Genomic DNA, 54,752 nt, shown 5'->3' on the forward strand with positions numbered 1-54,752 from the left:
CAATGCGTCCAGCACCCGCGGCAGTTGGGCCAGGCCCAGGTGCCCGGCCCAGGGAAAGCGTTCACCGGGTTCGGGCAGCAGGCTGCGCACCGTGGTCGCACGCGGGCGCACGCCCTGCACGATCGGCGCGTCGGGCTGTCCGGGCAGCAGCACGTCGCGCGCCTCATCCAGATTGCCCAGCGTGGCCGACAGCCCCCACAGCTGCAATGCAGGCGCGGCATCGCGCAGCACGGCCAGATTCAACTGCAGCAGGACGCCGCGCTTGTTGCCCAGCAGTTCGTGCCATTCGTCCACCACCACGCAGCGCAGCTGGCGCATGCGCGGCAGCGTATCCGGATAGCTCAACAGCAGCGCCAGCGATTCCGGCGTCGTGACCAGTACGTCGATGCGGCCCTCGCGTGCCTGTCGTCGTTCGCGGTTGCTGGCGTCACCGCTGCGCAGGCCGACACGCCATCCAAGCTGCAACCCATCGACCACGGCCTGCAGCGCACGCGCGGTGTCGCTGGCCAACGCGCGCAAGGGCGTCACCCACAGCACCTGCAGCGGGCGTACCGCACTGGCGCGGCGGGGCGAAGGCGGTGGGTCGATCATGGCCTGCAGCAGCGGTCCCCCGAACATCGCCAGTGTCTTGCCGCTGCCTGTGGGCGTGTGCAGCAACCCGGATCCGCCGGCGAGATAGTGCCGCCACATCGCGCGCTGGAACGGCAACGAGCGCCAGCCTTTCGACGCGAACCAGTCTTCCAGCCGGCGTAGTGCCTGGCTGCGGTTCATCGCGCCAGCGCCTGCAGGGTAGCCAGCTGATCGGCCTCGCTGGCTGGCTTGTCGTGGCGCCAGCGCAGGATGCGTGGAAAGCGTACGGCGATACCGGACTTGTGCCGGCTGCTGCGGTTGACCGCCTCGAAGCCCAGTTCGAAGACGTGTTCGGGGCGTACGCTGCGCACCGGGCCAAAGCGCTCGCGGGTATTGGCGCGGATCCAGCGATCAAGCGCGAGGATCTCCTTGTCATCCAGGCCCGAATAGGCCTTGGCCACCGGTACCAGCGTGTCGCCGTCCCAGACGCCGAAGGTGTAGTCGGTGTACAACGTGCTGCGCCGCCCATGGCCAGCCTGCGCGTACAGGAGCACTGCATCGATGGTGAGCGGATCGACCTTCCATTTCCACCAGTCACCGCGGCGTCGCCCGGCCTGGTAGGGCGAGGCACGACGTTTCAGCATCAGCCCTTCCACGCCACGTTCGCGTGCCACATCGCGCATCGCCGCCGCCTGCGGCCAGTCTTCGGCGGCAACGTCGGGTGAGAGCTGGATCCGTACATCACCCAGGGCACCGACGACGTCGGCAAGCCGTGCACGCCGTTCCCGCAACGGCAACTCACGCAGGTCCGCGCCATCGTGTTCCAGCAGGTCATAGGCGAGCACGCGCACCGGCGTGTTGCGCAGGGTAGCCGCACCGGGCTTGCGGCGCTGGATGCGGGTCTGCAGCGCGGTGAATGCACGCGGCAGGTCCGTGGCTTCGTCCCAGGCCAGCAGCTCTCCGTCCAGCACGCAGCCATCGGGAAGCGCCATCGCCGCCTGTTCGATTTCGGGGAAGCGACCATCCAGCCGCTCTTCGCCGCGTGACCACAATGCGACCTCGCCGCGCCGGCGCAGCAGCTGCAGGCGGATGCCATCCCACTTCCATTCCAGCAGCCAATCTTCGATGGGGCCGAGGCGTTCGGCAGGATCGCCTTCCAGTGGTGAGGCGAGAAAGAACGGGTAGGGTTGCTGCCGGTCCAGTGGCAGCTCATCCGGCGACAGCAGCTGGCCCAGCAGTGCGGGCGAGGGCACCCACTCGCCAAGCATGCGCTGGGCGATGCGCGCGATGTCCAGCCCGGACCACTCCGCCAGTGCCTGCTGCACCAGCCGCTGCGAGACGCCAACGCGCAGGGCGCCGGTCAGCAGCTTGTTGAACACCAGGCGTTCGCTGCTGCACAGCTGCTGCCAGCCCGCGACGACCGCCGCACGGCGTACCGCTTCGGGCTGGTTGGCCACCGCCAGCAGATGCTGTTCGATCCAATCCGCCAACGCACGGTCGGCGGCCGGCTGGGATGGATCATCCAGCAGCAGGGTCAACGTTTCGGCCAGGTCACCCACCTGCGCATAGCTGTCTTCCACCAGCCATGGCGGCAAGCCGGATTCTTCGGCAATCCAGGCGCGCAGTTCGCCACTGGCGGCGATCTTGCGGCGTGCGCCGCCCACCTTGCCACCGCTGAGCAGGTACAGCGCCCACGCCGCATCGTGCGCGCCTGCCTGGCGGAAGTAATCGATCAATGCCGCACGCTTGTCCAGCGTGGCGGTGCTGCGGTCCAGGCGCTGGTAGAGCGCCGCGAAGGCCTTCATTCCTCGCTCCCGAAATCGGTACGGAAGGCTTCAGCCGCTACGCCGCGCTCTCGCAGGAAGGGAATCAACGCATCGGTATTGCCATGGGTGGCGATCACCCGCTGCGCGCCGGTCTGTTCGATGGTCTGCAGCAGTGCGGGCCAATCGGCGTGATCGGAAATGACGAAGCCACGATCGACGTTGCGGCGACGCCGGTTGCCGCGCAGCTGCATCCAGCCCGAGGCGAAGCCCAGCTGGTAGCGGCCGAAGCGGCGCATCCACGGTGTGCCGGCGGCCGAGGGCGGGGCGAGGATCAACTGGCCGGCGGCATCCGGCTGGCGACCCTGCTCGGCCACCGCCAGCGTCTCCAGCATTGGCACGTTGGCCTGCCGATACACCTCCACACCATTGGCGATGGCACCGTGCAGCCAGGCCGGGCGATCGTCCAGCGGCAGCAGTTCGGCCAGTACCCGCTGCGCCTTGCCCAGTGCATAGCACAGCAGGATGGCAGCTTCGCCGCGCTGTTCGCATTCGCGTCGCCACGCCACGATCTCCGCAGCGACGGTGGGCGTGTCCGGCCAACGATAGATCGGCAGGGCAAAGGTGGCCTCGGTGATGAAGGTATCGCAGGGCACCACTTCGAACGGCGCACAGGTTGGATCAGGCTGGCGCTTGTAGTCGCCGGACGCCACCCAGACCTGCTGCCCGTCGTCGATGCGCACCTGCGAAGACCCCAGTACATGGCCGGCGGGATGCAGCGATACCTGCACCCGGCCCAGGCGGAACGGCACGCCCTCGGCATGCGCCTGCACCGGCACATCGCCCAGGCGCCAGCGCAGGATCGGCAGGCTGCCGTCGCTGCAGTGGTATTCGCCCATGCCCGGGCGTGCGTGATCGCCGTGGCCATGGGTGATGACCGCGCGCGGGACCGGTCGCCAGGGATCGATGTGGAAATCACCGGCGGCGCAGTACAGCCCTTCGGGGCGCAGGACCACCAGATCGTCATTGACTGCCATGCGGTCACTGTGGCCGGCCGCTCGTGCACAGGGTGAGAATCGGCCTGAACACGGGCTTGGCAGGCGATGCGGCACAATCGAACCGCAGATCTCTTGCCGCCAGGACGGACCGGATGAGTGGACCCAGCTTCAGCAGCAATGCGCCCTACGAAACCCATGTGGTGCTGAACCAGCCGCCGTCGTTCGCGGGGCGCCAGTTGTGGACCGATGACGTGGCGCTGATGGAGGCGGTGCAGCGCGAAGGCGCTGGCGGCTTTGCGCCGCGGCTGGCGGTCTATGGTGCGCTGGCGGGTGACGAACTGTACCGGCTCGGCTTCGATGCCAACCGCGATCGGCCGCGCCTGCGCACGCATGATGCGCAGGGCCATCGCATCGATACGGTGGAGTTCCATCCGGCCTATCACCAGTTGATGGGCACAGCGAAATCGCACGGGGTCGCCGGGTTGTCCTGGCACGAGCCGCAACCGGGCGGGCATGTCGCGCGCGCGGTGTTGAGCTACCTGCACCACCAGGCCGAGGCTGGCACCAGTTGCCCGTTGACGATGACCCATGCGGCAGTTGCAGTGCTGCACACGCAGCCGCACCTGGCCGAGTGGGCGCGCAAGGCCGCAGCGCCGGTCTATGACCCGCGCGATGTACCGGTGGCGGACAAGGCCGGCATCACGCTGGGCATGGGCATGACCGAGAAGCAGGGAGGCTCGGATGTGCGTGCCAACAGCACGCGCGCTGAACCGATCGATGGCGAGCGCTATCGCCTGGTCGGTCACAAGTGGTTCTTTTCCGCACCGATGTGCGATGGCTTCCTGGTTCTGGCGCAGGCGCCGGGAGGACTGACCTGCCTGCTGATGCCGCGCCGGCTGGCCGACGGCGACCGCAACGCATTCCGGTTGATGCGCTTGAAGGACAAGCTTGGCGATTGGGCCAATGCCTCCAGCGAAGTCGAGTTCTGCGGGGCACAGGCGTGGCGCGTGGGCGAGGAGGGGCGGGGCGTGGCCACCATCATCGGCATGGTGATGATGACCCGCCTGGACTGCATGCTGGGCGCGGCGGCGGAAATGCGCATGGCGCTGGCGCAGGCGCTGCATCACGCACGTCATCGCCGCACGTTCGGCAAGCTGCTGGTCGAGCACCCGTTGATGACCAATGTGCTGGCCGACCTGGCACTGGAGTCGGAAGCGGCCACAGTGCTGTCGATGCGCATCGCGCGTGCGGTGGACCGGGCCGGCGTGGATGCCAACGAAGCCGCGTTGGCGCGTGTGGGGACGGCGCTGGGCAAGTACTGGTTGTGCAAGCGCGCGCCGGCCTTCGTCAATGAAGCACAGGAATGCCTGGGCGGCGCGGGCTATGTGGAGGAATCGATGCTGCCGCGGCTGTACCGGCAGGCACCGTTGAATTCGATCTGGGAAGGAAGCGGCAACATCCAGTGTCTGGACGTGCTGCGCGCGCTGGCGCGCGAACCGGAGGCGCTGGCGGCGCTGCGCGCTGAACTGGCGGCGGTGGCCGATCGTGATGCGCGCTACGCAGCGGCTTTGCAGCGGTGGGCAGCAGCACCGCCACCGGATGAGTCGCAGGCGAGGCTGTTCTGCGAGCGCACAGTGCTGTTGTTGCAGGCCGCGCTGCTGTTGCGTGCGCAAAGTCCGATGGCAGAGGCGTTCGTGCGCAGCCGGCTGCAAGCGGAGCATGGGCTGGTGTTCGGGACCCTGCCGACGGGCGTGGATCTGTCGGCGATGCTGGTGCGCGCGCTGCCGTAGGAGCGCCCACCACGGAATCAACGGAAAAAACGCAAAGCGAAAAGCAGAAAAGCCGCGGCAGTGCCGCGGCTTTTCCTGTAGCGCCGGGCCCATGCCTGGCTGCCGGTACGCCTCAGTGCTTGGCTTCTTCCTTGGCGGCGTTCGCCTTCGCGTCATTGGCGACATCACGGGCCTTGTCGGCCACCTTCTGTGCGGCGTTGGCGGTCGCATCGCTGGCGTGTGCGGCGGCGTCGGTTGCGGCGTCCTTGGCCTTGTCGGCAGCGTTGGCGGTGGCGTCTGCAGCCTTGTCCAGCGCCTGCTGGGTATCGGCGGCGGCCTGCTCGGAGGCTGCAGCGGTCTTGTCGGCGGCGTCACGGGTAGCTTCTGCCGCCTTGTCGACGGCATCGCGGGCAGCCGCGCCGGCGCTGTCAGCGGCCTGCTGCGCGTCCTGCTTGGCCTGTTCGGCTTCCGGGCCCTTGCAGGCGGCCAGGGCCAGCAGCAGGGAGGCGGCCAGCAGGGTGGTGGTGATCGGGCGAATCTTCATGGCGGTCTCCGGTACTGCAATGGATGGGGACGCCAGCCTATTCATGCCGTTGTGAAGGCGGGGTCGCGATGCCCGCGCCGCGAGGTCGCAGTGGCGCAAAGAAAAAGCCGCTGGCGAACCAGCGGCTTTTCCGGAACAGCGTGAAGAAAGAAGTTATTACTTCTTGGCTTCTTCAGCAGCGTCCTTGGCCTGCTCAGCGGTAGCTTCGGCAGCCTTGGCAGCGTCCTTGGCTTCGCCAGCAGCAGCGTCGGTCGCGGCAGCAGCGGTGTTGGCAGCAGCGTCGGTCGCAGCGTCAGCAGCGGTGGCGGCGGTGTTGGCAGCCTGCTGGGCAGCGTCGGCGGTCTGGGCGCCGGCAGCGGCGGCCTGGTCGGCAGCAGCCTGGGCTTCGGTGGCGGCTTCGTTGGCCGAAGCAGCGGCGTCCTGGGCAGCTTCCTGCTTCGAGCAGGCGGCCAGGGCCAGAGCCAGGGACATCGCGACCAGCAGCTTGTTGATGCTCATTGTGTAAATCCTCGTCGTTAGAATTAGGCAACGCGCATGCTGCGCGCCGACAACATGATGACAAGCCAAGATTGGGTGTCAAGCGATCCCGCATTCATTTTTGCGAAATCATCGTTAAATCTTTTTAAATCAATTCGATGGCGATTGCCGTTGCTTCGCCGCCACCGATGCACAGGGTGGCAATGCCGCGCTTGCCACCGCGCGTGCGCAGGGCGTTGACCAGGGTCACCACCAGGCGTGCACCGGAGGCACCGATGGGATGACCCAGCGCGCAGGCACCGCCATTCACGTTCAGCTTGTCGTGCGGGATGCCCAGCTCACGCATCGGCGCCATTGCCACCACGGCAAAGGCCTCGTTGATCTCGAACAGGTCGATCTGGTCCAGCGACCAGCCGGTCTTGGCCAGCAGCGTGTGGATCGCGCCGATCGGGGCGGTGGTGAACCACTCCGGTTCCTGCGAATGGGTGGCGTGGCCGACGATGCGGGCCAGCGGAGTGATGCCACGGGCGGCCGCGTCTTCCTCGGTCAGCAGGACCACCGCGGCGGCGCCGTCGGAGATGCTGGAGGAACTGGCGGCGGTGACGCTGCCGTCCTTCTTGAAGGCCGGGCGCAGGGTCGGGATCTTGGCGATATCCGAGCGCCCCGGCTGCTCGTCGGTGGCGACCTCGACGTCACCCTTGCGGGTGGCTACCTTCACCGCGACGATCTCGTCGGCGAACGCACCGTTGGCCTGTGCGGCCTGCGCGCGCTTGACCGATTCGATCGCGTAGGCGTCCTGCTCCTCGCGGCTGAACTGGTACTTGTCCACGGCGCATTCGGCGAATTCGCCCATGGCCTTGCCGTCATAGGCGTTGACCAGGCCGTCGTGGGCCATGTGGTCGACCGCCTGGAAGTTGCCGAAGCGGTTGCCGGTACGCGAGTTCGGCAGCAGGTGCGGGGCGTTGGACATCGATTCCATGCCACCGGCGACCACGATGCTGGCCGAACCGGCCTTGATCAGGTCATGGCCGAGCATGATGGTCTTCATGCCCGAGCCGCACACCTTGTTGAGGGTGGTGGCGCCGGTCGACAGCGGAATGCCGGCGGCGATCGCCGCCTGGCGGGCGGGCGCCTGGCCGAGGTTGGCCGGCAGCACGCAGCCCATGAGGACCTCGGAGACGTCGCTGGCCGGTACGCCCGACTGTTCCAGGGCGGCAGCGATGGCGGCCGCGCCGAGGGTGGGGGTCGGCACGCCGTTGAACTGGCCGAGGAAGGAGCCGATGGCGGTGCGCTTGGCGGCGGCGATGACGATGTTGGACATGGCAATCTCGTTGATGCGTAAGCAATGTTCGGAAAGGAGACCGCGGACGTTGGAAGCGCCCCGGTTTCCCGGCAGACTGCGTGGGGGTCGGCCCAAGTATAGAGGGTCGGGGAGGGCCGCCGCTGGGCGGCACCGCACGCCTGCCGGGATGTAGGCAGGTCAACGTTCATGGGAAGGAATCGATGGAACGCACGACGATGGTTAGGTCCGCGCTGGCAACGGCGCTGGCGATGGCAATGACGGCATGTGGCGGCGGCGGAGGCGGCGGCAATGTCCGCATCGATCCCCCTCCGACCACCCCCACACCCCCAACGACGCCCCCTCCGACGGCACCGCCTCCGGCCAAGCCGCAGGAACCGGCCTTCGACGCGCACCTGTCAGTGACCAATGCGCGTGCCGCACAGGCCGTCGGCCTGACCGGGCAGGGCGTGCGCATCGGCATCGTCGACTCGGGCGTGCAGCGCAACGCAGCGGCATTGAACGGGCGGGTGGTGGGCAACCTCAACTACATCGATCCGGCGCGCAACAACCTGCTGGTGGACGACGTGGTGGGCCACGGCACGGCGGTAGCCAGCCTGGCCGCCGGCGCGCCGGTGGGAACCTGGCCGGGCGGCATCGCCCCCGGTGCGCAGATCGTTTCGGCGCGGATCATCGCCGACAAGCCGCCGGTCGATGACGGCAGCGGCAAGGGCAATTCCTTCAGCGGTCCGCTGGGCGTGGCGCAGGTCCACCAGGACCTGATCAGCTACAACGTGAAGGTGATGAACAACTCGTGGGGCGGCCTGTACTGGACCGACCTGCCAACCACCGCGCAGGTGGCGGCCGAGTACCGTCCGTTCGTCATCAACCATGGCGGCCTGGTGGTGTTCGCGGCCGGCAACGATGCGCGCACCGAACCGAGCAGCCTGGCCGCCCTGCCCAGCCAGCTGGGCGTTGCCGGCTCGCTGCCGGCGGCCGACCTGGAGCGCGGTTGGCTGGTGGCGACCGCAGTGGATCCCTATGCACCGGGCACGCTGGCCAGCTACGCCAATGCCTGCGGGCAGGCGGCGCACTATTGCCTGGCGGCGCCGGGCAGCGCGGTCTATCCCGATGCCAATGGCAGCACCTACTACTGGAACTACGGGACGTCCTTCGCCGCCCCGTTGATCTCCGGCGCCGCCGCGCTGGTCTGGCAGCGCTACCCGTACTTCGACAACAACCTGGTGCGGCAGACCCTGCTGGGCACGGCCAAGGACATCGGCGCGCCCGGCGTGGATGCGGTGTTCGGCTACGGCCTGCTCGACATCTCGCGGGCGATCAAGGGCCCGGGCCGCTTCGACTGGGGTGATGTAGTGGCCAATGTCGATGCGCCATCGAGCGGCTCGCTGTGGAGCAACGACATCGTCGGCAGCGGCGGCCTGGTCAAGCAGGGCGGGGGCACCCTGGTGCTCGCAGGCAACAACAGCTACAGCGGCGCCACCCGCATCGAACGCGGCATCCTGTCGCTGCAGAACGGCGGTGTCATCCGTTCCAACGTGACCATCCTCGGCCAGCCCGACCCGGATTCGACCGGCCTGCAGTTCAATGGCGGCACGCCGCGCGTGATCGGCAACGTGGTCAACGGCAGCAGCGTGTTCCTGACCACCGGCAGCACCACCGGCACCATCGAGGGCAACTACACGCAGCAGGCGGGTGGCCAGTTGATGATCGCGCTCGGTGCCAATGCGCTGCAGGTGACCGGCACGGCCTCGATCAATGGTGGCGTGCGCGTGCATGGCTTCGTCTCCGGCTACGTGCCGCAGAACGGCAGCCGCCAGGACCTGGTCCATGCGGCCGGTGGCCTGAGCGGCACCTTCAGCAGCCCGGCCTCCTCCAGCGGCCTGCAGGGCCTGTCGCTGCTGCAGAGCAGCTATGGCTATGACAGCAACACTGCCTGGTTGAACCTGACCCAGGTGAGCGTGACGGCGGCGGCGACCGGGCTCGCGGCCTCGGCGCAGTCCGCGGCGCAACGACTGGAAGGTGCGTTCAGAGCCCTCGATGGCAGTCCTGCGCTGCAGGGCTCGGCCTTCGGCACGGCGGCCGGTGCGCTGCAGTGGACCGGCGGTGGCAGCGAGGGCCTGGCAGCCAGCCTGCAGAGCCTGTCCGGGCAGGCGCATGCGCGGGCCGAGTCGGCCACCTTCGACAGCATCGACATGTCGCGCCGTGCGATCGCCGAGCGCTTCGATCGCGTGCAGGCGGCGCCGCGCTTGCGCGGGGCCTGGCAGAGCGCGCTCGGTGAGGCCGGGCAGGGCAGTTTTGCCGGCAATGCCGCCGACAGCCGTGGCTGGATGGCCGGCCAGGACCTGCCGCTGGGCAGCAATGGGCTGATGGGCGTGGCCTTTGGCGAGACCCGCAGCAATGGTGGCAGCAGCTTCGGCGGCGATCGTGGGCGTGATCGCCAGGCGCAGGCACAGTTGTACGCCGGTTGGAACCTGGGCCGGGGCTATGCGCTGGCGCAGGTCGGCAGCGGCCAGTTCACCCGTGCGCTGGATCGCCAGTTGCTGCTGGGCGCCGGTGCCTATGGTGTTTCCGCACGTTACGGCGGACGCTTCAGCAGTGCCAGCGTCGAAGGCGGCTATCGTTTTGGCCGCGCGGGCGCGTCGTTGACACCGTATCTGGGTGCCAGCACCACGCGCGTGGATACCGATGCCTTCAATGAGCTGGGTGGTTTCGGCTTCGGCCTGCGTGCCGACGCCAACCGCGTGCAGCGCAGCCAGATGCTGGCCGGTATCCGCGGCGAGCGCGGCTGGGGGCGCTGGACGCTGCGCGGGCACGCCGAGTGGCAGCAACGGCTCGACGGTGCCGATGCGGACTGGCAGGCCAGCTTCGTTGGTGTCGATGCCTGGGCACCCCTGGCGGGATGGGACGCACCGCGTGGCAGTGCGCTGTTCGGCGTGGCGCTGGAGTCGTGGTGGGGCCGCAATGGCCGCCTGAGCCTGGGCTTCGACCAGCGCGTCGGTGGCGAGGGCGCGCGCCAGGCGGCGCTGCGCTACAGCACCGGGTTCTGAGCGGGAGGTCGCGCCGGGACGTCAGCTCCGGCGCGACATCGGCAGGCTCAGCCGCCGCGCAGGTTGCCCAGGCGCGGGGTGCTGCGGCCCAGCGGCATCTTCAGCTTGCCGATCGACAGGATGCGGCTTTCGGCGATGCGGTCGGCCGCACGCTGCGGCGCGATGTTCTCGCGCTGCGACAGTTCGAAGATGCGGGTGAGGTTGTGATAGATGCTGCGGATCAGGCGCATCGCGCGTTCGCGGTTGTAGCCATCGATCTCCAGCGACACGTTCATCACGCCGCCAGCGTTGACCGCATAGTCCGGCGCATACAGGATGCCGCGCGCGTGCAGTTCATCGCCGATTTCCAGGCTCGACAGCTGGTTGTTGGCGGTACCGCAGATGATCTTGGCCTTGATCCGCGGCAGGGTGTCGGCGTTGATGGCGCCTTCCAGCGCGCACGGTGCGAACACGTCGGCGTTCACTTCGTGGATCTCGTCGGGCTTGACCGCTTCGGCGCCGAAATCGCTGACCGCGCGATCAACCAGTGCGCTGTCCAGGTCGGTGACATACAGCTTGGCACCGCGGTCGCGCAGCAGTTTCACCAGCTCCATGCCGATGTGGCCCAGGCCCTGCACCGCGATGCTGGTCTTGCCCACTTCCTCGTGGCCGAACTTGAAGCGCATCGCCGCCATCAGCGCCTGCAGCGCACCGTAGGCGGTGAACGGGGCCGGATCGCCGGAGCCGCCATGGACCTGGTGCACGCCGGTCACGAACTGGCTCTCCAGGTAGATGTTCTCCATGTCGTTGACGTCGGTGCCGACGTCTTCGGCGGTGATGTAGCGGCCGCCCAGCGAGTCGACGTAACGGCCGAAGGCGCGGAACAGCACCTCGGTCTTGTCCACCTTCGGGTCGCCGATGATCACCGCCTTGCCGCCACCGACGTTGAGGCCGGCCAGCGCATTCTTGTAGGTCATCGTCCGGCTCAGCCGCAGCACGTCGGCCAGTGCCTCGTCGGTGCTGGCGTAGGGGCGCATGCGCACGCCGCCCAGGGCCGGGCCCAGGGTGGTGTTGTGAATGGCGATGATCGCCTTCAGGCCGGCATCGTGGTTGTGGCAGAACACCACTTGTTCGTGGCCGGTGGTGGCGAGGGTTTCGAATAGCATGGCGTCTCCGATGGCGCGAACAGCGGCGAACTGCAGCGAACGGCCAGTGAACGGTAAGGTCCCAAAACAAAAAAAGCGACGTCGTCATGGCTGGGGGACGGGTCGCGCGGCGCCATTCTAGTCCATTCGCCCGGCCGTTGCCGTCGACGTCGGCGGCCGGCAGGTTAAAGAAGATGAAAGTGCGGCCGATGCTGCGACGACGGCGGGTGGCCGGATGGGCGTGAAGAGGCAGGGCGGTCAGTGACGGCAAGGGCATCACAACGACAGGACGGGCGGCGATGACAGCGGCATGGTGGCGATCGCTGCGCGGCTGGCTGACACGTTCGACCGGGGGGGCACCGGCGCGGCTGGTTGCCGCATCCCGCCAGGCGGTGGCCGCCGCAGCCGCAAGCCTGCAGGGCGAGGCGCTGCCGTCGCCGGAGATCGCCGCTCACCTGCAACGCGGGCTGCATGCGCTTGCGTTGTACCCACGGCTGGCCGGCGAGCCAACGCCGGTGCAGGACCCAGGCCTGGGCGAGGCGGTGGCGCGCGCGCTGCAGGACCGCGACTGGGCGGCCAGGCAGCTGCCCCGCCGGCCGCAGCTGCTGCCGCAGCTGATCCAGACCGTCAACGACGATGCCGCCTCGGCCCGGGTGATGGCCGCGATCATCGGCCAGGACCCGGTGCTGACCGGCAACCTGCTGCGCATCGCCAACAGCCCGGCCTACAAGGTCCACGAGCGCCCGGTAGAGAGCCTGCAGCGGGCGGTGACCCTGGTCGGCACCGAGGGCGTGCGCCAGATCATCAGTGCGGTACTGGTGCAGCCGGTGATGCAGGTGCAATGCGAGGTGTTCCCGCAGTTCAGCGCGATCATCTGGGAGCACGCACTGCTGGCATCGCGTGCAGCGGCCGACCACGCACGCACGGTCACCTTCGGCGATGCCTTCGCCGCGCAGTGGCTGGGCCTGGTGCAGGGGCTGGGTGCGGCGCTGGTGATGCGCCAGCTGCTGCAGGAGGCACAGGCCCGTGGCGAGCCCGTGGAGCCGGCGTTGGCCCTGCAGCTGTTGCAGCAGTGGTCGTTGCCGCTGGCGCAGCGGGTCGCTGCCGCATGGGAGTTGCCTGAGCCGGTTCACCAGGCCTTGGCGGTGGATGCGGAAGGATCGTTGGCCGACAGCCTGCGCCTGGCCAGCGCGGCCGCAGCGGCCAGCCTGTTGTGCCGCCATGGGCATGCCAGCCAGAGCCGCATGCTGGCCCTGCTGGAGCAGCTGCCCTCGGCACCGCCGCATGCATTGCGCTGGATCTGGCGGCGCCTGCATGGGCGCAACGTGGAAACGCTGGATGAGGCCGGACAGGATGAGGCCGCTCCGGCGTCCTGAGCGCTACAGCTGCGATTCCACCGGCAGCCAGCTGATCACCCGCGACAACCAGCGCTTGCGCGCCGTTGCCCCTGGCTCGGCCTCCACCCAGTGGGGGGGCGGTTCGCGCTCCAGCCAGCGCAACCGGCGGCGGTCGTCCAGTGCCAGCCACCAGCTGTGCCTGGGGTCAGCCAGGCGCAGGTATTCGTCCCGCAGCTGTGTACCCAGCACCGGATCGTCGAACAGCACACCCATTTCAGTGTTCAGGTAGGCCGAGCGCGGGTCCAGATTGAAGGAGCCGACGAAACCGCGGCGGTCATCGATCAGGAATGCCTTGGTGTGCAGGCTCGCGCCGCTGCTGCCGAACACGCCGGCATCGCCCGACTGACCCTGTGCCTTCAGCTCGTACAGGTGGACGCCGGCTTCCAGCAGTGGCACGCGGTAGCCCATGTAGCCCCCGTGCACGGCGGCGACGTCGTTGGCGGCCAGCGAGTTGGTGACCACGCCCACCTGCACGCCCCGCCCGGCCATTGCCGAAAAGCCATCGAGGCCCTCGTTGCCGGGCACGAAGTAGGGCGAGATCAACAGGGCCCTGTGCCGGGCGGCCTGCAGCTCGCTGATCAGGGTCGACACCAGCCAGGTGGCGCGATCATCCCTGCGGTGCTTCATCGGCGGGTCCGACACGATGCGCACGGCACCGCTCCAGTGCAACGGCTCGGGGCTCGGGCGCTGCCGCTGGCGTGATTCGGCCACGCGCGCAAGGTAGGGGCGGGCCACGTCCCGCTGCGCCTCGTGGTCCGATTCGCGCACCAGCAGGCGCAGTTGTGCGTCGGTATGGAAGGCAAGCGCGGATACCGGGATGGCGGTTTCGCTGTTCCAGTAGTCGTCGAAGATCCGGTTGGCCTGCTCCACGGCGGGGCCGGCGACCAGCAGGTCCAGATCCTGGAAGTTCACGTCGGTGCGCGCGCTGAAGTACTCCTCGCCGATGTTGCGGCCACCGACGATCGCGACGCGGCCATCGGCGATCCAGCTCTTGTTGTGCATGCGGTGGTTCACGCTGAAGAAGCGCTGCACCATCTCCACCATGCGCAGGATGCCGGTCCGGTTGCGGAACGGGTTGTACAGGCGGATCTCGATGTTCGGATGGGCATCGAGCGCCATCATCAGCGCGTCCTTGTCCTTGGCATTCATGTCATCGAGCAGGATGCGCACGCGCACGCCGCGCTCGGCGGCGTCGTACAGCGCCTTGGCCATCAGGTGGCCGATCAGGTCGTCGTGCCAGATGTAGTACTGCAGGTCCAGGCTGCGGCCGGCCTGGGTGGTGATCATCGCGCGGGCGGCGAAGGCATCCATGCCATCGCTGAGGAAGGCCACGCCCGACTGGCCGGGATGGGCCGCCTGCAGCGGCACGATCTGCTGGTCGATGCGGGTCTGTGCCGGCTGCAGCGGCAGCACGTGCGAAGGCGCGCCATGCGCCTGCGGCGTGAGATGGTCGGCCAGCAGCAGCCCGGACAGGACCAGCAGCACCAGCACGGCGAGGATGATCGCAGCAACACGCAGCAGGCGTCGCCACAGCGGCTTGGGCAGGCTCATGCCCCGATGGTAGAGCCACGCCATGCGTGAAGGAATGCCTGCAGGATCGACAGGGGGTCAGAGCCCCTGCCTTCGGCACGGGATCCGACCCCCGGATCCCTCTCCACGGGAAAGGGCCCTGACCCGCACACCTCAGAACCGCTCGTCGCTGCCCAGGTAGCGCCACTGCCCCGGCGGCAGCGGCCCCAGCGCCACGCGTCCGATACGCAGGCGGCGCACGGCCGTGACCTCCAGGCCGGCGGCGCTGACCGCCACACGCAGCCCCTTGGCCGTCAGGCCCTTGCCGGCGAAGCGCAGGCGCTGCTCGCTCTGCCAGCTGACCTTGGCGCCGCCCGATTCCTGCTGCAGCCGCGCCATCAGCCACGGCCCGCGCTCGGGACCGCCTTCGGCCACTTCGATCAGGTATTCCTGCTCGGTACGGCCCAGGTTGCGCTGCAGGTGGGCCAGCGTGGCCGGATCCTGGCTGACCACCACCAGCCCGCTGTCGCTGGCCGGCAGCGAGGCGGCCAGCTGCAGGCCGTGGAAGTGACGCTGCAACGGACGGATGTCGCTGGCATCAAGTTCGCTGCGGCTGTCACTGCTGACCAGGGCACACAGGGTTTCGGCGGCGACACCGGCCGGCTTGTGCAGCAGCATGCTGACCCGCTCGGCCTTTTCATCGCTGGCCTGTTCGGCCACCACGATCACCGCGCTGTCATCGACCGGGCGCTGCGGCTGTTCCACCACGTCGCCGTTGACCGTGACCCAGCCGCCTTCGATGTAGCGCCGCGCTTCGCCGCGCGGGATGCCGAGCAGGGCGGACAGGCGTTTGTCGAGACGGATCGGTTCCATGGCAGGCAGGTCGGGCAGGGGGCGCGCAGTGTAGCTGCTGCGGCCGGTCAGCGCTGGCCGCGGTTGGCCAGCTCGGTCAGGTACAGGCGGGTATCGAACTCCAGCTGCAGGTAGTCCGGCTCCATGTGCTGGCACAGCTGGTAGAAGGCCTTGTTGTGGTCGGCTTCCTTCAGGTGGGCCAGCTCATGCACCACGATCATGCGCAGGAACGCCGCGGGTGCCTGGCGGAACACGGTCGCGATGCGGATCTCGCGGCTGGCCTTGAGGCGGCCGCCGTGCACGCGGGAGATGGCGGTGTGGGTGCCCAGCGCGTGCTTGATCACTTCCAGCGTATTGTCGTAGCAGACCTTGTTGAGCGGCACCGACTTGCGCAGGTAACGGTCCTTCAGCTCCTGGGTGTACTCGTACAGCTGCCGGTCGCTGCGCACCTCGTGCGGGTCGGGGTAGCGCTGCTGCAGCCAGGGGCCGAGCCTGCCCTGCGCCAGCAGCTCGCTGACCTGGGCAACCAGGGGTTCGGGATAACCGGTGAGGTACTTCAGGACTGCCATGCAGGGCCGGCGGGGCGTCGGTAGAATGGGGCATCCAAGATTACACGCGGTACGCACCGACCATGGCAAAGCCCAACGCGCTGCAGGAACAATTGCTCAAGGCCGGCCTGGCCAAGAAGTCGCAGGCCAGCGCCGCCGCACGCGAGCAGGCCAAGGCCCGCCAGGGCAAGGCCGAATCGACCTCGGCCGAGGTCCAGCGCGAGGCTGAACGTGCCCGCGCCGAGAAGGTCGAGCGCGACCGCGCACTGGCCGCCGAACGCAATGCCCAGGCCAGGCAGGCTGAACAGAAGGCCCAGGCCAGGCAGATCATCACGGCCCATGCCGTACCCCACAAGGGCGACGACGAGTACCGCTTCAGCGATGGCGCGGCGATCCGTACCCTGCTGATCGACCCCAAGCTGCGCAAGGCGCTGTCGGTGGGCGTGCTGGTCATCGTCGCCCACGGCGAGGGCTATGCGTTGCTGCCCCGCGCCGCCGCCGAAAAGGTGCGTGAACGCGCACCCGAAGCAATCATCGTCGACCACGGCCAGCCGGGCTCGACCGCCGAGATCTCCACCGGCAACGCAGAAGACGACGCCTATTACGCGCAGTTCCAGGTGCCCGACGACCTGGTCTGGTAAGCAAAAAGGGGACGGAGGGGATTAAGCCGCAATCGGCCTGATCGGATCCGTCGGCGTTCTGTTTGGCATCCTGAAGAGCAGCCGAGCATGGCTCGGCTCTACATGAAGGCCTTCCTTTTTGCCGGGGTGTATCGTCCCCATATCGGGCGACACACCTGCGGAGGATAGCCATGGCCACCGGTTGGGCAGGAGACGGCGCGGTCCAGGACCAGATCGACGCCACCGTCGACGACGCGATCGCCCGCGCGCGGCGCCAGCTGCGCGAGGGACCCGGTCTGGAACACTGTGAGGAATGCGACGCGCCGATCCCGTTGGCGCGGCGCCAGGCTGTGCCTGGTGTGCGGTTGTGCGTTGCGTGCCAGCAGGCGCGGGACGACGAAGACCAGGCGCATGCCGGGTACAACCGGCGTGGCAGCAAGGACAGCCAGCTGAGGTAAAGGGGTGTTTTATTGCAGGGCTGCGCCCTGCACCTGCAGAAGCAACGTCAACATCAAAGGCGCCATCCATGGCGCTCACTGATCTGGCCCCCCTCAACCGGACCCACCCCGCCCCGCCATCCCACGGAATGCCGCTCTTGATCTTGCTTCGGCTTCGGCTTCGGCCTCTGCAGGTGCAGGGCGCAGCCCTGCCGAAAACTCCACCCTCAACCGTCGCCCTGGATGCCGCCGGGGGCCTGCGCCGGGTCACGCCAGCGCCGTACCGTGCGCTGGAAGAACAGGTTGTTCGGCAGCTGCAGCACCGTGCCCTCGTGGCCCTCGCCGGTCTCCTGCAGCGTGGTGTAGATCAGGTTCACGTCGATCACCCGGCCCTTCAGGCCCGGCTTCTCGCCGTTCTCCAGCACCTCGATGTAGTCGTGCAGGCGGAACGGGCGGGTGGTGAAGATCAGCAGCGTGCAGAAGATGTTGGACAGCACGCTCCAGGCCGCGAAGAAGGCCACCGCGCCCACGGCCGCGAAGCCGGTGAACGCGGTCCACAGCACCGAGGGCTTCGCGCCGAGCAGGCTGAGGATGTACAGCAGGGCACTGAAATAGACCACGAAACTGGTGATCCGGCGCGCGCCCATCACCATCTCGGGCGGCAACGTGTAGTGCTCGGCGAAGCGGCGGATCAGGCGCCGGGCGAGCACGCGCAGGAGCCACGCGACCAGAAGCACCCCTACGATCTGCAGGGCGACGCCGGCGTAGTTCAACCACGGGTGGGTCCAGGGCGGCAGGTGATCCTTCAGCGACAACATCATGGGGCGACAACAGGTGGCAATAACGACCTTCGATGTTACCCGGCGCGTGCCGGGGATTCGACCGCCGGGGCCCAGGCCAGGCACACCAGCGCCTGGCGGTGCTGTTGCAGGCAGGCACGGCCGTTACCGGGGTGCAGCTGCAGCGACAGGCCCAGTGCCTGCAGCACGACGCAGGCGGCGATCACCAGCAGGGCGGCGCAGGTTGGGCTGGACATGGCAGGACTCCTGGACGGCAATTTCGCGAAGGACCTTCCATGGATGCAGCAGGTGTCGAAAAGGTTGCACGGCAGTGATCGTCGTCCGGCTCTAAACCTTTTCCCGGGCCGCCGCATCCAAGCGATATGCTCGACACCACCATGCCCGCGCCGCCTGCCGCCCACGACGCCGTCGATGAACCCGCCCTGGTGCGGGCGGCCGCCGCCGGCGATACCTCGGCCTATGAACTGCTGTACCGGCGGCATGCACCGCGCGTGTTCGCCGTGCTGTGGCGGCTGTGCGGGGGCCAGCAGGCGCGTGCCGAAGACGCCTTGCAGGAAGCCTTCCTGCAGGCGTGGAAGGCGCTGCCGGGGTTCCGTTTCGAGAGCAGCCTGTCGACCTGGCTGCATCGCCTGGGCGTCAACGCTGCGCTGATGGAACTGCGTGGGCGCGCCGCCGGGCAGGACCACGACAGTCTTGATGATGTGGACGGAGGACTGCAGGAACTGGCCGTACACGACCGCTGCGCCGGTACCGAGCGCGACCTGGAGCGCGCGCTGGCGACGCTGCCGCCGAGGGCGCGCGCGGTACTGGTGCTGCATGACATCGAGGGCTGGAAACACCAGGAGATCGCCGCGCAGCTGCAGATGGCCGTCGGCAGCTCCAAGGCACAGTTGCATCGTGCGCGCGGCCTGTTGCGCGCACGGCTGGGAGACATGACATGAGTACACACGAACACGATTCCGACCACGATCTGGTGGCCCGACTGCGCGCGCTGCCTTCCGAACGCGGCCTGCCCGCCGATGGCTGGGCGCGGTTGTCGGCGCAGCTGCCGCCGCGTGAACCACAGGCGGCGCCTGCGCCGACCGGCAACGTGGTGGTGCTGCCGGGGCGTTCGCGCCGGCGCTGGTGGTTGCCGGTGGGGGCCGCACTGGCCGCAAGCCTGGCGCTCTACGCGGTGGCGCCGTGGCGCCATGCGCAACCGGACGCGCCGGTGCCGTCTACCCTGCAACTGCAGGCCGCGGCGATGACCGAGCAGTACCAGCAGGCAGTGGCCTCGTTGCCCGCAGGCCGGGCGCCGGAATGGCAGCCGGCGCTGCACGAACTCGATGAAAGCGCGGCACAGATCCGGGCCGCGCTGGCGCAGGATCCACGCGCGCCGCATCTGCTTGGCCAGCTCAAGCGCACCTATGCGTTGCGGCTGGAATTGACCCGGCAGGCGGCCTATGCCGCCGAGTCCGGCCTGACGACCTGAGGAGACCCCCGATGACACGAACCCTGTTGACCTGCTGCGCCGCGCTGTTGCTGCTGCCCGCGGTGGCCCTGGCTGACACACGGATCGACGAGCGCCACAACCTGGCCGCCGGCGGCCGCATCGAACTGAGCAACGTGGCCGGCAAAGTGAGCGTGCGTGGCTGGGACCGCAACGACGTGCAGCTCACCGGTACGCTAAGCGATGGCCTGCAGCTGCGCCAGGAGAAGAGTGCCAACCGCGTGCGCTGGGAGATCGAGTATCCGCGTCGCAACAACAACGGCGGCGCGACGCTGGTGCTGAACGTGCCGCGCTCGGTGGAACTGCTGCTGAGTACGGTCAGTGCCAGCCAGGACATCAGCGGCATCGATGTGCGCCGCCTGCAGGCCGACACGGTCAGCGGCAGCCTGAGCGCCTCCGGTCGCAGCGGCGACAGCAAGCTCAATACGGTCAGCGGCGGTGTCATCGCGCGCCTGCAGACGCCGAAGCTGGACGTGAACACGGTCAGTGGCCGCATCGAAGCCGGCGGCGGCGTGTCCGGTGACATCGGTGCACAGACGGTATCCGGCCGGGTCGAGGTCGATGCCGGGCGGGTGCAGCGGCTGGCGGTGGAAACCGTGTCGGGCAGCATCGACCTGTCGGCGGCCGGGCTGGCGCCGGGGGGCCGTATCAATGTCGAATCGGTGAGCGCGTCGGTCAACCTGCGCCTGCCACGCACGGTTTCGGCGCAGCTGTCGGTGAACAGCTTCAGCGGGTCGATCAACAGCGACGCCGGCCAGGTGGAACGGCCGCGCTACGGCCCCGGCAGCCATCTCGATACTCGGCTCGGCAATGGCGACGGTGACATCCGCATCCAGTCGCATTCGGGCAGTGTGCGGGTACGCCTGGATCGCTGAGCGCGGTCCGGCAGGCCGCGGCGGCAGCGCCGCCGCGGTCGGAGCTGGGTCAGCTGGCTTTCTTCAGCGCCCAGGTAGTGCCGAGGACTTCGATCTTGCCACCGGCCTTGCGGAACGCTGCCAGGTCCGAAGCGATCGAATCGCTGCTGACCACGGTGCTGGCGGCCGCGCCCTTGCGTTCGCTGCGGATGCTGTTGCTGGCCTTCGCGGGGGTCTTTGCCTTGCGGGGCATGGTTGCTCCTGTCAGGTGGAAGGGGAGGAAAGCGCCCAGGCATCGGCCTGGCGCAGGTAGTCCTGCCGCTCGCGGCGGCAGTCATCGCCGCCCATCGAGAACTGGCGGCAGATCGCCGGGCGCTGCGAATAGATCGTGCAGCGCAGGTGATAGGGATCGATCGCCGCGCACCAGCCTTCCTCGTTGCGCGCCATCACGGCACGGCCGTGGGTGTCGCGTGACAGGAACTGGCCGGGCACGTGGTCGCCGGGCTGCAGCAGCACGGGCAACCGGCAACAGACCGCGTCACAACGGCGGCAGTCGATGGGTGCAGGTGCTGCGTCAGGTTGTAAGGCCTCAGGGGCCTGGCGGGTGCCCAAAGCGGGTCTCAATGGCGGCTCAGGTGCTGCGCGGACCATGAACGAGCCAGGAAGGCATGGCCGCTAGGCCCGCTGGGCGGGCCAGGCTGCACCGTGGACACACACCGGCATGGCCGGTGGAAGGGGCAGCAGGGTTCTAGCCGACCAAGAGTAACTTAGACCGCGTAACGTTTTGTTAATCCTGGCTGGCTGCCGCCAGCGCAAGGCCCTGGACCACGCCCAGCGAGGGCTCGCCGTGGACCATGCGGGCGCCCGGGAAGGCGGCCGCCACCGCCTGGCGCAGGTAGCCGGCGCGGGACATGCCACCGGTCAGGAACACGGCATCCGGGTCGCCGCCGATGTCGCTGCGGACCTGGGCCAGCAGCTCGCGGATCTGCTCCAGGTAGCCATGGGCGGCGGCGGCCAGGCCGTCGGCGCTGCTGTCGGCATGCAGGTCGCGGGCGATGTAGTCCAGCGTGCTGCGGTGCTCGCTGGCAGCGCTGAGGGCGATCTTGGCGCGTTCCACGTCACGGTACAGGCGGGCGGTGTTGCCGGTGTCCTGCAGGGCCTGCAGGCGCTCGCCCCAGGGCGCGTCGACATGGTCGTACTTGTGCAGGCGGAAGTCGCGCTGGCGGGTCATGTCCTGCACGGTGGCCGCTTCCACGTAGTGGTGGGCCGGCACGCGGGTGATGCCGCGGCCGAACAGCGGCATGTAGCTGGACAGGCTCAGCGCCAGGTCGATGTCGGTACCGCCGCGGGCGATACCCCAGGCGCGGTGGATGCGCGGGGCGTCGTCGCCGCCGACTTCGGCATGGGCGATGTCGGTGGTGCCGCCGCCGATATCGACGATCACCGCCTGGTGCCGCTCGCGGCTTTCGGCGTGGTAATGCATGGCCGCCGCGGCTGGCTCCTCGAGGAAATCAACCTGGTCGAAGCCGGCCTGGGTGGCCGCTTCACGCAGGATGTCCAGCGCCTGGTCGTTGCCGGCTGCGCCGATCGAACTGCGGAACTGCACCGGGCGCCCGAGCAGGGCGGCGCGCAGCGGCCGGCCGAGCTGGGCACTGGCGGTCAGGCGGATGTGTTCGAGGATGTGCGCGGCGATGCCGGTGATGGTCTGCTTCGCGCGCGGGTGCAGGTTGTAGCCGAGCATCGACTTCGGGCTCTGCACCAGGTTGCCTTCGTGTTCCTCGAAATAGGCTTCCAGCGCTTCGTCGCCGTAGACCGCGTTCTGCAGCAGGTCGTTGGCGCTGCGTTCCTTGCCGGCGCGGGCTTCCATCCATTCCCGGCGCAGCGCGCGCAGGGCTTCGCGGCGCAGCGCCTGCGGCGTGCGTTCCTGGCCGGCGGCGCGCGCCGCGCGCGCGGCGCTGTCGATCATCTGCTGCAGCTGGTGTTCCTGGCCGTCGTCGAGCTGGAAGTCGTCCGGGTCGGGCACCACGCCGGGGAAGTACACACTGGTGCGGAACTGCTCGGCGTCGCCGAAGCGGATCGGCAGCAGTGTTCCCTCATGCACGATGGCGGCGGCGGAGTTGCTGGTACCGAAGTCGATGCCGAGGCGCATGGGGAGTTCCGGGGGCGATCAGGGGCCGCGCACTCTGCTGCAGTTCGCCGCCGACTGCAAGTTCCTGCGGCCTCCCATTCCGTATCGGGAGGCCGGATCGGGTCAAGCCGGGAGCCGGGCGCCGCCCGGAAAAGGGCAGGCGAGCCGGGCGGTTACAATGGCGGCTGTTGATTCACTTTGAGGTACTTGCTGATGTCTTCTGCCCCCGCCTGCCCGCAGTGCACCCTGGAAAACACCTATGCCGATGGCGCGCTGTGGATCTGCGCCGACTGCGGCTTCGAATGGACCGCCGAGGAAAGTGCCGGTTCGACCCTGGTCGTGCGTGACAGCAACGGCAATACCCTGCAGGCCGGTGACACCGTCACCGTGATCAAGGACCTGAAGGTGAAGGGTTCCTCGATCCCGCTCAAGCAGGGCACCGTGATCCGCAACATCCGCCTGGTCGAGGACGATGCCGAGCACATCGAAGGCAACTCGGACAAGATAAAGGGCCTGGTCCTGAAGACCTGCTTCCTCAAGAAGGCCTGACCGGCCTTCAGCGCCTGGCCTGCTGCTGTGCGCGCCAGCGGGCCAGGCTGTCCAGCTTGGCCTGGTAGCGCGCCTGCTGCGGGGCACCGCCCAGCGCCTGCGCGCGCAGCAGTTCACGATCGGCGCGCCTGAGCTGGCCGGCCAGGAAATAGGCCCGCGCCAGCCCGAAGTGGAACTGGTGTGCGGTGTCGTACAGGCGCACGGCCTGCCGGTAATAGCGGATCGCCTGATCCAGTCGGCCGGCGCGTTCGGCCTCGGCGCCGAGCATGTACTGCGCGAACGGATCCTCGCGCTGCACCGACTGCAGGCGCTGCTCCAGCGCCTGCGCCTGCATGACCATGCCCAGCTTCCGGTACAGCGCGCTGGCGTTGGTCAGTGCAGCGTCCTGGCGGCCGTCCAGTCGCAGCGCCGTTTCCAATGCCCGGCGCGCGGCGGCGGTATCGCCCGTACGGTTTTCCAGCACGCCCAGGTTGTTCCAGGTGGCGGCGAAGCTGTTGTCCTGTGCCAGCGCGGCATTGAAGAAGGTGCGTGCACCCACCAGATCGCCGCTGGCCATGCGTTCGGCGCCGCGGTTGTTGTAGAAGTGTGCCAATGCCCGTGCCTGGCTGATCGGCAGCGGCCCGCGGCGGTCGTACAGCACGTTGCGATCCAGATCGACGGTGGCGAAGCGGCCGGCGAAGCCGACCCCGGCATTGACGTGGCCGACGCTGTAGACCAGGCCCTGGGCCTGGTCCTGGTACCACGACACGACCTGGCCGACTTCCTGCACGCGTGCCTGGATGCCGGCTTCGCGTGCCAGCGCGACGAACATCAGGGTAAAGGCCAGGCAGTTGGCGCGCCGCTGCTGCCAGATCTCGCTGACGGTGAAGGTCGCATCGGCGTCGTACTGCAGGTCCAGGCCGTGGCGGTCGAAGATCATCTCCACCAGCGCCTGCAGGCGCTGCTCGCGGGAGTAACCGTGATTGATCACCTGCGTGCGCAGCATGTCGCGCATCGCCGGTGGAATCGCGAACACCTGCTGCGGCGTCGGTATCGCCGGAGTGGCGGTGCTGGCAACGGCCAGCGGCGCGGCCGTTCCCGGATGATCCTGTGCGATCGCGGACGGTGCTGCCAATGCGGCCAGTGCGAGCAGAACGAATCGGGCGGCAGGACGGTACATGACGGCTCCCGGCAGCGGCGGGCGCTCCCGCCTGAGGCGAGTGTAGACCTGTGCGCGCACCGCTGCAGCGACCGTTGGTCGGTCCGCACGTTCATCCACAACCGGTGTGGACCAGCGCTCGGGAAAGCTGTGGACAACCGCGTTGCGGCCTAGTGCGAAGGGCGTTGTGAGGACGTGGTGAAAAAAGCGACAGCTTGCCCGTCAACCGCGCAGGCGGGATGATCCGGGCATGGACTTTTCCCCGCTGACGCTCGCTCCGGCGCAGTGGCAGGCGCTGCAGGACAGCTATGCAACGCCACCACGCGCCTACCATCACTTCGGCCACGTGCGCGCGGTGCTGCAGCACTGCCAGGAGGTTGCCGACGGCCCCGGCTGGCAGCAGCCGGCCGAGGTCTACCTGGCCGTGCTCTACCACGATGCGATCTACGTGGCGGGGCGAAAGGACAACGAAGCACGTTCGGCGCAGATGGCCCTGCAGGCGATCACGCAGGCGCCGGAACTCGCCGCTGTCGATGCCGCCCGGGTCGAGCAGCTGATCCTGCTGACCGCCCGCCATGGCGCGCTCGGCCCGGACGATGTCGATGCCGAGGCCGCGCTGTTCCTGGACTGCGACATGGCGATCCTGGCCGCGCCGGAACCGGTGTTCACCGCCTATGACCGGGGCGTGGCCGAAGAGTACAAGGGCGTGGTGCCGGGCTTCCTGTATCGCGCTGGCCGCCGCCGTTTCCTGCAGGGCCTGCTGCGCGCACCGCGCATCTTCCTCAGCGAGTTCTTCCACCAGCGCCTCGACGCGGCCGCGCGCGACAACCTGCGGCGGCAGCTGGGTCGCTGAGCCAGCCCGCTACACTGGGGCCCGTTTCCACCGATTGCCGCTTCCAACCGTGTCCGTCCCTGATCCCGATCCCCGTCCGCTGCCGCCGGAAGAGCCCGGTCCCAACGAATGCTGTGGCAGCGGTTGCCCGCTGTGCGTGCTGGACCTGTATGCCGACGAACTGCAGCGCTATCGCAAGGCGTTGGCCGAATGGCAGGCGCGGCACCCGGAGGCCTCCGCATGAGCCGCGCGCGTCCGGCGGCGCTGCTGGCGCTGGCCGCCCTGGTTCTGTTCCTGGTTACCGCGCTGTGGACCCAGTTCGCACGCACCGACCTGGACTGGGTGCGGGCCACGCTCAGCCTCTACCTGCACGGGCCGTGGGGGCTGGCGTTGCGTGCGGCGTACTGCCTGCTGGCACTGGCGATCACCCTGCTCGGCATCGCCCTTTATCGCGGCAGCATCGGCCCGCGGCGCAGCGCGGCGGCGCCGCTGCTGTTCACGGTCTCGGCGCTGGGCCTGGCCACGGTCGCCATCGGTGACAGCTGGCTGCCCGAAGGAACCCCGCTGCTGGCACCGTTCATCCACGGGTTGGCGGCCAACACTGCGTTCCTGTGTGCCAGCGTCGGCATGCTGCTGCAGGCCTGGTACCTGCGCCGCGAACCGGGCTGGCAATCCGCCGCCGGCCTGCTCTGGGGCTGGGCCTGGCTGGCCTTCGTGCTGCTGTGGCTGCACGTGCTGTGGCGTGGCGGGCCGCCGCGCGGGCTGGGGCAGAAAGTGGTGATCGTGGTGATCGTGGGCTGGCTGCTGTATCTGGCGCTGGCGCTGTATCGGCGCAGTCGTCGCGCCGCAGCCTGCTGAAACCCCAACGGCCTGCACCGGTACGTGCCGTGCACGTGGAGGCAGCGTATCGTGTGCGCATTCCATCGGGGCTGCGATATGAAGCGTGCAGGGCTGGGCAGGGTAATGGGCGTGGTGCTGGCGCTGGCCGCACTGCCGGCAACCGCGGCAGCGACCGTGCAGCAGTTCAGCCACGGGCGGTTCGAACAGATTCCGGTGCATATGCCGGCCGGTACCCCGCAGCGGGTGGTGATCTGGTTCCACGAACCGACTCCCGGTGGCGATACCAGCCGTCTGCCGATCGAGGCCCTGCGTGCCGACGGTGCGATGGTCGCCGCCGTGGACATCGCGCACCTGCGCGGCGTGCTCAAGCGCGAAGGCAACCCGACCTGTTCGTTCGGTTCCGGCGATGTCGAGAATTTCTCGCGCTGGCTGCAGGCCTCGCTGCATCTGCCCGGGTACCACCTGCCGCTGGTCGGCGGCGATGGCGAAGGCGCTGAAATGGCCTATGCGCTGGCTGCGCAGGCCGATACGCAGGTGTTCGCCGGCCTGCTCACCACTGGTTTCTGCCCGGACCACAACCACGAGCGCATGGTCTGCGGCGATGGCGTGAAGCGCAACACGCTGCAACCCGCCGAACTGAACTTCCCGTGGTTGAGTGCAGCCGGTGATCACGGCTGCAAGGCGGGCGAGGCCAGCGGTTTCGTGCAGCAGGTGGCGATGGCGCGCGAGTTCAAGCGCACGGCGCGTGGTGATGCCTCACCGGGCCTGGTGGCTGCAGCGCGGGTGATGGGTGCGCAGGCAGGCGTCAGCCTGGCACCGCCGCCGGCCGCGCTGAAGGGCCTGCCGGTGGTGGAAGTACCGTCGACCGGCAACGGCGACACGCTGGCCGTGTTCGTCTCCGGTGATGGTGGCTGGGCCGGCCTGGACAAGGACGTGGCGTCGTCGCTCAACGAGCACGGCGTGGCCGTGGTCGGCATCGACTCGCTGCGCTACTTCTGGAGCGAGCGCACGCCGAAGGGCTTCGCTGCTGACCTGCAGAAGATCATCGATCACTACCGCCAGCAGTGGCACCGCGACAAGGTGATGCTGATCGGTTTCTCGCAGGGGGCCGACGTGCTGCCGGCGACCATCAACCAGCTCGATGCCGATACCCGTGCAGCGCTGGATCGCATCGTGCTGCTGTCGGTAGGCAAGAAGGCCGACTTCGAGTTCCACGTCAGCAACTGGCTGGGCGGCGGCGGCGACGGCCTGCCGATCGCGCCGGAAGTGGCCAGACTGCCGGCGGAGAAAACGCTGTGCGTGTACGGCGACAAGGATGAGGACGCACTGTGCCCGGACCTGCCGGCCAATGACGGTGTGAAGAAGGTGAAGCTGCCGGGTGACCACCATTTCGGTGGTGACTATGATCGGCTGGCCGAGGTGATCCTCAAGGGCGGTATGTAGCGCTTGGTAGACGCCGACCTTGGTCGGCGCTGGGGCTGAGGGCGCCTTGGGGATGAGCGTGTCGACCAAGGTCGACACCTACCGGGCGGCAGGTGGCGCCGGGTATGCCTGGTGGTACGGGGCGTCAGTTGCGCCGCGGGTCCAGCGAGATCAGGCGCGTGGCATCCAGCAGTGCGGCCGGCAGGTGCATGCCACCCGGCGCAGCGAGATAGCGTGGCCGCCACTGCGGGTCGAACTTCGACTTGAAGCGGCGCAGGCCACTGAAGCCGTAGAAGCGTTCGCCATGCCGCGCCAGCAGGCCGGCCAGGCGGTTCCAGCGGCCGGCCAGGCGATGCTGTGCCAGCCCGGACAGTGGCGCCATGCCCAGCGAGAAGCGTGCATAGCCCTGCGCGCGGCCCCACAGGAACAGCTCGATGAAGAGGAAGTCCATCGTGCCCTTCGGCGCCTCGTTGACGTGGCGCATCAGGTCCACCGACAGCTCGGCACCGGCCGGCGCCTGCCACAGGTTGGCGAACGCCACGATCTGGCCTTCGGCCTCGACCAGTGCCACCGGGAACCGCACCAGGTAATCCGGGTCGTAGCTGCCCAGCGAAAAGCCCTTTTCGTCGCCGGCCTTGTCTTCCAGCCACGCGTTGGAGATCGCGTGCAGGCGCGGCAGCAGGCTGGGAATTTCCTCCACCGGTGCCACACGGAAGGACAGGCCGCCGCGCTTGCCGCGGTTCCAGGCCTGGCGCAGGTCCGCACGTTCGCGGCCTTCCAGGCCGAAATCGTGCAGCGGCACCATCGCTTCTTCGCCCAGCTTGACCAGGCCCAGGCCCAGGTCGAGGTAGGTCTGCCAGTAGGACTCGCCGACCTGGTAGAACACCGGGCGCAGGCCGAGCCGGTCGGCTTCCTCGCGGAAGCGCCAGATCAATGCGCGGGCGACCTCCGGCGGGCCGACGGGATCGCCCATCGCGATCAGCGAACCGCCGTAGCGCTGCATCATCACGAAGCCCTGTTTCGCCTCGTCGCGCAGCACCGCCTTGTCGGCGGTCAGCACCAGGCAGGCCTGGGTATCGGTGGCACCGGCCAGTACCGGCGCCAGTGATTGCAGCGTGGCCTCGTCGGCGGCTGGCAGCGGGCTGCGCGTGCTGTGCAGCAGCCGCGCCAGGCCGAACATCACCAGCGCGATCGCCACGACCAGCAACGCGCGCAGCGCGCGTGGTGCGTTGCCGGATATCGCAAACTGCCACCACAGCTCGTTCTGGTACTCGACATGGCTGTAGGTGAAGAACAGCAGCCAGGTGACCGCGACCAGCACCAGGCCGAGGTTGCGCAGCCACGGCCATGACCAGGCTTCGTCCAGCAGCGCGCCCTGACGGTAGAACTCGCGACGTGCGGCCCACAGTGCCATCGCAACCAGCACTGCCGAGACGGCGATCAACAGTTGGCCACCCCGCAGCCACAGCGGCAGCGGGGTGATCATGCACACCGCCATCGCCAGCACCCACGCGGCGTGGCTGCGCCGGGCCAGGCCCTGGCCGATCAGCAGCAGTGCGACGCCGCTGAGGCTGCCGATCAGGTGCGAGGTCTCCAGGATCGGCAGCGAGGCATTGACCAGGTGACGGCGTGGCGTCGGCAGCGTGCCGTCGATGACCAGTGCGGCGCCGATGCTGAACACCGCCAGCGCGATGATCTGCGGCAGCCACGGGCGCAGCGCGTTCCAGCCCGCACGGGTTGCCCCGGCGCTGGCCTGCAGCGGTTGGCGCAGGGCGGGCGCGAGCGCGAGCAGGGTGGCCAGCACCAGCGGCAGCACGTAGTAGGTGACGCGGTAGATCAGCGCCGCTGCCAGCACCGCCGCCGGTGCCACCTGCGGTAACAGCTTCAGCAGGCTCCACTCGAACACGCCAAGGCCGGCGGGCACGGTCGAGACCAGGCCGGCCAGCACGGCCACCAGGTACAGGCCGACGAAGCCGGGCAGTCCGGTCGGCGTGGAGTCCGGCAGCAGCACGTAGAACGCGGCACTGGCCAGCACCAGTTCGATCACGCTCAGCACGGTGACGCCGATCATGGTGCGGCGGTCGGGCAGCCACAACGCATGGCCGAACACGCTGAACTGCCGTCCATCGCGGCCGACCAGCAGCACGGTGCCGAGATATGCGAGCAGGGCGACGATGCCGACGATGCGCACGGCATCGGGATTCAATGGCAATGCCAACGCTGCCGCTGCAGGTTCCATGCACAGTGCCACGCTGATCAGCAGCCATGCCCCGAACACGAAGCCGAGCGTGCTCATCAGCACCACCTGGCCGATCTGCGCCAGGTCCAGGCCGGCGCTGCGGTAGCCACGCAGGCGCACCGCGCCGCCGGTCAACGCGGCAAAGCCCACGGTCTGGCCCAGCGTGTGCGCAAGGAACGCGGTGATGCCGACTCGCGCAGGGTGCACGCGGATGCCGCTGCGACGCAGGCCGATGGCATCGAAGCCGATCAGGCAGGCGTAACTGGCCAGGCCGAGTACCACGGTGAGCGCGATCTGCATGCCACTGAGCTGGCGGAACGCCTGGCGGATGGCCCGGTAGCCGTGCTCGTCGAACTCGTTGGCCAGGCCGTGCAGGGCCAGGGCGAGGATCAGCAGCGGGATGACGATGGTGGCAACCCGCTTCCAGGCTGGCGTGGAAGGGGCAGTGGTGGAATCGACGGGGACGGTCATCGGCGCAAGGGTGCGGCAGGAGGGGCGAGGGCGGTGTCAACGCGGGCGTGGCGCATCGTGCGCCTGTCATCGTCATTTGACCAGTGGGACCGTCGGAGCCCGGTAGTGACGTGTCGCGGAAGGTGCCCGTGCACCCACCGTCGACCGGATTGGAGGACAATGCAGGCCTGATCACCCGCAGGAGCCACGCCCATGATGGAGCGTTACGACGTCGGACCGCGCATGTCCGAAATGACCGTGTACAACAAGGTCGCCTACCTCTCCGGCCAGATTCCGGAAGACACCAGCCAGGACATCACCGGGCAGACCCGGCAGGTGCTGGCGGAGATCGACAAGCTGCTGGCACTGGTCGCCAGTGATCGCCAGCACGTGCTGCGCGCGGAAGTGTTCCTGGCCGATATCGCCGACTTCGACGGCATGAACAAGGCGTGGGACGAGTGGGTGGTCGAGGGCGCGACCCCGGCCCGCGCAACCTTCGAAGCCAAGCTGGCCCACGCCGAGTGGAAGGTCGAGATCGTGGTGACGGCGGCCGTGCCATAACTGCGGGATAGGGTCGGATCCCTTTCCCGCGGAAAGGGATCCGACCCCTGTTACAGGGGCAGCAACTCGATGCAGTCCACCGGGCACGGCGGAATGCACAGTTCGCAACCGGTGCACAGATCGGCGATGACCGTGTGCATGTACTTGGCGCCGCCGACGATGGCGTCCACCGGGCAGGCCTGGATGCACTTGGTGCAGCCGATGCAGTCGGCTTCCACGATCAGCGCCACCTGCGGCACCTTGTGTTCGCCACGCGAACGATCAAACGGAATGGCAGGCACGCCCAGTACCTGCGCCAGCGCGCGCGCGCCGGCATCGCCGCCCGGCGGGCAGCGGTCCACGCCCACCTCGCCGCGCGCCATCGCCTGCGCATATGGGCGGCAGCCGTCGTAGCCGCACTGCCCGCATTGGGTCTGCGGCAGCAGGCGGTCGAGGCGTTCGGTCAGGGGCGGGATCAGGCTCATGCGTGGCGAAGGCTGCGCGTCGGGGTTACTTCAGGGGTTTGCCACGGAACCAGCGCTCGTGGGCCAGCGCCAGCATCGGCTTGTCTTCGGAACTGTCACCGTAGGCATGGATGCGCACGTAGCGGGACAGATCGAACTGGCGACGGATGTGCTCGACCTTGCGCGGGCCGCAGTCGCCACCGGCATAGCGACCGGTCAGGCGGCCGTCCTGGCTTTCCAGCCGGTTGCAGATCAGCTGCAGGCCCAGCTGCTCGCACCATGGCCGCAGGTACAGGTCGAGCGAGCCGGACACGATCACCACGGTATGCTGCTGTTCCCTGTGCCAGCGGATCTGCTCCAGCATTTCCGGGCGCACCACCTCGGGCAGGAACTCACGCGAGAAGCCTGCGGCCAGCGTGGCGATGTCATCGCTGTGGCGGTTGCTGAAGGTCAGGCGGGTGACGCGTGCACGGATGCGTTCGGCCGAGATCAGTTTCAGCTTGTATGCGGCCAGCCACGGGCCGACCTTCCACCACGCCTGCGCCAGCTGTTCGGCGGTGGCCACGCGGCGCAGGAAACGGCCATAGGTATCGCAGGTGGTCACGGTGTGGTCGAAGTCGAACAGCGCCAGTTCCATTCCATTGCTTCCCATCGCGTTGCCTCCGCTGGCCGATGCTGCCGGCAGGCGCGGCGGTGGCCGCGCCCGCTGCAGGCATCAGCGGACCGGCATGCCCGGCTGCGCGCCGCTGTCGGCGTCCAGCAGCGCCAGCGCGCCGCCGTCGAAACCGGCCGACAGGATCATGCCTTCGCTCAGGCCGAAGCGCATCTTGCGCGGGGCCAGGTTGGCGATGAACACCACGCTGCGACCGACCAGGGCTTCCGGCTCGCCGTAGCTGCCACGGATGCCGGAGAAGATCTGGCGCTTGCCCAGTTCGCCGGCATCCAGTTCGAAGCGCAGCAGCTTGTCCGAACCTTCCACGAACTCGCACACCAGCACCTTGCCGATGCGCAGGTCGAGCTTGGCGAAATCGTCGATGCCGATATAGGCCGGAGCATCGGCGCTCTTCGCGTCGTCCTTGGCCGGGGCCGGTGTGGCCGGCTTGGCGGCGTCGGTCCTGGCGGCGGGGGCGGCAGCGGCGGCCGGCTGCAGGGTGTCCTTGGAGGCGTCGATCATGGCGTCAATCTTCTTCGGGTCGATACGGGTGAACAGCGGGGTGTAGTCGGTGATGCGGTGGCCCAGCAGCGGCTGTGCCAGTTCGGTCCAGTCATTGACCGGCGCGGCCAGGAAGGCCTCGGCCTGCGCGGCGGTGGCCGGCAGCACCGGCTTCAGTGCGGTGACCAGCACGCGGAACAGGTTCAGGCCCTGGCTGCACACGGCCTGCAGCTGCGCGTCGGCGCCTTCCTGCTTGGCGATGACCCACGGCTTGACGTCGTCGATGTAGCGGTTGGCTTCGTCGGCCAGGGTCATGGTCAGGCGGATCGCCGCAGCCGGGTCGTTGCGCTCGTAGGCTTCGCGGATCGGCGCCAGGCCGTCGACGAAGCGCTGGTACTGCGCCGCGTCGGGCAGCTGCGCGGCCAGCTGGCCGTCGAAGCGCTTGCTGATGAAGCCGGCGCAGCGGCTGGCCAGGTTGACGAACTTGCCGACCAGGTCGGCGTTGACGCGGGCGATGAAATCACCCAGGTTCAGGTCAAGATCGTCGACGCCACCGCCGGACTTGGCGGCGTAGTAGTAGCGCAGCGCTTCCGGCTCCAGGCCGGCATCGAGGAAGGTACGCGCCATCACGAAGGTGCCGCGCGATTTGCTCATCTTGGCACCGTCCACGGTCAGGTAGCCGTTGACGTGCAGGCGGGTCGGCGCGCGGTGGCCGGTACCGTGCAGCACCGCCGGCCAGAACAGGCCGTGGAAGTTGACGATGTCCTTGCCGATGAAGTGGTGCAGTTCGGTGGCGGTGCCGGCGCGCAGGTGCGCTTCGAAGTCTTCGCCGAGCTTGCCGCACAGGGTCTGGAAGCTGGACAGGTAGCCGATCGGCGCATCCAGCCAGACATAGAAGTACTTGCCCGGCTGGCCGGGAATCTGGAAACCGAAGTACGGCGCATCGCGCGAGATGTCCCACGCGCGCAGGCCACCTTCGGCGTTGAGCCACTCACCCAGCTTGGCCTTCACGCCCGGCAGGGCGACATCGCCGGCCAGCCATTCGCGCAGGAATGCATCGAAGTGGCCCACCTCGAAGAAGAAGTGCTCCGAATCGCGCATTTCCGGCGTGGCGCCGGAGATGACCGAACGCGGCTCCTTCAGGTCGGTCGGTGCATAGGTCGCGCCGCAGACTTCGCAGTTGTCGCCGTACTGGTCGGGGCTGCCGCAGTTCGGGCAGATGCCCTTGACGTAGCGGTCGGGCAGGAACATGCCCTTGGCCGGGTCGTAGAACTGGGCGACCGAACGGCGGCTGATGTGGCCGGCCGCTTCCAGCTTCAGGTAGAACTGCTCGGTCAGTGCCTTGTTGGCCGCCGAGTTGGTCGAGTCGTAGTGGTCGAAGGCCACGCCGAAGGCGGCGAAGTCACGTTCGTGGCTGGCCTGGATGTTGGCGATGAAGGTTTCCGGGGTGACCCCGGCCTTTTCCGCGGCCAGCATGATCGGCGTGCCGTGGGTGTCGTCGGCGCAGACGAACCAGGCCTTGCCGCCGCTCATTCGCCGCGCACGCACCCAGATGTCGGCCTGGATGTAGCCGACCAGGTGGCCCAGATGCAGCGGGCCGTTGGCGTAGGGCAGGGCGGTGGTGACGAGCGCGGTACGGGTCATGGTCGCGGGGTGAAGCCGAGGGGAACCGCAGAGTATCGCATGCCCGCAACGACGTGACCCGGCCGGGGCCGGGTCACGGGGATGAAGCGGGGGCCGGGGCGCTTATTCGCGCTGCCAGGTCTGCGCGCGGCAGATGAAGGCGATGCAGCCGGACACGTCCAGCCTGGTGCCACCCGGCTGCAGCTCCATCTTCGACTTGTAGGTCTTGCCGTTGGCCGGGTCGAGGATGGTGCCGCCGGACCACTTGTTGGCGCCATCGGCCTTCAGGTTCCAGAGGATGGTCATGCCCTTCACCGGCTTGTTCCTGTTGGCGCCTTCACATCCATCGCAGACCGGGTTCGGGCCCTTGTCCGAGTGCAGGATGTCGACCACCTTGCCGGTCAGGGTGCCGTTGGCGGCTTGGCTGATCTCGACGATCGACTTCACCTTGCCGGTCTTGTCGTCGATGGTCTTCCAGCGGCCGGCGGCGCCGTCGGCGGCCTGGGCCGACAGGGCGGCCAGGCACAGCGGCAGTGCCAGCAGCAGGGTCTTGAAGGTGTTGCGCATGGTCCCCTCCCAGGGTTCATTCCGGCACGGTGCCGGCATGGGTCGACTGTATACCCATTCGGCGGGGTATGGGGAAGGGGGGCTTTGCAGGGCTGCGCCCTGCACCTGCAGAGGCAGCCGCAACAGCCGGAGCAACAGCAAAAGCGGACTTGCTGAGGGATGGCGGGGCACTGTGGGTTTGCGGGGCCGCCGTAAACCCGTCCCTGGGGGCTTGGTCGCCGCATCCATGCGGCTCACACCCCGCAAACCCACAATGCCCCGCCTTCGACAGTTTCCGGCGATCTGCCGGTGCTGGTGCGGTTGGTGGGTGTCGACCTTGGTCGACACAGATCCATGCCATGCGTGGATGACGTTTCCGGTGGCGGCGATAGGGACAGATCCCTTTTCCGACGGAAAAGGGATCTGACCCCCGGGGACGTCAACCGACTTCGTACAACTCCAGCGGAAGGTCGTCGGGGTCGGCGAAGAAGGTGAAGCGGCGTCCGGTGTACTCGTCCACGCGGATCGGTTCGCAGGCGACACCATGCGCGGCCAGGCGCTGGATGAAGGGTTCCAGTGCAGTCACCCGGAACGCGAGGTGGCGCAGGCCCTGGGCTTCCGGGCGGCTGGGACGGGGCGGCGGCGAGGGGAAGGAGAACAGTTCCAGCTGGCCGCCGTCGGGCAGGGCCAGGTCCAGCTTCCAGGAATCGCGCGCGGCGCGGTGGTTCTCGGCCAGCACGCGCAGGCCGAGGATGCGCACGTAGAAGTCTTTTGAACGTGCGTAGTCGCTGCAGATCAGTGCGGCGTGGTGGATGCCCAGCAGGGCACCGGAATCGGCGGTCATTGCAGGGTGTCCAGCCAGCGCTGGGCGATCTTCAGCGCCAGCGGATAGGGTTCGGGGTCGTTGCGGTTGGTCAGAACGATCACGGTCAGGTGTTTTTCCGGGTGGCGCACGATCACGTTGCGGAAGCCGATGCTCTCGCCGCTGTGCCATTGCACGGGGCCATTCAGCCGCCAGCCGAACCCGTAGTGCGGTACATCCGGTTCGGGCGTCGATGTGGCGGGGCTGAACATCGCGCGGCGCAAGGCCTTCGACAGCAGGCGGTCGTCGTACAGCGCCGCATCCCAGCGGGCCAGGTCGTCCAGCGAGGAATAGATGCCGCCATCGCCGAGCACGGCGCTGGTGGTGCTCTGGTCGGTGCGCTGCCAACGGCCATCGATCCAGCTGTAGCCATAGGCGCGTGCGGCGATGGTATCGATGCCGTCCTGATGGGCCACGGTGTGGGCCATGCCCAGCGGGCGGAAGATGCGCTGTTGCAGGAAGGCTGCGAAATCCTGGCCGGAGGCGCGGCCGACGATCAGTGCCAGCAGCGCATAGCCGCTGTTGCTGTAGTGGTACTGCGTGCCGGGCGCGAAGTTCAGCCGGTCCTGGCGCGACAGCAGGGTCAGCACATCGGCGTCATGCACCTGCCGAGCATCAGCCGGGTCCATCAGGTCTTCGTAGTCGGGCAGGCCACCGGTATGCGAGAGCAGCTGGCGGATGGTGATGGCGGCCGCAGCCGGGGGCAGTTCGGGCAGCCATTGCCGGGCAGGTTGGTCCAGCCCGAGCCGGCCATCTTCCACCAGCAGCAGCACCGCCGCAGCGGTGAACTGCTTGCTGACCGAGGCCAGCCGGAAGTTGCTGGCCGCGGTGACCGCCGTGCCGTCCTCCACCACCGCCAGGCCATAGCCGCGCCGGAATACCGGTTTGCCGTCATGCAGCACCAGTACGGCGGCGCCGGGCACCTGGCCGTCGTAGGCCTGCATCAGGCCGTCGATGCCCGCATCCGGTGGGGCCAGCACCGGTGCGGCAACGGTGGCCAGCGGCAGCAGGCCCAGCACGGCGGCGAACAGGGCGACGGCAGGACGCATGGCGGCTCCGGAAGGCTCAGGGTGACGGGGCGGGCGTGGCGCTGGCCGGCTGGGCCATCCAGCGTTCCATCTTGCGGTCCAGCACGTCCAGCGGCATCGAGCCGTCCTTCAGCAGTTCGGCGTGGAAGCGGCGCAGGTCGAAGGCGGCGCCCTGGCGCGCTCTGGCCTTGTCGCGCAGGGCGACAATGGTGGTCAGGCCGGCCACGTTCGACAGTGCCTGGCCAGGCTGGGCCATGACCCGCTCGACTTCGGCGTTGGCATCGTCGCTGCTCATGTCCACGGTCTTCTGCAGGTAGGTGACAGCCTGCTGCTTGCTCCAGCCCTGGGCATTCACGCCGGTATCGGCCACCACGCGGGCGGCGCGCAGCAGGCGCGAGTACAGGTAGCCGATGCGGTCGTAGGGATCGGTGTAGATGCCCAGGTCCTCGCCCAGCGTTTCGGCGTACAGGCCCCAGCCTTCGACGAAGGCGAGATCGCCACCGAGGCGGCGGAAGCGCGGCAGCTTGGCCAGCTCCTGTTGCAGGCCCAGCTGCACGTGGTGGCCGGGGATCGCTTCATGCAGGTACTGCACCGGCACGGTCCAGCGCTTGCGGCCGGGCAGGTCGCGGGTGTTCACGTACAGCACCGCGGATTGCCCGGGCAGTGCTGGCTGGTAGGCAGCGGCAGCGGCGGTGAGCGCACGCTCCGGTTCCACCGCGCGTACGTCCAGCGGCGCCTTGGGCAAGGTATCCAGCACCTGCGGCAGGCGTGCGTTGACCTGCTGCTGCACCTGGCGGTAACGGTTGATCAGCGCATTGGCATCGCCGTACTGGAACTGGCGGTCGTTGCGCATGCTGCGCAGCAGCTTGGTGGGGGTGCCGCGCAGCTTGGCATCCTTCATCACCGTGGCGATCTGCGCCTGCAGTTCCTGCACGCGTTGTTCGCCCAGCGCGTGCAGCTGCGCGGCGGTCTGGTCGCTGGCGGTGGTCTGCACGATCAGGCTGGCGTACCAGGCCTGGCCATCGGGCAGTGCGCCCAGGCCGCTGCTGGCGCGCGTGGCCGGCAGGTATTCGGTGGCGATGAAGCCGCGCAGGGCGCGATAGGCCGGCATGATGCGCAGTTCGATCATGCGCTTGTACTCGGCGCTGATGCGCGCCTTGTCCTCGGCCGGGATGGTGTTGGGCATGGTGCGGATCGGCGACCAGAAGATGCTCTCTTCGGCGGTCGGCTTGATCACCGCATCCAGTTGCGGCAGCACTTTTTCCATCAGGTCGCGCGGCTGTACCACGCCGGCCTTCATGCCTTGGCGCATGTTGTCGATGGCCTGGTCGAACAGTTCGGGAATGCCCAGCGAACGGCGCGACCAGGTGTCGTAGTCCTGCACGGTGTTGAATGGCTGCGCGCCGGCACCGGCACCGAGGATCGCCATGATGCTGCCGATGTTGTAGTACTGGCTGATCGGCATCATCCAGCTCGGGTAGCGCTCGGCGGCCAGCGAGGCGCGTGCGTCGCGCACGAAGATCTCGTAGCTGAGCAGGTCCTGGCCCTGCAGGCCATCACTGCCGAGCTTCTCGACCTTGCCCAGCCATTGCGTGGTGAAGTCGTGCGACTGCTGGCGCCAGGCGGCGGACAGGATGTTGGGCAGCTGGTCGTTGTAGCGGGATTCGCCCTGGAAGGTGGCCTGCAGCGGGTTCAACCGCATCGAGGCATCCCAGTACTCGTCGTACAGGCGCTCCAGCTGTACCTGCTTGGGTACGGCACGGGCCGGCGCGACCGGACGCGGCGCGGCGCGGCGTGCCGAGCTGCCACGCGCCGGTGCGGTGGCGCGGGCGGGCCTGGCCTTGGGCTTGGCAGCCTGGCGGGTCTGCGCGGCGGCAGGGCGGCTGGCCTTCTTTTTCGCTGCTTCGGCCGACGGCACGGCACTGAACAGGAACAACGCGGCGATGGCGGCGGCCAGGGCGCGGGTGGGATGCGGCATCAGGAGCTTCCGTGGAACACAGACCGTGGAGCTTGCACGATCCGGCCGCGTACGGCCAGCGTGAAGGCGCAGTCAGCTTGCCGCCGCTGGGGCTTCAGTCAGCCGCCGCCGCCGCGCGCAGCGCAGCGGCCCTGTCTGCGCCCAGATAGCGGGTGATCGCACGCCGCATCAGGTACAGCAGCGGAATCAGGGCAATTGCAAAGCCCATCTTGTAGATGTAGTTGACGCTGCTGACGGCCAGGAACAGCGAGGTCGGCCAGTGCTGCGGGCCGAGCACGAAGGCGATCCAGATCACCACGAAGCTGTCCACCACCTGCGAGATCGCGGTGGACCCGGTCGCACGCAGCCACACGTGGCGCTCGCCGGTGGCCTGGCGGATGCGATGGAACACCGCCACGTCGATCAGCTGGCCGAGCAGGAAGGCCACCAGTGAACCGGCGATGGTCCACATGCCCTGGCCGAACACCGCTGCAAATGCGGCCTGGTAGTCCGGCACGCCGTGCCCGTCCATGGAGGTGACCCACCAGCTGGCCGGCGCCAGCGAGATCGCCGCGAAGGCGAACAGGAAGCCATAGGCGATCAGGACCACGGCCAGCCACGAGATGAAGCGCACGCCGCGCTTGCCGAAGAACTCGTTGATGGTGTCGGTCATGATGAACACCACCGGCCATAGCAGGGTGCCGGCGGTGAAGCTGAGCGAACCGGTCTGGCCGAACAGGTTCCAGTTCAGCGGATCGATGCCGAGGGTGTCTTCCAGCGCGAAGATCTTCACCCCGATCAGTTCGGCCAGCACTGCATTGCCGCAGAAGAACGCAGCCAGCACGATGAACAGCAGGACCGCGCGGTCCTGCAACGGGCGCTCGATCGGCGCCGCGGTCATTCGCTGCGATCGCCGGCGCGCGTGAACGGAACGCTGGACGGCGCGACGGCGCCGCCGGAAATGATGAAGCTCATGGCCTGGTCGACGGTCCAGTCGGTCGGGGTCAGCAGTTCCACCGGCACGATTTCCAGGTAACCCGAAGTCGGGTTCGGCGTGGTGGGCACGTACACCGCGGCCAGTTCACGGTCGGTGCCGTGTTCCTTGATCACGCGGGTGACCAGCCCGACCGACTTCATGTCGCGGTGCGGGAAGTCGATCAGCACCACGCGCTGGGTGCTGCCCGGTTCGGTCTGCAGCATGTCCAGCAGCTTCTTGGCGCTGTCGTAGATGATGCTGGCCAGCGGAATGCGCTTGATGACCGCGCCGACCCAGCGCAGCAGGCGCTGGCCCAGCACGCGGCGGCTGGCCACGCCCACCGCCAGGATCACCAGCAGGGTGGCCAGCAGGGCGATGGTGTTCTGGATCCACTCGGCCCGGACCCAGCCGAGGTAGTGCGGAAAGCTTGTCGCGATCTGCTCGGAAAGTGGCACCACCAACGGGCTGGAAATGCCCGACAGCAGCACGAACACGAACTTGACCACGACCCAGGTCAGCCAGATCGGCAGCAGGGTCAGCAGGCCGGTCAGGAACAGGCGCTGCAGGGAGGGGCGGGGGACCAGGGCGGGGGCTTCGAGCGACATGTGCGCATTGTAGCGTTCACGGCCGCTCGATTACGCTGGGCAATCGACCGCGGCAACGGCACATGGAAGGGAAGCTGTGTTGAAGATTCTGCGCGGGCCGGGTTGGACCCTGGCCGGCCTTCTGGTGCTGGCCATCGTGGTGTGGTGCGCCTCGCGCATGTGGCCGGTGCCGGAATCGCGGCGACAGGCCCAGCAGCGCCTGCAGGCCCGCCTGCCCGTCCACGGCCACAACGGTTTTGCGCTGCTGTGGACGCTCGCGTTCGACGATCTGGACGCGCGCCAGCGCGAACAGGCCCTGGCCCGCGACGTGCAGCGTTGGGAGGCCGATCCGCGCGGCAATGGCGGCGCCGGACCGCAGCTGGCGGAGGACCATGACGCGCTGCGATCGCGACCGGCGGCCAGCTGCGGACCGACCGCCAGTGACTGCCTGGGCCAGGTGCGCGCCGATCCGCAGCGCTTCGTCGATGCCCACGCTGGCCACCAGCAGCTGCATGCTCGCCTGGACCAGCTGGCCGATGCGGACCACTTCGTGTCGCCATTCCGGCCCAAGGGCGACGGCATCCTGGTGCCGATGCCGACCTATGGCCTGATGATCGATGCCACCAGCGCACGCGCGCTGGCCTATGTGCAGGGCGATATCGACGGTGCGCTGCGTGGCAGTTGCAGGGGGCTTCAGCTGGGCCGGCGGCTGGTGACGGGCGGCAGTTACCTGGTGGAGAGCATCATCGGTGCCAGCCTGGTGCAGGCCAATGCCCACCTGCTGGCCGACATGCTGGTCGAACTGCCGGCCGACCATCCGTTGCCAGCGGAATGCGACCAGGCAATGCAGCCGATGCTGGCCGCCGAACAGAGCCTGTGCCGTGCGATGCAGGGTGAGTACGCGATGAGCCGGGCTGCGATCGAAACCTCGGCGCAGGAATTCGGCGGGGTGCTGGTACTGGATCGCAGCAGTACCCTGGCGCGCGCGGCGGGCAATCTGGGCTGGGCCTGCGGCGCTGCGGCGATGGCGGCGCTGGAAGCGGATCGCCCGCTGCCGGTGCCGGCACCGCCGCAGCATGACTTTGGCTGCCTGTCGAACATCCTGGGGTGCGTGCTGACCGATATTGCCCGCCCGGTCTATCCGGCCTATTCGTCACGGACCCAGGATGCCGCCGCGATGGTGCGGCTGATCGGCGCGCAGCGCTGGCTGAGGCAGCAGGCGCAGGATCCGGTGGATGCGCTGCAGCGCCTGCCTGCGCAGTTCCGCTCGCCGGTGCGGGCACCGCAGCTGTCGGCCGATGGCCGCCGTCTGCAGGTGCCGCGGCGTTCACCGTCGCGCAGCACCGACGAGAGCCCATGGCTGTCGGTGCCGCTGGTGATGGAGAACGCCCCGGCCGCTGCTGCGCGCGACTGAGCAGCGTCTCAGTCGCTGCCCGCCAGCGGATCGAATGCCCAGCCATCACCGATGGTCTGCAGCGTCCAGCGGCGGCGGCTGTGCAGGGGCTCCCAGTGCACGCTGTCCTTGTCGTCCTCGATGCTGCCTTCGCTCCGCTTTACCCTGCCGGTGGAGAAGTTCACGCTCACCGACTCGGTCTGCCCGGAATTGCGCATCACCGAATTCTGGTCGTAGCCGATCAGCGCAAAGGCATCGTCCTGCCAACGGAAGGTAAAGGCGGTCGTGCCCATTGACCAGCTGCCCGCGCTGGCGAATGAAAACAGTGCGACCTTCAGGGTGCCCCGCTGGATGCTGACGCCGCCGTCTTCGAGCGGGTCGCTCATCACCGGATTGTCCGGGCGTGGTATCAGCTGGTGGTCCTGCACCGCCAGCACATAGCCGGACGGGCGCGACCACGCCACGGCGAGAATGCGCGGGTTGCTGTCGTACGGCGAGGGACCCAAGCCATCGTGCTCGATGACGTTGCGTGGCGCCTGCTGACGCAGCACCAGCACCAGGTCCGCGCGGCCATCCTGGTCGAGATCGCCTTCGACGCTCGATTCAAGTGCCCAGCCCTGGGGGACGAAACCGGCGGCATTGGCCGCCTGGGCCGGCAGCGTCGGATACTGCACCGGTGGCAGGTCGAGGGCGTGGGTGGTGAAGGACAGCAGGGTCAGCAGTGTGGCAAGCGCATACGGGCGCATCGGAGCCTCCATGGCAGGGAGGCCGAGGATAGCGCGCGCGTGCTGGATCAGCGTGCGTGCGGCTTCAACCGCAGGTACACCTGCTTGCGTACCTGGGCGACCACTTCGCCGCTTTCGTCGACGACATCGTTGCTGAACCAGCGCAGCACCTTTTCGCCGCCGGCCGCTTCGGCACGCAGTTCGGCCAGCAGTGCATCATCGATGCGGAACGAAGTGCGCACCGTGCCCCGGCCAGGCTTGAGGAAATCGATCGCACCGGCCCGGTCCCACACGTAATAGTCACGGCCGAGGATGTGCAGCAGGCCCAGCATCCAGAATGGATCGGTCATCGCGAACAGGCTGCCGCCGAAATGCGTGCCCACGTAATTGCGGTTCCACGGCCGCAGTCGCAGTGCCACGTCGATCTGCCGGTAATCGGACGTGATCCGGGTGACGTGGATGCCGGTGAACAGGAACGGCGGCCAGAGGTTGATGCCGAAGCGGAACAGGCGGGCGTTCATGCGGGTCCGGGGCGCGGGGCGAGGTGCCCAGTCTAACCATTCGCATGCGTATGTTGCACCCCGGGAGTCACGTCCCGCCGTCGATCATGAACCCGTCGCGGCCGTTGGCCTTGGCCTGGTACAGGGCGGTGTCGGCGCCTTCCACGAAATGGTGCGGTTGCAGGTCACCTTCGGGCACGCGGGTGAATACCCCGATGGTGAGCGTGACGCCGTCATCGCTGCCATCGCCCGGCGCCGGCAGTGCACGCACGCAGGCAATCAGGTCCTCGATCACCCGGCGCGCGCCCTCGGCCGGCGTATCCGGCAGCACCAGTGCGAATTCGTCGCCACCGTAGCGCGCCGCCATGTCGCGCGGGCGGCGCGCATGGGCGCCGATCAGGCGGGCGACATCACGCAGCACGCGGTCACCGACCTGGTGGCCATGGCGGTCGTTGTGGCGCTTGAAGTGGTCGACGTCGATCAGCGCCAGGCTCAATGGCTTGCCACTGCGCCGCGCGGCGTCGCATTCCTGCTGCAGTGACTGCTCGAAGCGCAGGCGGTTGCCCAGGCCGGTGAGGGCATCGCGGTTGGCCAGGCGGTGCCAGGCCGAGATCCGCCACACCGCCCAGACCAGCAGTGCCAGCACCACGCCCAGCATCGCGCTGGCCGGTGCCCACCACAGGTCACCGGTGCGCAGCAGCAGCCAGCTCAGCAGCGGCGGCATCGGCAGCGAACACAGCGCGACCAGCCACGGCAGGCGCAGGCCGAGCAGGATCACGCACAGCGCCACCAGCACGCCACTGATGGCGTGCTGCCAGGCGTGCGGCAGCACGTCGATCTGCTTGTGCTGCAGCAGCATCGAGGTGATGTTGGCCTGGTACTCGCTGCCGCTCATCCAGAACTCGCGGGTGGTCGGGGTCAGCAGGCGAGGCGCGATGCCGCTGGCCGTCATCCCGACCACGATGCGGCGGCCATGCAGCATCGCTCCATCCACGTGCCCATCGAGCACGTCCGCATAGGACACCTGCGGCAGCCGCTCGGGCGGGCCGGCGTAGCGCACGCGCACGTAATCATCGCGACGCCATTGATAGGGCGAGCCCAGCGCCGGGTCGGGGTCGGGCAGGCCGCGTACCGCACCCGCCGGCAGGTCGGCCAGTGCCAGGCCCAGTGCCGGCCAGTGCGGCCGTCCGATACCAGCGTGCAGATAGACGCCGCGGGCGACGCCGTCCCCATCCACCTCGACATCGGTGTGGCCGATCGCGGCGGCACTGGCGGCGATCTGCGGGATCGGCAGCATTTCCTCGGCCATGCGGTCGCCGGCCGCCGGTGCCGCCAGCACCGGCAGCACCACCCGGCCGTTGCGTCGGATCGCGGCCGCCAGCTCATCATCCTGGCGGCTGTCGCGACGGTCGGGTTCGGACAGCATCAGGTCCAGCGCAACGCGTTCGGCGCCGGCATCGGTCAGGCGGTCCAGCAGGCGGGCATGCACCGAGCGCGGCCAGGGCCACTGGCCGATACGCTGCAGGCTGCCTTCGTCGATGGCCACGATCAGCACGCTGGGGTCGGGGCGGTAGTCCCAGTTGCCGACCAGTGCGTCATAGGCCGCCTCGTCCTGCCGCCACAGCCATTGGCCCTGGCTGGCCACGATGGTCAGCACGCCGGCCAGCAGGGCCAGCAGGATCCGCTTCGACCATGGCAGCGGCGAGCGCCTCACAACAACAACCAGAGCAGCAGTGCACCGCCACCGGCGCCGTAGCACAGGCGGCATGGCAACGGGATCTGCTGGGCAGGGGAGAACTCGCCGGCGTGGCCGTCATCGTCGATGTACTGCACGCGCACGTGCAGCGTGCCGCTCCACGGGCGCTTGAAGCTCACCTGCGGCTGGGCCACGGTTTCATCGATCAATGGGGCCTTGAAGTCACCGCGGCGATCCACCTGCACCCGGTAGCGCTGGCCTTCGCTGCCGGCCTGCCAGCGCAGGGTGAGCTCGCCGTGCGCGGCCTCGGGCGGTTGCAGTGCCGGGTCCACCGGCTCGTTGCTCAGCTGCAGCGGCAGCGCCTGGCCATAGCGGCCCTGGTGGCCTTCGGCATCGCGCGAGGCCACGCGCCAGTAGTACTGTCCGGGCGGCAGCGGTTGCGCCAGGCGCAGGTCGGTCGCATGGGTAGCCTGCTCCTGCAGTGGCTGCCGGAAGCTGGGTTCGGCGGCGATCTGCAGCACGCTGCTGCGTGCACCGGGGGCCTGGCTCCAGCGGAAGCGCGGGCGGTCGCTGTTGATCGTCTGCCCATGCAGCGGCGATACGGTCAGCGGCGGCGGTGGCTGGTCACTGAGCTCGAAATCGGCGCTCGCATCCATGCCTTCGACGCCCTGTGCGTCGACCGCGCGCAACAGCAGGCGCAGCTGGCCGGGCGGCAGGTCGCCGATCGCCAACCGGGTGTCGGCGGTGGAGGTGGCGAACAGCAGGATCTCCGGCGTTGCCGCCTGCACCACTTCCACCCGGTAGTGATCGGCGCCAGTGACCGGTTCCCAGGCAAGCAGGGTCGGCAGCGGCGCCAGGCGCAGCGCGTCATTGCGCAGCGCCGGCGCCGGCAGCAGGGCCGAGACCGCGGCGGGGGCCGCATCGGCGCTGCTGCTGCGGGTGGACTGCCCCGGCCGTACCAGCCGCTGGCCATGGGGGTTGCCGACCTGCACCTTGCCCTGCAGGACCTCGGTGGCGCCGACGTGCCCGGTATCCCCGGCGCTGACCCGGAACACCGTGCCGCGCACGCTGCTGGTCGCGGTGGGCGCATCGATGATGTAGCGCGAGGCCGGGCCGCGCGCCGGTGTCACCCGGTTGCTGGCACGCCCCTGCTGCAGGCGCAGGCGGGTGTCGACCATGCCGGTGTGGCCATAGCGGCTGAGCTGGTCCAGGCGCAGGCGCGAGTATTCGCGCAGCTGCAGGCGCGAGGCATCGGCAAATTCCAGCGTGATGCTGGAATCGCCCTCGGTTTCCACGGTGTCACCGATATGCAGCTGCTCGCCGGCCTGGAGCGCACGGGTCGCCGTGCCATCGGCACCGGACAGCTCGACCTTGCCGCGCACCGACAGCACCCGGGCCGGCGCCGGTTCGGTGCGCAGCCAGCTGATCGGGAAGCGCAGCAGCTGGCCCGGCGGCAACTGGTAGGGGTTGTCGATGCGGTTGTGCTGCTGCAGCTGCTGCCAGCGTACTGAGGGTTTCAGGTACAGCCCACCCAGGTCCCACAGGGTGTCGCCGGGCCGGACCCGGTAGTTCCAGTCCTGGGCGCCGGCGATGGCAGGCGGCAGGAGGAGGGCGCAGAGCAGGGCGCCCGTTAAACGCATGGCGAACGACAGAGAGCGGACGACGGTCACAGTTTGCAATCCCGGCAATGCGGGGGTGCAGCTGCAAGACCCCATGGCCCCGACCTCATCCCCCCGAACGGATCGTGGCGACCGCAAGGCCGCCAGCGCGCGCATTATTGCCCGCGTTCAGTGCAGGGATTCTGAACGGAGCGGGCTTCCGTTCAGAACAGCAGCGACGCCATCCTGCGGCGGTACTGGCCCACCAGGTCCTCGTCGGAGATCACGTTGAAGGCGTCGATCAAGGCTTTGCGTGGCAGGCCCTCCTCGAATCCACGGTCGATCCGCAGCATTTCCAGGAACTGCGCCAGGGCGGCCTCGTCATGCCCGCCCAGCAGCAGCTGCACGCCGCGCAGGTGGCGGGCCTTGAGATCCTTGCCATCAGCGGCGATGCGGGCCTCCAGCACCTCGGCCGCCGGAGCATCCTTCAGCGCAGCGGCGAAGGCCAGGCGGGCACGGGCGCGCACGGCGCGGTCGTCGGTGGCCAGATTGGCCGGCAGGCCATCGATCAGGGTACCGGCCTCGTCCACGCCGCCGATCTGCAGCAGGGCCAGGGCCAGGTCGAGCTTCAGCTCATCCTTGTCCGGCTCGGCGGCGATCTGCGCGCGCAGTACGTCGACCTGCGCCTGCGGGTCCAGCGGGGCGTCATCTTCAGGGGCGGCATCGCCGACATCGGCCGGCACGATGCCGTGCTGGGCCAGGAATTCACGCAGCTGGCCTTCCGGAATGGCGCCGGGGAAGCCGTCCACCAGCTGGCCGCCCTTGACCAGGAACACGGTGGGCACCGAGCGGATCTGGAAGGCTGCCGCGATCTGCTGTTCCTTGTCGACATCGACCTTGGCCAGCTCGAAAGCGCCGTTGTACTCGGCAGCCAGCTTTTCCAGCATCGGGCCCAGGGTCTTGCACGGCCCGCACCAGGTGGCCCAGAAGTCGACCAGCACCGGCGTCTGCAGCGACTTCTGCAGGACTTCGGCCTCGAAGGTCGCAGTGGTGGCGTCGAATACGTAGGTCGTCTCGGTCATGGGGGAGGCATCGCTTGGCATCTGGAGACCGATTCTATGGTGACGATCGATGTCGGTCTCAACCCTGCCATCACGGAGTACGCCCTCGAGTGGTGCTGGCGGGCCGGCAGGGGCGCAGTGCAGCGTGTGGATCACCCACTAGCCGGAGGCGACAGGCTTCGATGGGGAGGCGCGCTTGCGACAGGGCGGAACTGCCATGCCTCGAGCATCACGGTAGGCGCAGCAGGCGGATATTGAAGTGCTCTGGAATGCGCCGCGCTTGGCGCATCGCGCCGCTGCCGCGACAATGCCGTGGTCCATTCCTTTCCAGGTGATTGCGCGCAATGTCCGTGGTCCGGCTTGATCGTTGGTTGGGGCTGCTTGCGGCAGTCGTATTCGTCCTGGCCGTGGCCGGCTTCGGTGCCGGCCTGGACGGCTATGCCCAGGCTCGCCACCCGGTGGCGCTGCTGGGTGCGCGCGGTGTACCGCATGCGCTGGCCTTCAATCTGCTGGGTTTCGTGCTGCCCGGCGTGCTGGCGGTGGCGGTGGCTGAACGCCTGCGCCGCAGTCTGCCGGCCACTGCTGGCTGGGCGCCACGGGTCGGCAGCCAGATGCTGCTGCTGGCCGGTCTGGCCTTTGCCGCGATGGGGCTGCTGCCACTGGACGTGGATGACCTGCATGGGCCCGCCAGCCAGCTGCATGCCAGCGCCTGGATGATCTGGGTGCTGGGTTTCGTCGCCGGCACCGTGCTGCTGGGCGTGTCCCATCTGCGCCAGGCGCATGGCCGGGCCTCGGGCGCAGTGGCCCTGGGCTGCGGCGTGCTGGCCGCGCTGGCGGCGTTCGCCCTGCAGGGCACACTGCCGGCGCCGATGGCACAACGGCTCGCGTTCGCCTGCTGGCTGGTCTGGCTGGCGGCGGCCCTGCCGCTGTCGCGCCCGCGCTGAGACGCCTCCCCGAGCGCCGCGGCGCCGGCGTCCGGCAGGCAGGATTGGAGCCATTTGCCGCACTGCGGTACGCTGTACCGCTTTGCCGCCGCATCCGCGTGTTCCATGACCAGCGCTGAAACCAACGCCTACGACCCGCAGCAGGTTGAATCCGCCGCCCAGCAGTACTGGGACGCCACCCGTGCCTTCGAGGTCGACGAGACTTCGGACAAGCCGAAGTACTACTGCCTGTCGATGCTTCCGTACCCGTCCGGTGCGCTGCACATGGGCCACGTGCGCAATTACACGATCGGCGACGTGATCAGCCGCTACAAGCGCATGACCGGCCACAACGTGCTGCAGCCGATGGGCTGGGACGCGTTCGGCCTGCCGGCGGAAAACGCTGCGATCAAGAACAAGACCGCGCCGGCGGCGTGGACCTACAAGAACATCGACCACATGCGCAGCCAGCTGAAGTCGCTGGGCTATGCCATCGACTGGTCGCGCGAGTTCGCCACCTGCCGTCCGGACTATTACGTCCACGAGCAGCGCATGTTCACCCGCCTGATGCGCAAGGGCTTGGCCTACCGCCGCAACGCGGTGGTGAACTGGGACCCGGTCGACCAGACCGTGCTGGCCAACGAGCAGGTCATCGACGGCCGCGGCTGGCGCTCCGGTGCGCTGGTGGAGAAGCGCGAGATCCCGCAATGGTTCCTGCGCATCACCGACTACGCCCAGGAACTGCTGGACGGCCTGGACGAGCTGGACGGCTGGCCGGAATCGGTCAAGACCATGCAGCGCAACTGGATCGGCCGTTCCGAGGGCCTGGAGATCCAGTTCGATGTGCGCGATGTCGATGGCAGCGCGCTGGACCCGCTGCGCGTGTTCACCACCCGCCCGGACACGGTGATGGGCGTGACCTTCGTGTCGATCGCCGCCGAGCACCCGCTGGCGCTGCATGCGGCGAAGAACAACCCGGAGCTGGCGGCGATGCTGGCCGACCTGAAGCAGGGTGGCGTGTCCGAGGCTGAACTGGAAACCCAGGAAAAGCGCGGCATGGACACCGGCCTGCGCGCGCTGCATCCGGTCACCGGCGAGCCGGTGCCGGTGTGGGTCGCCAACTTCGTGCTGATGGGCTACGGCACCGGCGCGGTGATGGCCGTTCCGGGCCATGACCAGCGCGACAACGAAGTGGCCAACAAGTACGGCCTGCCGATCAAGCAGGTGATCGCGCTGAAGGATGCGCGCACCGAAGAGGAGCGCAACTGGGACGGTAGCCGCTGGCAGGACTGGTACAGCGACAAGAGCCGTGCCTTCGAGCTGGTGAACTCGGCCGAGTTCGACGGCCTGGATTTCCAGGGCGCCTTTGAAGCCTTGGCCGAACGTTTCGAGCGCAAGGCCCAGGGCCAGCGCCGCGTCAACTACCGCCTGCGCGACTGGGGCGTGAGCCGCCAGCGCTACTGGGGCTGCCCGATTCCGGTGATCTACTGCGCCAAGTGCGGCGCGGTGCCGGTGCCGGAAGAGCAGCTGCCGGTGGTGCTGCCGGAAGACGTGGCCTTCGCCGGTACCGGCTCGCCGATCAAGACCGACCCGGAATGGCGCAAGACCACCTGCCCGGATTGCGGCGGCGCGGCCGAGCGCGAGACCGACACCTTCGACACCTTCATGGAGTCGAGCTGGTACTACGCCCGCTACACCTCGCCGGGTGCCCGTGATGCGGTCGACAAGCGCGGCAACTACTGGCTGCCGGTGGACCAGTACATCGGTGGCATCGAGCACGCGATCCTGCACCTGATGTATTTCCGCTTCTACCACAAGCTGCTGCGCGACGCGCGAATGGTGGACAGCAACGAACCGGCGCGCAACCTGCTGTGCCAGGGCATGGTGATCGCCGAAACCTATTACCGCCCGAACCCGGACGGCTCGAAGGACTGGATCAACCCGGCCGACGTGGAAGTGCAGCGCGACGAGCGCGGCCGCATCACCGGCGCCACCCTGATCGCCGACGGCCAGCCGGTGGTGGTCGGTGGTACCGAGAAGATGTCCAAGTCGAAGAACAACGGCGTGGACCCGCAGGCGATGGTCGGCAAGTACGGCGCCGATACCGTGCGCCTGTTCTCGATGTTCGCCGCACCGCCGGAACAGTCGCTGGAGTGGAACGAAGCCGGCGTGGACGGCATGGCCCGCTTCCTGCGCCGCCTCTGGGCCCAGGTGCAGAAGCACGCTGCCGACGGTGCCGCCCCGGCACTGGATATCGCGGCGCTGGATGCCAACCAGAAGGCGCTGCGCCGCAAGACCCATGAAACCATCGGCAAGGTCGGTGACGACTATGGCCGCCGCCACAGCTTCAATACCGCGATCGCTGCGGTGATGGAGCTGATGAACGCGCTGGCCAAGTTCGAGGATGGCAGCGAGCAGGGCCGCGCGGTGCGCCAGGAAGCGCTGCAGGCGATCGTGCTGCTGCTCAACCCGATCACCCCGCATGCCAGCCACGCCCTGTGGCAGGTGCTGGGTCATGGCGAGACGCTGCTGGAAGACCAGCCGTTCCCGCAGGCCGACAGCAGCGCGCTGGTGCGCGATGCGCTGACCCTGGCGGTGCAGGTCAACGGCAAGCTGCGTGGCACCATCGAGGTGGCGGCCGATGCCGCGCGCGAGCAGGTCGAGGCGCTGGCCCTGGCCGAGCCCAACGCGGCCAGGTTCATGGAAGGCCTGACGGTGCGCAAGATCATCATCGTCCCGGGCAAGATCGTGAACATCGTCGCTGCCTGATGTCCCCGGCACCGGTCACCCGCGCGGTGGCCGGTGCCATTCCATGAGCAGGGCCGGGCGCCTGATGGCCCTGCATTCACGCGGCTTCGGGCACGCTGTGTGTTGCCGTGATCGCCCGGCTCCGCCAGACTGTCTCCATGACCCGAATCCTGCTTGCCCTCGTTCTTGTCCTCGGCCTCGCCGGCTGCGGTTTCCATCTGCGCAACAAGCTGATGCTGCCGACCGACACTGCCCCGGTGAAGGTGGTCTCCACCGCCCCGTACAGTGAACTGGTCAAGCTGCTCAACCGCAGCCTGCTGGCCTCCGGTGCCAAGCTGGCCGATGAGGACAGCAAGGGACCCAACGCCCAGCTGCAGGTGCTGTCCGAGCGCTGGGGTGACCTGCCGATCGCCATCGACTCGCAGGGCCGCGCACAGGAATACAGCCTGCGCTACGCGGTGATCTTCATCTTCCGTCGCGAGGATGGCAGCGAACTGGTGCCGCAGCAGGTGATCGAACTGTCGCGCGACTATGTGTCGCCGCCGACCGACGCCACCGGTACCACCACCGAACGCGAAATCCTGGCCACGGAGCTGCGCCGGGAAATGTCCGCCTCGATCATCCGCCGTATCGACAGCGTGGTCCGCGCCGAGATCGAGAAGGGCGGCAGCCTGTCCGCGCCGAAGGCCAAGCCGATCGAGGGTGCGGTGCCGGCCGCCGACGCCAAGCACTGAGCGGCAGCGACGATGGAACTGCGTCCGGAGCAGCTGGCCAGCCAGGGCGCTGACACCCCGTTGGCGCCGGTGTACCTGATCGCAGGCCCGGAAACCCTGCGCGTGCTGGAGGCGGCAGATGCCGTCCGCGCGCGCGCGCGCGCTTCCGGCATCGGCGAACGCGAAGTGTTCGACGCCGACGGGCGGGATTTCGACTGGAACCAGCTCGACGCCAGCTTCAATGCGCCCAGCCTGTTCAGCGCCCGCCGCCTGGTCGAGGTGCGCCTGCCCAGCGGCAAGCCCGGCAAGGACGGCGCCGAAGTGATCAGCCAGTTCTGCGCCAATCCGGCGCCGGACGTGGTGCTGATGATCACCGCCAATGAATGGAGCAAGGCCCATCAGGGCAAGTGGGCCGAGGCGGTCAGCCGCATCGGCGTGCTGTCGGTGGCCTGGGCGATCAAGCCGCACGAACTGCCGGACTGGATCGAGCGCCGCCTGCGCGGCAAGGGCTTGCGTGCCGACCCGGCCGCCGTGCAGCGCCTGGCCGAGCGGGTGGAGGGCAACCTGCTGGCCGCCGCCCAGGAAATCGACAAGCTGGCGCTGTTGGCCGATGGCCAGCCGCTGGATGTGGAGCGGATGGAATCGCTGGTGGCTGACGCTGCCCGCTACGACGTGTTCCGGCTGGTGGAGGCGACGTTCTCCGGCCAGCCGCCGGCCGTGCTGCGCATGCTGGCTGGCCTGCGCGGCGAAGGCGAAGCGGTGGCCGCACTGATGCCGATCGTGATCCGTGAACTGCTGGCCGGTGCCGGCCTGGCCCGTGTGCAGGCCCGTGGCGGCAACCTGGCCGCCGAAATGAAATCGCGTGGCATCTGGGAATCACGGCAGGCGCCCTACAAGCGCGCGCTGCAGCGGCACCCGGAAGGCAAGCGCTGGGAACGCTTCGTGGCCGAAGCCGGGCTGGTCGACCGCATCGCCAAGGGGCGGGCCGACGGCGATGCCTGGCTGGCGCTGGAGCGCCTGCTGGTGGCCGTGGCCGAACCGCGTGCCGTGCGCCTGCTGGCGCGGGCCTGAGCGATGAGCCTGCGGATCTATTACGGGGGCACCTTCGATCCGGTGCACCTGGGGCATCTGGCAATCGCGCGAGCCGCCCGGGACGAACTGCAGGTGGCCGTGCGCATGTTGCCGGCAGGCGATCCGCCGCACCGTGCGGTGCCCGGCGCTACCGCCGAGCAGCGCTGCACCATGTTGTCGCTGGCCATCGGCGACGAACCGGGCCTGCTGCTGGATCGTCGTGAACTGGACCGTGCCACGCGCTATCCCGGTCGTCCGTCCTACACCGTCGATACCCTGCGCGAGCTGCGTGGCGAGCTGGGCCCAAGCCGGCCACTGGCCTGGCTGGTGGGCGCCGACAGCCTGCTGGGCCTGTCCGGCTGGCACGAATGGGAGGCCCTGTTCGGGCTGGCCCACTTCGTGGTGGCCGAGCGGCCGGGCAGCCCGCTGCAGGCGTCGATCGACGGTGAACTGGGGCGTGCCCTGCAGGGGCGCTGGGCCGACAACGAACAGGCCCTGTTCGCCAGCCCGGCCGGACGCATCCTGCGCCTGCACCACCCGCTGCGCGAGGAATCGGCCAGCGCCGTGCGCTCGCAGATCGCCGCCGGTGGCCCCTGGCGCGCCCTGCTGCCGCCGGCTGTCGCGGACTACGTCGCTGCACACGGGCTGTACCGCCCGGCCACAGCGTGAATGGCGCCGCCGTGCCATCCCCGTATAATCGCCCCCACGTTTATCGAGTCGATCCACTTTGAGCAACCAGACCCAGCCCCAGACCATCAAGGTCGATCTGCCCAGCCCGCCGCCGTCCGTGCCGGAACTGCTGGCCAGCGTCCGCCAAGCCACCGAAGACCTGAAGGCCAAGGACCTGGTCGAGATCGACGTGCGCGGCCGGTCCAGCGTTGCCGACTACATGATCGTCGTTTCGGGCACCTCGACCCGCCACGTCAAGTCGATCGCCGATGAAGTCGTGCGCTTCGCCAAGAACATCGACGTGATGCCGCTGGGTGTTGAAGGCGAGCGCGAAGCCGAGTGGGTGCTGGTCGATCTGGGCGACGTGATCGTCCACGTGATGCTGCCGCGCGTGCGTGAGTTCTACGCCCTCGAGCGCCTGTGGACCGTTGGCGACCAGCCGCCGTCCAGCGACGACGAAGTGGCCTGAGCCGCACGTTGATGCATCCCTTCGACGGCGCCGATGGCGCCGTCGACTTTTGGAGGACCGTGTAGATGAAAGCCCGCCTGATCGCCACCGGTGAACGCGCGCCCAGCTGGGTCGCGCAGGGCTTCGCCGAGTACCAGAAGCGGCTGTCGCACTGGCTGCCGTTCGAGCTGGTGGAAATCGAGCCCGGCTTGCGCGGCAAGGGGCGTGATCCGCGCCGCGCCACTGAAGATGAAGGCAAGCGGGTCATCGCCGCGCTGCCGAAGAACGCCTATGTGGTGGCACTGGATGTGCCAGGACGACAGCTGAGTTCCGAACAGCTGGCACAGCGCCTGGAGCATTGGCGCGGGCAGGGCCGCGACCTGGCGTTCCTGATTGGTGGCCCGGAAGGGCATTCGCCGGAGGTGTCCGCGCTGGCCGATGAGAAGTGGTCGATCGGACCGCTGACGCTGCCGCACATGCTGGTGCGCCTGGTGGTGGCCGAGCAGCTGTATCGGGCCGCCGCAATGATTGCCAATCACCCCTACCATCGCGCGTGAAGAGTGGTTATACTAGTCGTCTGCCCGAATAGCTCAGCCGGTTAGAGCACTTGACTGTTAATCAGGGGGTCGTTGGTTCGAGTCCAACTTCGGGCGCCACCTTGAGAAACCTGCATCGCAAGATGCAGGTTTTTTTTTGTCGCTACACTCTGCTGCTGCAACCATGGATGCCGATCATGCGCGTGCTGCTGTCCTCGAGCTTCCTGCTGCTGGCGATGGTGCCGTTCGCCACAACGAAGGCCGCGCCTTCCACCTGGCATCCGCCACAGGGCACCACCGAGCTTCCGTTGTGGCCGCAGGGCACGGTGAGCGCGCCGCCGAAGTTGAAGGGGCCCGAGCAGGTCAGCGAAGTGATCTCCGAAGCCAGTGGCGAACACTGGATGATGCTGCAGAACGTCGCTGCGCCGACCCTCACCGTGTTTCCACCGAAGGGACCGGCCACCGGCACCGCGGTGATGGTGGTGCCTGGCGGAGGCTATCGGGTGCTGGCGATGGACCTGGAAGGCAGCGAGATCTGCGGCTGGCTGACCGCACAGGGCATCACCTGTGCATTGCTGAAGTACCGGGTGCCAGCCTCTGGCCCGAACTGGGACCCCGAGTGCAACTGCCGCGACATTCCGAAAGTGCCGATGGCCCTGCAGGATGCACAGCGTGCAATGGGCCTGCTGCGCGCACAGGCCGAGCGCTGGTCAATCAATCCCAAGCGGATCGGGGCGATCGGCTTTTCCGCCGGTGGTCACGTGGTGGCGGGGCTGAGCACGCACGCGCTGCGCAGCTACGCGCCGGTCGATGCTGCGGATGAGCAACCCAGCCGTCCCGATTTCGCGATGGTGATGTATTCCGGGCACCTGTGGGCAGGGCACGGGAAGGGATTGTCGCTGGTCAGGGACATCACCGTGGATGACAAGGTGCCGCCGACGTTCATCGCGCAGGCCACCGACGATCGCACCGATGACGTGCGTGAATCGCTGGCCTATTACCGTGCCCTGGCGGACGCGGGCGCGCCGGTGGAAATGCACCTGTTCGCACGCGGCGGCCACGCATTCGGGCTGCGCATGAAGGATGCACCGGTCGCGGCGTGGCCGCAGCTGGCCGAGCGCTGGATGCAGGATATCGGCATGCTGGCGGAACGCCAGTTGTAGAGCCGAGCCATGCTCCGCTGCCGGTGTGAAGCCGAGCGTGGGCTCGGCTCTACAGTGCCAGCTCACCTCTGCAGAAGGC

The 54,752-nt window shown here is 68.4% G+C and carries 55 protein-coding genes and 1 tRNA gene (2 of these 56 only partly in view); 24 read left to right on the forward strand and 32 right to left on the reverse strand.

What is annotated here, in order from left to right; genetic code table 11:
• The 3 genes in view from AC5P53_RS05275 to AC5P53_RS05285 are tightly spaced (each overlapping or abutting the next) and all read right to left on the reverse strand, a layout consistent with a single transcriptional unit that may run on beyond the window.
• Positions 1-771 carry the 5' portion of a ligase-associated DNA damage response DEXH box helicase gene (locus AC5P53_RS05275; RefSeq protein ID WP_075077045.1) on the reverse strand. 1,689 nt of this gene lie to the left of the window's left edge, so the window shows 771 of its 2,460 coding nt (coding positions 1-771); the start codon lies at positions 769-771; the stop codon falls past the left edge of the window.
• Positions 768-2,375: an ATP-dependent DNA ligase gene (locus tag AC5P53_RS05280; RefSeq protein ID WP_241887563.1), complete on the reverse strand. Its 1,608-nt coding sequence runs from the start codon at positions 2,373-2,375 to the stop codon at positions 768-770. The genes AC5P53_RS05275 and AC5P53_RS05280 overlap by 4 nt, the downstream gene beginning before the upstream one ends.
• Positions 2,372-3,370 carry a ligase-associated DNA damage response exonuclease gene (locus AC5P53_RS05285; RefSeq protein WP_046431930.1) on the reverse strand — a complete coding sequence of 333 codons (999 nt, stop codon included), beginning with the start codon at positions 3,368-3,370 and terminating at the stop codon, positions 2,372-2,374. The genes AC5P53_RS05280 and AC5P53_RS05285 overlap by 4 nt, the downstream gene beginning before the upstream one ends.
• Positions 3,371-3,483: 113 nt before the next feature.
• Here AC5P53_RS05285 and AC5P53_RS05290 point away from each other — a divergent pair, with 113 nt between their 5' ends.
• Positions 3,484-5,121, forward strand: coding sequence for an acyl-CoA dehydrogenase family protein (locus tag AC5P53_RS05290; RefSeq protein ID WP_046431928.1), 1,638 nt, complete (start codon positions 3,484-3,486; stop codon positions 5,119-5,121).
• Between the two features lie 112 nt (positions 5,122-5,233).
• Here AC5P53_RS05290 and AC5P53_RS05295 read toward each other — a convergent pair whose 3' ends face one another.
• The 3 genes from AC5P53_RS05295 to AC5P53_RS05305 all read right to left on the reverse strand — a co-directional run bounded on the left by AC5P53_RS05295 (position 5,234) and on the right by AC5P53_RS05305 (position 7,442).
• Positions 5,234-5,644 carry a hypothetical protein gene (locus AC5P53_RS05295; protein ID WP_014647982.1) on the reverse strand — a complete coding sequence of 137 codons (411 nt, stop codon included), beginning with the start codon at positions 5,642-5,644 and terminating at the stop codon, positions 5,234-5,236.
• 156 nt (positions 5,645-5,800) lie between these two features.
• Complete coding sequence (locus AC5P53_RS05300) at positions 5,801-6,142, reverse strand: hypothetical protein (protein ID WP_005418203.1); 342 nt, start codon at positions 6,140-6,142, stop codon at positions 5,801-5,803.
• A gap of 124 nt (positions 6,143-6,266) precedes the next feature.
• Positions 6,267-7,442, reverse strand: a complete 1,176-nt coding sequence (locus AC5P53_RS05305; protein WP_014647981.1) for a thiolase family protein — start codon at positions 7,440-7,442, stop codon at positions 6,267-6,269.
• A 182-nt stretch (positions 7,443-7,624) separates the two neighbouring features.
• Here AC5P53_RS05305 and AC5P53_RS05310 point away from each other — a divergent pair, with 182 nt between their 5' ends.
• A complete protein-coding gene (locus tag AC5P53_RS05310) occupies positions 7,625-10,468 on the forward strand; it encodes a S8 family serine peptidase (protein ID WP_495227157.1) in 2,844 nt (947 codons plus the stop codon).
• A gap of 47 nt (positions 10,469-10,515) precedes the next feature.
• On the opposite strand, the gene AC5P53_RS05315 is transcribed toward AC5P53_RS05310, so the two are convergent.
• Positions 10,516-11,613: a Glu/Leu/Phe/Val dehydrogenase dimerization domain-containing protein gene (locus AC5P53_RS05315; protein ID WP_008264553.1), complete on the reverse strand. Its 1,098-nt coding sequence runs from the start codon at positions 11,611-11,613 to the stop codon at positions 10,516-10,518.
• A 278-nt stretch (positions 11,614-11,891) separates the two neighbouring features.
• On the opposite strand from AC5P53_RS05315, the gene AC5P53_RS05320 reads away from it, so the two are divergent.
• On the forward strand, positions 11,892-12,968 hold the full coding sequence (locus AC5P53_RS05320; RefSeq protein WP_495227158.1) for an HDOD domain-containing protein: 1,077 nt from the start codon (positions 11,892-11,894) through the stop codon (positions 12,966-12,968).
• Between the two features lie 3 nt (positions 12,969-12,971).
• Here AC5P53_RS05320 and AC5P53_RS05325 read toward each other — a convergent pair whose 3' ends face one another.
• The 3 genes from AC5P53_RS05325 to AC5P53_RS05335 form a co-directional block, all read right to left on the reverse strand.
• Positions 12,972-14,564: a phospholipase D family protein gene (locus AC5P53_RS05325; RefSeq protein WP_495227159.1), complete on the reverse strand. Its 1,593-nt coding sequence runs from the start codon at positions 14,562-14,564 to the stop codon at positions 12,972-12,974.
• 108 nt (positions 14,565-14,672) lie between these two features.
• Complete coding sequence (locus AC5P53_RS05330) at positions 14,673-15,371, reverse strand: RNA pseudouridine synthase (RefSeq protein ID WP_241887561.1); 699 nt, start codon at positions 15,369-15,371, stop codon at positions 14,673-14,675.
• Positions 15,372-15,418: 47 nt separating this feature from the next.
• Positions 15,419-15,919 carry a M48 metallopeptidase family protein gene (locus tag AC5P53_RS05335; protein WP_075077039.1) on the reverse strand — a complete coding sequence of 167 codons (501 nt, stop codon included), beginning with the start codon at positions 15,917-15,919 and terminating at the stop codon, positions 15,419-15,421.
• Between the two features lie 62 nt (positions 15,920-15,981).
• On the opposite strand from AC5P53_RS05335, the gene AC5P53_RS05340 reads away from it, so the two are divergent.
• Together AC5P53_RS05340 and AC5P53_RS05345 are read left to right on the forward strand one after the other, a co-directional pair.
• Complete coding sequence (locus tag AC5P53_RS05340; RefSeq protein WP_014647975.1) at positions 15,982-16,539, forward strand: DUF2058 domain-containing protein; 558 nt, start codon at positions 15,982-15,984, stop codon at positions 16,537-16,539.
• Between the two features lie 170 nt (positions 16,540-16,709).
• On the forward strand, positions 16,710-16,976 hold the full coding sequence (locus AC5P53_RS05345; RefSeq protein ID WP_014647974.1) for a DksA/TraR family C4-type zinc finger protein: 267 nt from the start codon (positions 16,710-16,712) through the stop codon (positions 16,974-16,976).
• A gap of 206 nt (positions 16,977-17,182) precedes the next feature.
• Here AC5P53_RS05345 and AC5P53_RS05350 read toward each other — a convergent pair whose 3' ends face one another.
• Both AC5P53_RS05350 and AC5P53_RS05355 read right to left on the reverse strand, forming a co-directional pair.
• Entirely contained in the window at positions 17,183-17,776 is a 594-nt protein-coding gene (locus AC5P53_RS05350; RefSeq protein WP_014647973.1) for a mechanosensitive ion channel family protein, read from the reverse strand.
• Between the two features lie 35 nt (positions 17,777-17,811).
• Positions 17,812-17,991, reverse strand: a complete 180-nt coding sequence (locus tag AC5P53_RS05355) for a hypothetical protein (RefSeq protein WP_014647972.1) — start codon at positions 17,989-17,991, stop codon at positions 17,812-17,814.
• A gap of 126 nt (positions 17,992-18,117) precedes the next feature.
• Between AC5P53_RS05355 and AC5P53_RS05360 the strand changes: the two genes are divergently transcribed.
• The 3 genes from AC5P53_RS05360 to AC5P53_RS05370 are packed head-to-tail and all read left to right on the forward strand — an operon-like array spanning position 18,118 to position 20,119.
• Entirely contained in the window at positions 18,118-18,696 is a 579-nt protein-coding gene (locus tag AC5P53_RS05360) for an RNA polymerase sigma factor (protein ID WP_032958649.1), read from the forward strand.
• Positions 18,693-19,226, forward strand: coding sequence for a hypothetical protein (locus AC5P53_RS05365; RefSeq protein WP_046431913.1), 534 nt, complete (start codon positions 18,693-18,695; stop codon positions 19,224-19,226). Before AC5P53_RS05360 ends, AC5P53_RS05365 begins: the two co-directional genes overlap by 4 nt.
• An 11-nt stretch (positions 19,227-19,237) precedes the next feature.
• On the forward strand, positions 19,238-20,119 hold the full coding sequence (locus AC5P53_RS05370; RefSeq protein WP_227864131.1) for a DUF4097 family beta strand repeat-containing protein: 882 nt from the start codon (positions 19,238-19,240) through the stop codon (positions 20,117-20,119).
• Between the two features lie 49 nt (positions 20,120-20,168).
• On the opposite strand, the gene AC5P53_RS05375 is transcribed toward AC5P53_RS05370, so the two are convergent.
• The 3 genes from AC5P53_RS05375 to AC5P53_RS05385 all read right to left on the reverse strand — a co-directional run bounded on the left by AC5P53_RS05375 (position 20,169) and on the right by AC5P53_RS05385 (position 22,247).
• Positions 20,169-20,351: a hypothetical protein gene (locus tag AC5P53_RS05375; RefSeq protein ID WP_005410566.1), complete on the reverse strand. Its 183-nt coding sequence runs from the start codon at positions 20,349-20,351 to the stop codon at positions 20,169-20,171.
• An 11-nt stretch (positions 20,352-20,362) separates the two neighbouring features.
• Positions 20,363-20,656: a YkgJ family cysteine cluster protein gene (locus AC5P53_RS05380; RefSeq protein ID WP_053462562.1), complete on the reverse strand. Its 294-nt coding sequence runs from the start codon at positions 20,654-20,656 to the stop codon at positions 20,363-20,365.
• Positions 20,657-20,885: 229 nt separating this feature from the next.
• On the reverse strand, positions 20,886-22,247 hold the full coding sequence (locus tag AC5P53_RS05385) for an Hsp70 family protein (protein WP_241887560.1): 1,362 nt from the start codon (positions 22,245-22,247) through the stop codon (positions 20,886-20,888).
• 192 nt (positions 22,248-22,439) lie between these two features.
• Here AC5P53_RS05385 and AC5P53_RS05390 point away from each other — a divergent pair, with 192 nt between their 5' ends.
• Positions 22,440-22,775: a zinc ribbon domain-containing protein YjdM gene (locus AC5P53_RS05390; protein ID WP_010482882.1), complete on the forward strand. Its 336-nt coding sequence runs from the start codon at positions 22,440-22,442 to the stop codon at positions 22,773-22,775.
• A gap of 7 nt (positions 22,776-22,782) precedes the next feature.
• On the opposite strand, the gene AC5P53_RS05395 is transcribed toward AC5P53_RS05390, so the two are convergent.
• The gene (locus AC5P53_RS05395) at positions 22,783-23,934 is read right to left on the reverse strand and encodes a tetratricopeptide repeat protein (protein WP_241887559.1); all 1,152 of its coding nucleotides are present in this window, start codon (positions 23,932-23,934) and stop codon (positions 22,783-22,785) included.
• A 229-nt stretch (positions 23,935-24,163) separates the two neighbouring features.
• Here AC5P53_RS05395 and AC5P53_RS05400 point away from each other — a divergent pair, with 229 nt between their 5' ends.
• The 4 genes from AC5P53_RS05400 (at position 24,164) to AC5P53_RS05415 (ending at position 27,028) form a co-directional block, all read left to right on the forward strand.
• Positions 24,164-24,766, forward strand: coding sequence for an HD domain-containing protein (locus AC5P53_RS05400; RefSeq protein WP_014647966.1), 603 nt, complete (start codon positions 24,164-24,166; stop codon positions 24,764-24,766).
• A 49-nt stretch (positions 24,767-24,815) separates the two neighbouring features.
• The gene (locus tag AC5P53_RS05405; RefSeq protein WP_032958663.1) at positions 24,816-24,989 is read left to right on the forward strand and encodes an oxidoreductase-like domain-containing protein; all 174 of its coding nucleotides are present in this window, start codon (positions 24,816-24,818) and stop codon (positions 24,987-24,989) included.
• The gene (locus AC5P53_RS05410) at positions 24,986-25,603 is read left to right on the forward strand and encodes a DUF998 domain-containing protein (protein WP_241887558.1); all 618 of its coding nucleotides are present in this window, start codon (positions 24,986-24,988) and stop codon (positions 25,601-25,603) included. The genes AC5P53_RS05405 and AC5P53_RS05410 overlap by 4 nt, the downstream gene beginning before the upstream one ends.
• A 78-nt stretch (positions 25,604-25,681) precedes the next feature.
• The gene (locus AC5P53_RS05415; RefSeq protein ID WP_032958666.1) at positions 25,682-27,028 is read left to right on the forward strand and encodes a virulence factor family protein; all 1,347 of its coding nucleotides are present in this window, start codon (positions 25,682-25,684) and stop codon (positions 27,026-27,028) included.
• 124 nt (positions 27,029-27,152) lie between these two features.
• Here AC5P53_RS05415 and mprF read toward each other — a convergent pair whose 3' ends face one another.
• Entirely contained in the window at positions 27,153-29,717 is a 2,565-nt protein-coding gene (gene mprF / locus AC5P53_RS05420) for a bifunctional lysylphosphatidylglycerol flippase/synthetase MprF (protein WP_241887557.1), read from the reverse strand.
• A gap of 192 nt (positions 29,718-29,909) precedes the next feature.
• On the opposite strand from mprF, the gene AC5P53_RS05425 reads away from it, so the two are divergent.
• A complete protein-coding gene (locus tag AC5P53_RS05425) occupies positions 29,910-30,257 on the forward strand; it encodes a RidA family protein (protein ID WP_005418155.1) in 348 nt (115 codons plus the stop codon).
• Between the two features lie 50 nt (positions 30,258-30,307).
• On the opposite strand, the gene rnfB is transcribed toward AC5P53_RS05425, so the two are convergent.
• The 9 genes from rnfB to AC5P53_RS05470 form a co-directional block, all read right to left on the reverse strand.
• Positions 30,308-30,721 carry an Rnf electron transport complex subunit RnfB gene (gene rnfB / locus AC5P53_RS05430; RefSeq protein WP_014647962.1) on the reverse strand — a complete coding sequence of 138 codons (414 nt, stop codon included), beginning with the start codon at positions 30,719-30,721 and terminating at the stop codon, positions 30,308-30,310.
• A gap of 25 nt (positions 30,722-30,746) precedes the next feature.
• Positions 30,747-31,337, reverse strand: a complete 591-nt coding sequence (locus AC5P53_RS05435; RefSeq protein ID WP_032958670.1) for an HAD family hydrolase — start codon at positions 31,335-31,337, stop codon at positions 30,747-30,749.
• A gap of 78 nt (positions 31,338-31,415) precedes the next feature.
• A complete protein-coding gene (gene metG, locus AC5P53_RS05440) occupies positions 31,416-33,497 on the reverse strand; it encodes a methionine--tRNA ligase (protein WP_014647960.1) in 2,082 nt (693 codons plus the stop codon).
• 102 nt (positions 33,498-33,599) lie between these two features.
• Positions 33,600-34,043: a DUF2147 domain-containing protein gene (locus AC5P53_RS05445; RefSeq protein WP_032958676.1), complete on the reverse strand. Its 444-nt coding sequence runs from the start codon at positions 34,041-34,043 to the stop codon at positions 33,600-33,602.
• Between the two features lie 418 nt (positions 34,044-34,461).
• Positions 34,462-34,866 carry an SMU1112c/YaeR family gloxylase I-like metalloprotein gene (gloA2, locus tag AC5P53_RS05450; RefSeq protein ID WP_049404668.1) on the reverse strand — a complete coding sequence of 135 codons (405 nt, stop codon included), beginning with the start codon at positions 34,864-34,866 and terminating at the stop codon, positions 34,462-34,464.
• Entirely contained in the window at positions 34,863-35,933 is a 1,071-nt protein-coding gene (locus AC5P53_RS05455) for a serine hydrolase domain-containing protein (RefSeq protein WP_241887556.1), read from the reverse strand. The genes gloA2 and AC5P53_RS05455 overlap by 4 nt, the downstream gene beginning before the upstream one ends.
• Before the next feature lie 16 nt (positions 35,934-35,949).
• On the reverse strand, positions 35,950-37,890 hold the full coding sequence (locus tag AC5P53_RS05460; protein ID WP_111207089.1) for a DUF885 domain-containing protein: 1,941 nt from the start codon (positions 37,888-37,890) through the stop codon (positions 35,950-35,952).
• Positions 37,891-37,984: 94 nt separating this feature from the next.
• Complete coding sequence (locus AC5P53_RS05465; RefSeq protein ID WP_014038042.1) at positions 37,985-38,770, reverse strand: queuosine precursor transporter; 786 nt, start codon at positions 38,768-38,770, stop codon at positions 37,985-37,987.
• The gene (locus AC5P53_RS05470) at positions 38,767-39,450 is read right to left on the reverse strand and encodes a DUF502 domain-containing protein (protein ID WP_014647956.1); all 684 of its coding nucleotides are present in this window, start codon (positions 39,448-39,450) and stop codon (positions 38,767-38,769) included. The genes AC5P53_RS05465 and AC5P53_RS05470 overlap by 4 nt, the downstream gene beginning before the upstream one ends.
• A gap of 76 nt (positions 39,451-39,526) precedes the next feature.
• Between AC5P53_RS05470 and AC5P53_RS05475 the strand changes: the two genes are divergently transcribed.
• On the forward strand, positions 39,527-40,843 hold the full coding sequence (locus AC5P53_RS05475; protein WP_241887555.1) for a hypothetical protein: 1,317 nt from the start codon (positions 39,527-39,529) through the stop codon (positions 40,841-40,843).
• 8 nt (positions 40,844-40,851) lie between these two features.
• Here AC5P53_RS05475 and AC5P53_RS05480 read toward each other — a convergent pair whose 3' ends face one another.
• The 5 genes from AC5P53_RS05480 to trxA all read right to left on the reverse strand — a co-directional run bounded on the left by AC5P53_RS05480 (position 40,852) and on the right by trxA (position 46,423).
• Complete coding sequence (locus tag AC5P53_RS05480) at positions 40,852-41,568, reverse strand: hypothetical protein (RefSeq protein ID WP_111206954.1); 717 nt, start codon at positions 41,566-41,568, stop codon at positions 40,852-40,854.
• A 47-nt stretch (positions 41,569-41,615) separates the two neighbouring features.
• Positions 41,616-42,068: a DUF4442 domain-containing protein gene (locus tag AC5P53_RS05485; RefSeq protein ID WP_111206953.1), complete on the reverse strand. Its 453-nt coding sequence runs from the start codon at positions 42,066-42,068 to the stop codon at positions 41,616-41,618.
• 67 nt (positions 42,069-42,135) lie between these two features.
• Complete coding sequence (locus AC5P53_RS05490) at positions 42,136-43,761, reverse strand: CHASE2 domain-containing protein (protein ID WP_241887554.1); 1,626 nt, start codon at positions 43,759-43,761, stop codon at positions 42,136-42,138.
• Positions 43,758-45,458 carry a FecR family protein gene (locus AC5P53_RS05495; protein ID WP_069116171.1) on the reverse strand — a complete coding sequence of 567 codons (1,701 nt, stop codon included), beginning with the start codon at positions 45,456-45,458 and terminating at the stop codon, positions 43,758-43,760. The genes AC5P53_RS05490 and AC5P53_RS05495 overlap by 4 nt, the downstream gene beginning before the upstream one ends.
• Positions 45,459-45,565: 107 nt before the next feature.
• Positions 45,566-46,423 (reverse strand): thioredoxin, encoded by an 858-nt coding sequence (trxA, locus tag AC5P53_RS05500; protein ID WP_014038035.1) that lies wholly within the window; start codon positions 46,421-46,423, stop codon positions 45,566-45,568.
• A 323-nt stretch (positions 46,424-46,746) separates the two neighbouring features.
• Here trxA and AC5P53_RS05505 point away from each other — a divergent pair, with 323 nt between their 5' ends.
• The 9 genes from AC5P53_RS05505 to AC5P53_RS05545 all read left to right on the forward strand — a co-directional run bounded on the left by AC5P53_RS05505 (position 46,747) and on the right by AC5P53_RS05545 (position 54,673).
• The gene (locus AC5P53_RS05505) at positions 46,747-47,346 is read left to right on the forward strand and encodes a DUF998 domain-containing protein (protein ID WP_046431876.1); all 600 of its coding nucleotides are present in this window, start codon (positions 46,747-46,749) and stop codon (positions 47,344-47,346) included.
• Positions 47,347-47,451: 105 nt separating this feature from the next.
• The gene (gene leuS, locus AC5P53_RS05510) at positions 47,452-50,094 is read left to right on the forward strand and encodes a leucine--tRNA ligase (RefSeq protein ID WP_049442503.1); all 2,643 of its coding nucleotides are present in this window, start codon (positions 47,452-47,454) and stop codon (positions 50,092-50,094) included.
• Between the two features lie 137 nt (positions 50,095-50,231).
• On the forward strand, positions 50,232-50,807 hold the full coding sequence (locus tag AC5P53_RS05515) for an LPS-assembly lipoprotein LptE (protein WP_041863673.1): 576 nt from the start codon (positions 50,232-50,234) through the stop codon (positions 50,805-50,807).
• A 12-nt stretch (positions 50,808-50,819) separates the two neighbouring features.
• Positions 50,820-51,857 (forward strand): DNA polymerase III subunit delta, encoded by a 1,038-nt coding sequence (gene holA / locus AC5P53_RS05520; protein ID WP_032961944.1) that lies wholly within the window; start codon positions 50,820-50,822, stop codon positions 51,855-51,857.
• 3 nt (positions 51,858-51,860) lie between these two features.
• Positions 51,861-52,526 (forward strand): nicotinate-nucleotide adenylyltransferase, encoded by a 666-nt coding sequence (gene nadD / locus AC5P53_RS05525; protein WP_014647945.1) that lies wholly within the window; start codon positions 51,861-51,863, stop codon positions 52,524-52,526.
• 58 nt (positions 52,527-52,584) lie between these two features.
• On the forward strand, positions 52,585-52,995 hold the full coding sequence (gene rsfS, locus AC5P53_RS05530) for a ribosome silencing factor (RefSeq protein ID WP_005418109.1): 411 nt from the start codon (positions 52,585-52,587) through the stop codon (positions 52,993-52,995).
• Between the two features lie 65 nt (positions 52,996-53,060).
• A complete protein-coding gene (gene rlmH / locus AC5P53_RS05535; RefSeq protein WP_005418108.1) occupies positions 53,061-53,531 on the forward strand; it encodes a 23S rRNA (pseudouridine(1915)-N(3))-methyltransferase RlmH in 471 nt (156 codons plus the stop codon).
• A gap of 22 nt (positions 53,532-53,553) precedes the next feature.
• Positions 53,554-53,630: transfer RNA gene (locus AC5P53_RS05540), tRNA-Asn, on the forward strand.
• A 77-nt stretch (positions 53,631-53,707) separates the two neighbouring features.
• On the forward strand, positions 53,708-54,673 hold the full coding sequence (locus AC5P53_RS05545) for an alpha/beta hydrolase (protein ID WP_169412456.1): 966 nt from the start codon (positions 53,708-53,710) through the stop codon (positions 54,671-54,673).
• A gap of 49 nt (positions 54,674-54,722) precedes the next feature.
• On the opposite strand, the gene AC5P53_RS05550 is transcribed toward AC5P53_RS05545, so the two are convergent.
• Positions 54,723-54,752, reverse strand: partial view of a basic amino acid/polyamine antiporter gene (locus AC5P53_RS05550; RefSeq protein ID WP_241887552.1) — the end only. Its footprint extends 1,392 nt past the window's final position; the window shows 30 of its 1,422 coding nt (coding positions 1,393-1,422); the start codon falls outside the window, past its right edge; its stop codon occupies positions 54,723-54,725.

The organism is Stenotrophomonas sp. YJH_SMC_82 (assembly GCF_059368875.1).

Bases quoted from the DNA above. Each gene is read 5' to 3' on its own strand.
- AC5P53_RS05285 (WP_046431930.1), bottom strand. From the start codon at position 3,370: ATGGCAGTCAATGACGATCTGGTGGTCCTGCGCCCCGAAGGGCTGTAC.
- holA (WP_032961944.1), top strand. From the start codon at position 50,820: ATGGAACTGCGTCCGGAGCAGCTGGCCAGCCAGGGCGCTGACACCCCG.
- AC5P53_RS05435 (WP_032958670.1), bottom strand. From the start codon at position 31,337: ATGGAACTGGCGCTGTTCGACTTCGACCACACCGTGACCACCTGCGAT.
- AC5P53_RS05460 (WP_111207089.1), bottom strand. From the start codon at position 37,890: ATGCCGCATCCCACCCGCGCCCTGGCCGCCGCCATCGCCGCGTTGTTC.
- AC5P53_RS05455 (WP_241887556.1), bottom strand. From the start codon at position 35,933: ATGCGTCCTGCCGTCGCCCTGTTCGCCGCCGTGCTGGGCCTGCTGCCG.
- AC5P53_RS05505 (WP_046431876.1), top strand. From the start codon at position 46,747: ATGTCCGTGGTCCGGCTTGATCGTTGGTTGGGGCTGCTTGCGGCAGTC.
- AC5P53_RS05365 (WP_046431913.1), top strand. From the start codon at position 18,693: ATGAGTACACACGAACACGATTCCGACCACGATCTGGTGGCCCGACTG.
- AC5P53_RS05375 (WP_005410566.1), bottom strand. From the start codon at position 20,351: ATGCCCCGCAAGGCAAAGACCCCCGCGAAGGCCAGCAACAGCATCCGC.
- AC5P53_RS05400 (WP_014647966.1), top strand. From the start codon at position 24,164: ATGGACTTTTCCCCGCTGACGCTCGCTCCGGCGCAGTGGCAGGCGCTG.
- trxA (WP_014038035.1), bottom strand. From the start codon at position 46,423: ATGACCGAGACGACCTACGTATTCGACGCCACCACTGCGACCTTCGAG.
- AC5P53_RS05335 (WP_075077039.1), bottom strand. From the start codon at position 15,919: ATGGCAGTCCTGAAGTACCTCACCGGTTATCCCGAACCCCTGGTTGCC.
- AC5P53_RS05350 (WP_014647973.1), bottom strand. From the start codon at position 17,776: ATGATGTTGTCGCTGAAGGATCACCTGCCGCCCTGGACCCACCCGTGG.
- AC5P53_RS05465 (WP_014038042.1), bottom strand. From the start codon at position 38,770: ATGACCGCGGCGCCGATCGAGCGCCCGTTGCAGGACCGCGCGGTCCTG.
- gloA2 (WP_049404668.1), bottom strand. From the start codon at position 34,866: ATGACCGCCGATTCCGGTGCCCTGCTGGGCATCCACCACGCCGCACTG.
- rlmH (WP_005418108.1), top strand. From the start codon at position 53,061: ATGAAAGCCCGCCTGATCGCCACCGGTGAACGCGCGCCCAGCTGGGTC.
- AC5P53_RS05280 (WP_241887563.1), bottom strand. From the start codon at position 2,375: ATGAAGGCCTTCGCGGCGCTCTACCAGCGCCTGGACCGCAGCACCGCC.
- AC5P53_RS05360 (WP_032958649.1), top strand. From the start codon at position 18,118: ATGCTCGACACCACCATGCCCGCGCCGCCTGCCGCCCACGACGCCGTC.
- metG (WP_014647960.1), bottom strand. From the start codon at position 33,497: ATGACCCGTACCGCGCTCGTCACCACCGCCCTGCCCTACGCCAACGGC.
- AC5P53_RS05390 (WP_010482882.1), top strand. From the start codon at position 22,440: ATGTCTTCTGCCCCCGCCTGCCCGCAGTGCACCCTGGAAAACACCTAT.
- AC5P53_RS05545 (WP_169412456.1), top strand. From the start codon at position 53,708: ATGCGCGTGCTGCTGTCCTCGAGCTTCCTGCTGCTGGCGATGGTGCCG.
- AC5P53_RS05495 (WP_069116171.1), bottom strand. From the start codon at position 45,458: ATGGGGTCTTGCAGCTGCACCCCCGCATTGCCGGGATTGCAAACTGTG.
- AC5P53_RS05445 (WP_032958676.1), bottom strand. From the start codon at position 34,043: ATGCGCAACACCTTCAAGACCCTGCTGCTGGCACTGCCGCTGTGCCTG.
- AC5P53_RS05315 (WP_008264553.1), bottom strand. From the start codon at position 11,613: ATGCTATTCGAAACCCTCGCCACCACCGGCCACGAACAAGTGGTGTTC.
- AC5P53_RS05345 (WP_014647974.1), top strand. From the start codon at position 16,710: ATGGCCACCGGTTGGGCAGGAGACGGCGCGGTCCAGGACCAGATCGAC.
- AC5P53_RS05325 (WP_495227159.1), bottom strand. From the start codon at position 14,564: ATGGCGTGGCTCTACCATCGGGGCATGAGCCTGCCCAAGCCGCTGTGG.
- AC5P53_RS05385 (WP_241887560.1), bottom strand. From the start codon at position 22,247: ATGCGCCTCGGCATCGACTTCGGTACCAGCAACTCCGCCGCCGCCATC.
- AC5P53_RS05425 (WP_005418155.1), top strand. From the start codon at position 29,910: ATGATGGAGCGTTACGACGTCGGACCGCGCATGTCCGAAATGACCGTG.
- AC5P53_RS05370 (WP_227864131.1), top strand. From the start codon at position 19,238: ATGACACGAACCCTGTTGACCTGCTGCGCCGCGCTGTTGCTGCTGCCC.
- AC5P53_RS05515 (WP_041863673.1), top strand. From the start codon at position 50,232: ATGACCCGAATCCTGCTTGCCCTCGTTCTTGTCCTCGGCCTCGCCGGC.
- AC5P53_RS05355 (WP_014647972.1), bottom strand. From the start codon at position 17,991: ATGTCCAGCCCAACCTGCGCCGCCCTGCTGGTGATCGCCGCCTGCGTC.
- AC5P53_RS05415 (WP_032958666.1), top strand. From the start codon at position 25,682: ATGAAGCGTGCAGGGCTGGGCAGGGTAATGGGCGTGGTGCTGGCGCTG.
- leuS (WP_049442503.1), top strand. From the start codon at position 47,452: ATGACCAGCGCTGAAACCAACGCCTACGACCCGCAGCAGGTTGAATCC.
- AC5P53_RS05320 (WP_495227158.1), top strand. From the start codon at position 11,892: ATGACAGCGGCATGGTGGCGATCGCTGCGCGGCTGGCTGACACGTTCG.
- mprF (WP_241887557.1), bottom strand. From the start codon at position 29,717: ATGACCGTCCCCGTCGATTCCACCACTGCCCCTTCCACGCCAGCCTGG.
- AC5P53_RS05340 (WP_014647975.1), top strand. From the start codon at position 15,982: ATGGCAAAGCCCAACGCGCTGCAGGAACAATTGCTCAAGGCCGGCCTG.
- AC5P53_RS05410 (WP_241887558.1), top strand. From the start codon at position 24,986: ATGAGCCGCGCGCGTCCGGCGGCGCTGCTGGCGCTGGCCGCCCTGGTT.
- AC5P53_RS05485 (WP_111206953.1), bottom strand. From the start codon at position 42,068: ATGAACGCCCGCCTGTTCCGCTTCGGCATCAACCTCTGGCCGCCGTTC.
- AC5P53_RS05290 (WP_046431928.1), top strand. From the start codon at position 3,484: ATGAGTGGACCCAGCTTCAGCAGCAATGCGCCCTACGAAACCCATGTG.
- AC5P53_RS05305 (WP_014647981.1), bottom strand. From the start codon at position 7,442: ATGTCCAACATCGTCATCGCCGCCGCCAAGCGCACCGCCATCGGCTCC.
- AC5P53_RS05295 (WP_014647982.1), bottom strand. From the start codon at position 5,644: ATGAAGATTCGCCCGATCACCACCACCCTGCTGGCCGCCTCCCTGCTG.
- AC5P53_RS05310 (WP_495227157.1), top strand. From the start codon at position 7,625: ATGGAACGCACGACGATGGTTAGGTCCGCGCTGGCAACGGCGCTGGCG.
- AC5P53_RS05480 (WP_111206954.1), bottom strand. From the start codon at position 41,568: ATGCGCCCGTATGCGCTTGCCACACTGCTGACCCTGCTGTCCTTCACC.
- AC5P53_RS05470 (WP_014647956.1), bottom strand. From the start codon at position 39,450: ATGTCGCTCGAAGCCCCCGCCCTGGTCCCCCGCCCCTCCCTGCAGCGC.
- AC5P53_RS05300 (WP_005418203.1), bottom strand. From the start codon at position 6,142: ATGAGCATCAACAAGCTGCTGGTCGCGATGTCCCTGGCTCTGGCCCTG.
- AC5P53_RS05395 (WP_241887559.1), bottom strand. From the start codon at position 23,934: ATGTACCGTCCTGCCGCCCGATTCGTTCTGCTCGCACTGGCCGCATTG.
- AC5P53_RS05330 (WP_241887561.1), bottom strand. From the start codon at position 15,371: ATGGAACCGATCCGTCTCGACAAACGCCTGTCCGCCCTGCTCGGCATC.
- rnfB (WP_014647962.1), bottom strand. From the start codon at position 30,721: ATGAGCCTGATCCCGCCCCTGACCGAACGCCTCGACCGCCTGCTGCCG.
- nadD (WP_014647945.1), top strand. From the start codon at position 51,861: ATGAGCCTGCGGATCTATTACGGGGGCACCTTCGATCCGGTGCACCTG.